50 protein-coding genes and 4 pseudogenes are annotated in these 54,979 nt (G+C 72.5%); 22 read left to right on the top strand and 32 right to left on the bottom strand.

Annotation, left to right across the window (positions count from 1 at the left end; all coding sequences use genetic code 11):
• Positions 1-549 (top strand): NAD(P)-dependent oxidoreductase (locus MMR14E_RS11690; RefSeq protein WP_331314430.1); only part of this gene is annotated, 549 nt, incomplete at its 5' end.
• A 60-nt stretch (positions 550-609) separates the two neighbouring features.
• Here the strand turns inward: MMR14E_RS11690 and MMR14E_RS11695 are convergent.
• The 3 genes from MMR14E_RS11695 to MMR14E_RS11705 form a co-directional block, all read right to left on the bottom strand.
• A complete protein-coding gene (locus MMR14E_RS11695) occupies positions 610-846 on the bottom strand; it encodes a DUF6894 family protein (RefSeq protein WP_331314432.1) in 237 nt (78 codons plus the stop codon).
• A gap of 72 nt (positions 847-918) precedes the next feature.
• Entirely contained in the window at positions 919-2,841 is a 1,923-nt protein-coding gene (locus MMR14E_RS11700; protein WP_331314434.1) for an ABC transporter ATP-binding protein/permease, read from the bottom strand.
• A gap of 84 nt (positions 2,842-2,925) precedes the next feature.
• Positions 2,926-3,120, bottom strand: a complete 195-nt coding sequence (locus MMR14E_RS11705; protein ID WP_331314436.1) for a translation initiation factor IF-2 — start codon at positions 3,118-3,120, stop codon at positions 2,926-2,928.
• Between the two features lie 104 nt (positions 3,121-3,224).
• Between MMR14E_RS11705 and MMR14E_RS29235 the strand changes: the two are divergent.
• The 3 genes and pseudogenes from MMR14E_RS29235 to MMR14E_RS11720 form a co-directional block, all read left to right on the top strand.
• Positions 3,225-4,124, top strand: a pseudogene (locus MMR14E_RS29235) (PLP-dependent aminotransferase family protein); the annotation flags it as partial.
• 559 nt (positions 4,125-4,683) lie between these two features.
• The gene (locus tag MMR14E_RS11715; protein WP_331314439.1) at positions 4,684-5,280 is read left to right on the top strand and encodes a TIGR00730 family Rossman fold protein; all 597 of its coding nucleotides are present in this window, start codon (positions 4,684-4,686) and stop codon (positions 5,278-5,280) included.
• A 44-nt stretch (positions 5,281-5,324) separates the two neighbouring features.
• On the top strand, positions 5,325-7,112 hold the full coding sequence (locus tag MMR14E_RS11720; protein ID WP_331314440.1) for a methanol/ethanol family PQQ-dependent dehydrogenase: 1,788 nt from the start codon (positions 5,325-5,327) through the stop codon (positions 7,110-7,112).
• On the opposite strand, the gene MMR14E_RS11725 is transcribed toward MMR14E_RS11720, so the two are convergent.
• Positions 7,066-7,995: a LysR family transcriptional regulator gene (locus tag MMR14E_RS11725; RefSeq protein ID WP_331314441.1), complete on the bottom strand. Its 930-nt coding sequence runs from the start codon at positions 7,993-7,995 to the stop codon at positions 7,066-7,068. The two genes, MMR14E_RS11720 and MMR14E_RS11725, sit on opposite strands and share 47 nt — an antisense overlap.
• Before the next feature lie 92 nt (positions 7,996-8,087).
• On the opposite strand from MMR14E_RS11725, the gene MMR14E_RS11730 reads away from it, so the two are divergent.
• A complete protein-coding gene (locus MMR14E_RS11730) occupies positions 8,088-8,969 on the top strand; it encodes an aldo/keto reductase family oxidoreductase (RefSeq protein WP_331314443.1) in 882 nt (293 codons plus the stop codon).
• A gap of 79 nt (positions 8,970-9,048) precedes the next feature.
• Here the strand turns inward: MMR14E_RS11730 and MMR14E_RS11735 are convergent, their stop codons facing one another.
• From MMR14E_RS11735 to MMR14E_RS11765, 7 genes are all read right to left on the bottom strand, one after another.
• On the bottom strand, positions 9,049-10,278 hold the full coding sequence (locus MMR14E_RS11735) for an ABC transporter substrate-binding protein (protein ID WP_331314444.1): 1,230 nt from the start codon (positions 10,276-10,278) through the stop codon (positions 9,049-9,051).
• 181 nt (positions 10,279-10,459) lie between these two features.
• Complete coding sequence (locus MMR14E_RS11740) at positions 10,460-11,344, bottom strand: 3-keto-5-aminohexanoate cleavage protein (protein ID WP_331314446.1); 885 nt, start codon at positions 11,342-11,344, stop codon at positions 10,460-10,462.
• A gap of 18 nt (positions 11,345-11,362) precedes the next feature.
• Positions 11,363-12,121 (bottom strand): SDR family NAD(P)-dependent oxidoreductase, encoded by a 759-nt coding sequence (locus tag MMR14E_RS11745; protein ID WP_331314448.1) that lies wholly within the window; start codon positions 12,119-12,121, stop codon positions 11,363-11,365.
• Positions 12,118-13,068 (bottom strand): 3-hydroxyacyl-CoA dehydrogenase family protein, encoded by a 951-nt coding sequence (locus tag MMR14E_RS11750; RefSeq protein WP_331314450.1) that lies wholly within the window; start codon positions 13,066-13,068, stop codon positions 12,118-12,120. The genes MMR14E_RS11745 and MMR14E_RS11750 overlap by 4 nt, the downstream gene beginning before the upstream one ends.
• Before the next feature lie 65 nt (positions 13,069-13,133).
• Positions 13,134-13,985, bottom strand: a complete 852-nt coding sequence (locus MMR14E_RS11755) for a MoxR family ATPase (protein WP_331314452.1) — start codon at positions 13,983-13,985, stop codon at positions 13,134-13,136.
• Positions 13,986-14,128: 143 nt separating this feature from the next.
• Entirely contained in the window at positions 14,129-14,770 is a 642-nt protein-coding gene (locus MMR14E_RS11760) for a hypothetical protein (RefSeq protein WP_331289705.1), read from the bottom strand.
• On the bottom strand, positions 14,767-16,026 hold the full coding sequence (locus MMR14E_RS11765; RefSeq protein ID WP_331314454.1) for an ATPase: 1,260 nt from the start codon (positions 16,024-16,026) through the stop codon (positions 14,767-14,769). Before MMR14E_RS11765 ends, MMR14E_RS11760 begins: the two co-directional genes overlap by 4 nt.
• 311 nt (positions 16,027-16,337) lie before the next feature.
• On the opposite strand from MMR14E_RS11765, the gene MMR14E_RS11770 reads away from it, so the two are divergent.
• The gene (locus MMR14E_RS11770) at positions 16,338-18,200 is read left to right on the top strand and encodes a cation:proton antiporter (RefSeq protein ID WP_331314456.1); all 1,863 of its coding nucleotides are present in this window, start codon (positions 16,338-16,340) and stop codon (positions 18,198-18,200) included.
• 79 nt (positions 18,201-18,279) lie between these two features.
• On the opposite strand, the gene MMR14E_RS11775 is transcribed toward MMR14E_RS11770, so the two are convergent.
• Entirely contained in the window at positions 18,280-18,687 is a 408-nt protein-coding gene (locus MMR14E_RS11775; protein ID WP_273563651.1) for a hypothetical protein, read from the bottom strand.
• A 379-nt stretch (positions 18,688-19,066) separates the two neighbouring features.
• Here MMR14E_RS11775 and MMR14E_RS11780 point away from each other — a divergent pair, with 379 nt between their 5' ends.
• Positions 19,067-20,242 carry a vWA domain-containing protein gene (locus MMR14E_RS11780; protein WP_331314459.1) on the top strand — a complete coding sequence of 392 codons (1,176 nt, stop codon included), beginning with the start codon at positions 19,067-19,069 and terminating at the stop codon, positions 20,240-20,242.
• A 169-nt stretch (positions 20,243-20,411) separates the two neighbouring features.
• Here the strand turns inward: MMR14E_RS11780 and MMR14E_RS11785 are convergent, their stop codons facing one another.
• Complete coding sequence (locus MMR14E_RS11785) at positions 20,412-20,732, bottom strand: 2Fe-2S iron-sulfur cluster-binding protein (RefSeq protein ID WP_331314461.1); 321 nt, start codon at positions 20,730-20,732, stop codon at positions 20,412-20,414.
• Between the two features lie 134 nt (positions 20,733-20,866).
• On the bottom strand, positions 20,867-21,187 hold the full coding sequence (locus MMR14E_RS11790) for an Hpt domain-containing protein (RefSeq protein ID WP_331314462.1): 321 nt from the start codon (positions 21,185-21,187) through the stop codon (positions 20,867-20,869).
• Positions 21,188-21,475: 288 nt separating this feature from the next.
• On the opposite strand from MMR14E_RS11790, the pseudogene MMR14E_RS11795 reads away from it, so the two are divergent.
• Positions 21,476-25,507, top strand: a pseudogene (locus tag MMR14E_RS11795) (hypothetical protein); the annotation flags it as partial.
• Between the two features lie 498 nt (positions 25,508-26,005).
• On the opposite strand, the gene MMR14E_RS11800 reads toward MMR14E_RS11795, so the two are convergent.
• Together MMR14E_RS11800 and MMR14E_RS11805 are read right to left on the bottom strand one after the other, a co-directional pair.
• Positions 26,006-26,446 carry a DUF1489 domain-containing protein gene (locus MMR14E_RS11800; protein WP_331314731.1) on the bottom strand — a complete coding sequence of 147 codons (441 nt, stop codon included), beginning with the start codon at positions 26,444-26,446 and terminating at the stop codon, positions 26,006-26,008.
• A gap of 102 nt (positions 26,447-26,548) precedes the next feature.
• Positions 26,549-27,862, bottom strand: coding sequence for a hypothetical protein (locus tag MMR14E_RS11805; protein ID WP_331314463.1), 1,314 nt, complete (start codon positions 27,860-27,862; stop codon positions 26,549-26,551).
• Between the two features lie 146 nt (positions 27,863-28,008).
• Between MMR14E_RS11805 and MMR14E_RS11810 the strand changes: the two are divergent.
• From MMR14E_RS11810 to MMR14E_RS11830, 5 genes and pseudogenes are all read left to right on the top strand, one after another.
• A pseudogene (locus MMR14E_RS11810) lies at positions 28,009-28,545 on the top strand (MFS transporter); the annotation flags it as partial.
• Between the two features lie 26 nt (positions 28,546-28,571).
• A complete protein-coding gene (locus MMR14E_RS11815) occupies positions 28,572-29,561 on the top strand; it encodes an MlaE family lipid ABC transporter permease subunit (RefSeq protein ID WP_331314465.1) in 990 nt (329 codons plus the stop codon).
• Between the two features lie 10 nt (positions 29,562-29,571).
• Positions 29,572-30,381 (top strand): ABC transporter ATP-binding protein, encoded by an 810-nt coding sequence (locus tag MMR14E_RS11820; RefSeq protein ID WP_331314466.1) that lies wholly within the window; start codon positions 29,572-29,574, stop codon positions 30,379-30,381.
• A 134-nt stretch (positions 30,382-30,515) separates the two neighbouring features.
• The gene (locus MMR14E_RS11825) at positions 30,516-31,598 is read left to right on the top strand and encodes an MlaD family protein (protein WP_331314467.1); all 1,083 of its coding nucleotides are present in this window, start codon (positions 30,516-30,518) and stop codon (positions 31,596-31,598) included.
• Positions 31,599-31,719: 121 nt separating this feature from the next.
• Positions 31,720-32,298, top strand: coding sequence for an ABC-type transport auxiliary lipoprotein family protein (locus MMR14E_RS11830; RefSeq protein ID WP_331314468.1), 579 nt, complete (start codon positions 31,720-31,722; stop codon positions 32,296-32,298).
• A gap of 64 nt (positions 32,299-32,362) precedes the next feature.
• On the opposite strand, the pseudogene MMR14E_RS11835 reads toward MMR14E_RS11830, so the two are convergent.
• Positions 32,363-32,593, bottom strand: a pseudogene (locus MMR14E_RS11835) (glycosyl transferase); the annotation flags it as partial.
• An 88-nt stretch (positions 32,594-32,681) separates the two neighbouring features.
• Here MMR14E_RS11835 and MMR14E_RS11840 point away from each other — a divergent pair.
• A complete protein-coding gene (locus tag MMR14E_RS11840) occupies positions 32,682-33,665 on the top strand; it encodes a helix-turn-helix domain-containing protein (protein ID WP_331314469.1) in 984 nt (327 codons plus the stop codon).
• Positions 33,666-33,675: 10 nt separating this feature from the next.
• Here the strand turns inward: MMR14E_RS11840 and MMR14E_RS11845 are convergent, their stop codons facing one another.
• From MMR14E_RS11845 to thiE, 3 genes are all read right to left on the bottom strand, one after another.
• Complete coding sequence (locus MMR14E_RS11845; RefSeq protein WP_331314471.1) at positions 33,676-34,302, bottom strand: XRE family transcriptional regulator; 627 nt, start codon at positions 34,300-34,302, stop codon at positions 33,676-33,678.
• 169 nt (positions 34,303-34,471) lie between these two features.
• Positions 34,472-35,287 carry a bifunctional hydroxymethylpyrimidine kinase/phosphomethylpyrimidine kinase gene (gene thiD, locus MMR14E_RS11850; protein WP_331314473.1) on the bottom strand — a complete coding sequence of 272 codons (816 nt, stop codon included), beginning with the start codon at positions 35,285-35,287 and terminating at the stop codon, positions 34,472-34,474.
• On the bottom strand, positions 35,284-36,012 hold the full coding sequence (thiE, locus tag MMR14E_RS11855) for a thiamine phosphate synthase (protein ID WP_331314475.1): 729 nt from the start codon (positions 36,010-36,012) through the stop codon (positions 35,284-35,286). The genes thiD and thiE overlap by 4 nt, the downstream gene beginning before the upstream one ends.
• A 216-nt stretch (positions 36,013-36,228) precedes the next feature.
• Between thiE and MMR14E_RS11860 the strand changes: the two genes are divergently transcribed.
• Entirely contained in the window at positions 36,229-37,224 is a 996-nt protein-coding gene (locus MMR14E_RS11860; protein ID WP_331314477.1) for an NUDIX hydrolase, read from the top strand.
• A gap of 9 nt (positions 37,225-37,233) precedes the next feature.
• Here MMR14E_RS11860 and MMR14E_RS11865 read toward each other — a convergent pair whose 3' ends face one another.
• The 6 genes from MMR14E_RS11865 to MMR14E_RS11890 all read right to left on the bottom strand — a co-directional run bounded on the left by MMR14E_RS11865 (position 37,234) and on the right by MMR14E_RS11890 (position 42,777).
• Positions 37,234-38,814 carry a serine hydrolase gene (locus MMR14E_RS11865; RefSeq protein WP_331314478.1) on the bottom strand — a complete coding sequence of 527 codons (1,581 nt, stop codon included), beginning with the start codon at positions 38,812-38,814 and terminating at the stop codon, positions 37,234-37,236.
• Positions 38,815-38,985: 171 nt separating this feature from the next.
• On the bottom strand, positions 38,986-39,246 hold the full coding sequence (locus MMR14E_RS11870; RefSeq protein WP_331314479.1) for a DUF333 domain-containing protein: 261 nt from the start codon (positions 39,244-39,246) through the stop codon (positions 38,986-38,988).
• 129 nt (positions 39,247-39,375) lie between these two features.
• Complete coding sequence (gene panB, locus MMR14E_RS11875) at positions 39,376-40,194, bottom strand: 3-methyl-2-oxobutanoate hydroxymethyltransferase (protein ID WP_331314481.1); 819 nt, start codon at positions 40,192-40,194, stop codon at positions 39,376-39,378.
• A gap of 125 nt (positions 40,195-40,319) precedes the next feature.
• Positions 40,320-40,916 (bottom strand): rhodanese-like domain-containing protein, encoded by a 597-nt coding sequence (locus MMR14E_RS11880; protein WP_331314483.1) that lies wholly within the window; start codon positions 40,914-40,916, stop codon positions 40,320-40,322.
• Between the two features lie 2 nt (positions 40,917-40,918).
• Positions 40,919-41,773, bottom strand: coding sequence for a quinoprotein dehydrogenase-associated SoxYZ-like carrier (locus tag MMR14E_RS11885; protein WP_331314485.1), 855 nt, complete (start codon positions 41,771-41,773; stop codon positions 40,919-40,921).
• Positions 41,774-41,814: 41 nt separating this feature from the next.
• Entirely contained in the window at positions 41,815-42,777 is a 963-nt protein-coding gene (locus MMR14E_RS11890) for a quinoprotein relay system zinc metallohydrolase 2 (RefSeq protein WP_331314487.1), read from the bottom strand.
• A 158-nt stretch (positions 42,778-42,935) separates the two neighbouring features.
• Between MMR14E_RS11890 and MMR14E_RS11895 the strand changes: the two genes are divergently transcribed.
• Positions 42,936-43,502 carry a TetR/AcrR family transcriptional regulator gene (locus tag MMR14E_RS11895; protein WP_331300689.1) on the top strand — a complete coding sequence of 189 codons (567 nt, stop codon included), beginning with the start codon at positions 42,936-42,938 and terminating at the stop codon, positions 43,500-43,502.
• Here MMR14E_RS11895 and queC read toward each other — a convergent pair.
• The 4 genes from queC to MMR14E_RS11915 form a co-directional block, all read right to left on the bottom strand.
• A complete protein-coding gene (queC, locus tag MMR14E_RS11900) occupies positions 43,489-44,208 on the bottom strand; it encodes a 7-cyano-7-deazaguanine synthase QueC (RefSeq protein WP_331314489.1) in 720 nt (239 codons plus the stop codon). The genes MMR14E_RS11895 and queC overlap by 14 nt on opposite strands.
• Complete coding sequence (gene queD, locus MMR14E_RS11905) at positions 44,198-44,554, bottom strand: 6-carboxytetrahydropterin synthase QueD (RefSeq protein ID WP_273563673.1); 357 nt, start codon at positions 44,552-44,554, stop codon at positions 44,198-44,200. Before queD ends, queC begins: the two co-directional genes overlap by 11 nt.
• A 99-nt stretch (positions 44,555-44,653) precedes the next feature.
• A complete protein-coding gene (locus MMR14E_RS11910) occupies positions 44,654-45,607 on the bottom strand; it encodes a dihydrodipicolinate synthase family protein (RefSeq protein ID WP_331314491.1) in 954 nt (317 codons plus the stop codon).
• A gap of 104 nt (positions 45,608-45,711) precedes the next feature.
• A complete protein-coding gene (locus tag MMR14E_RS11915; RefSeq protein WP_331314493.1) occupies positions 45,712-46,389 on the bottom strand; it encodes a GntR family transcriptional regulator in 678 nt (225 codons plus the stop codon).
• Positions 46,390-46,506: 117 nt separating this feature from the next.
• On the opposite strand from MMR14E_RS11915, the gene MMR14E_RS11920 reads away from it, so the two are divergent.
• The gene (locus tag MMR14E_RS11920) at positions 46,507-48,099 is read left to right on the top strand and encodes an ABC transporter substrate-binding protein (protein WP_331314494.1); all 1,593 of its coding nucleotides are present in this window, start codon (positions 46,507-46,509) and stop codon (positions 48,097-48,099) included.
• 25 nt (positions 48,100-48,124) lie between these two features.
• On the opposite strand, the gene cobT is transcribed toward MMR14E_RS11920, so the two are convergent.
• Positions 48,125-49,165, bottom strand: coding sequence for a nicotinate-nucleotide--dimethylbenzimidazole phosphoribosyltransferase (gene cobT, locus MMR14E_RS11925; RefSeq protein WP_331314496.1), 1,041 nt, complete (start codon positions 49,163-49,165; stop codon positions 48,125-48,127).
• Positions 49,166-49,251: 86 nt separating this feature from the next.
• Between cobT and MMR14E_RS11930 the strand changes: the two genes are divergently transcribed.
• The 4 genes from MMR14E_RS11930 to MMR14E_RS11945 all read left to right on the top strand — a co-directional run bounded on the left by MMR14E_RS11930 (position 49,252) and on the right by MMR14E_RS11945 (position 53,440).
• Positions 49,252-49,968 carry an adenosylcobinamide-GDP ribazoletransferase gene (locus MMR14E_RS11930; RefSeq protein ID WP_331314498.1) on the top strand — a complete coding sequence of 239 codons (717 nt, stop codon included), beginning with the start codon at positions 49,252-49,254 and terminating at the stop codon, positions 49,966-49,968.
• 83 nt (positions 49,969-50,051) lie between these two features.
• Positions 50,052-51,428 (top strand): cytochrome P450, encoded by a 1,377-nt coding sequence (locus MMR14E_RS11935; protein WP_331314500.1) that lies wholly within the window; start codon positions 50,052-50,054, stop codon positions 51,426-51,428.
• 140 nt (positions 51,429-51,568) lie between these two features.
• A complete protein-coding gene (locus MMR14E_RS11940; protein ID WP_331314502.1) occupies positions 51,569-51,862 on the top strand; it encodes a hypothetical protein in 294 nt (97 codons plus the stop codon).
• 624 nt (positions 51,863-52,486) lie between these two features.
• On the top strand, positions 52,487-53,440 hold the full coding sequence (locus MMR14E_RS11945; RefSeq protein WP_331314504.1) for an ABC transporter substrate-binding protein: 954 nt from the start codon (positions 52,487-52,489) through the stop codon (positions 53,438-53,440).
• A gap of 706 nt (positions 53,441-54,146) precedes the next feature.
• Here MMR14E_RS11945 and MMR14E_RS11950 read toward each other — a convergent pair.
• Positions 54,147-54,473, bottom strand: a complete 327-nt coding sequence (locus MMR14E_RS11950) for a hypothetical protein (protein WP_331314506.1) — start codon at positions 54,471-54,473, stop codon at positions 54,147-54,149.
• 251 nt (positions 54,474-54,724) lie between these two features.
• On the opposite strand from MMR14E_RS11950, the gene MMR14E_RS11955 reads away from it, so the two are divergent.
• Positions 54,725-54,925 carry a hypothetical protein gene (locus MMR14E_RS11955; protein WP_331314508.1) on the top strand — a complete coding sequence of 67 codons (201 nt, stop codon included), beginning with the start codon at positions 54,725-54,727 and terminating at the stop codon, positions 54,923-54,925.
• Positions 54,926-54,979 lie beyond the last annotated feature (54 nt).

The following is a 54,979-nucleotide window of genomic DNA, read 5'->3' on the forward strand; positions in this document are numbered from 1 at the left end:
TTCGTCGACGCGCCCGTCTCGGGCGCGCCGGCCGGTGCCGAGGCCGGGACGCTCACCGTGATGTGCGGCGGCGCGGCCGGGGCGGTCGCGCGGGTGCGCCCGCTCCTGGAGCGGATCGGCACGACGATCCTCCACATGGGCCCGGCCGGGTCCGGCCAGCTCACCAAGACGATCAACAACGTGCTCTACGACATCAACATCGCGGCGCTCGCCGAAGTGCTGCCGATGGCCGTCGCCATGGGGCTCGACCCGGATCAGGTCGCCCAGGTGGTCACGACGGGCACGAGCCGGAGCTACGCGGCGCAGTACTTCGTGCCGCGCATCCTCCGGGGCCAGTTCGACGAGGGCTACCCGATGGGGGCGGCCTACAAGGACCTCGTCGCCGCCGCGGCGGTCGCGGTGGAGAACGGCTTCCCGATGCCGGTCACCGCGGCCGCCACCGCCACCTACCAGACCGCGCTGCGCCAGGGTCACGGCGACCGGGACAAGGGCGCCATGGTGCTGCCGTTCGAGGACCTGCTCGGGGTCCGGGTGCGGTCGCGTCCGTAGGGGCCGGCCGCAGGGGCCATCGGGCGGTCGATCCCGGCCGTCCCGCCCGCGCCCTGGATCTCACGGCAGCCCGAGCACGTCCTTCAGCGGCACCACCGCCAGGACCTGACCCGACGCGTCGGCGATCTCGAAGGACTGGCCGGCCAGCACCGCGCCGTCGACCTGCTGGATCTCCAAGAGCGCCCGGGCGGAGCGCTCGGCCTCGGTGCGGGCGGCGTCGAGGTCGGGCAGGTCGGCGCCGTCGAGATCCTCGACCAGCCACTGACCGTCCCGGATGTGCAGGTAGAAGTGCGGCATAACCGCAGAACCGCGATTACCGCTTCCGGTTGCGTCCCGGCCGCGCTGCGCGGAAAGCGTGTGGCCTTTCGGTCACTCCGCGGCCTCGGTCTCCGGCACGGCGGCGTGGCCCGGCCGGGGCGGGAGCACCGGCGCGTCGGCGCGCTGGAGCACCTCCAGGGCTGCGTCGGCCTCCCGCTGCCGGTCCCAGAGCGCCGCGTAGACGCCCCCGGCCTCCAGCAGCTCGGCGTGGGTGCCGCGCTCGACGATGCGGCCGTGATCGAGGACCAGGATCGCGTCGGCGTTGACCACCGTCGACAGACGGTGGGCGATCACCAGGGTGGTCCGGCCGCGGCTGACCCGGTCGAGTGCCGACTGGATCTCGGCCTCCGTGAAGGAGTCGAGCGCCGAGGTCGCCTCGTCGAGGACCAGGATCGGCGGCGCCTTGAGGATCGTGCGGGCGATGGCGACCCGCTGCTTCTCGCCGCCCGAGAGCTTCAGGCCGCGCTCGCCCACCGGGGTGTCGTAGCCCTCCGGCAGCCCCGAGACGAAGCGGTCGATCTGGGCGAGGCGGGCCGCCTCCCGCAGCGCCGCGTCGGTGGCGTCGGCTCGGCCGTAGCGGATGTTGTAGCCGATCGTGTCGTTGAACAGCACCGTGTCCTGCGGGACCATGCCGATCGCCGCCCGGAGCGACGCCTGCGTCACCGCCGCGATGTCCTGCCCGTCGACGCTGATCCGGCCCGCCTGCGGCTCGTAGAACCGGAACAGCAGGCGCGAGAGCGTCGACTTGCCGGCGCCCGAGGGCCCCACCACCGCCACGGTCTGGCCCGCCGGGATCTCGAAGGTGACGCCGCGCAGGATCGGCCGCTCGGGATTGTAGGCGAAGCGCACGTCGTCGAACCGCACCGTGCCGCCCGCCACGGCGAGCGGGGCGGCGCCCGGCCGGTCGGCGATCTCGGGGTTCTGCCCGAGGATGCGGAACATGTCGTCGATGTCGATCAGCGCCTGTTTGATCTCGCGGTAGATCATGCCCATGAAGTTGAGCGGCATCGCGAGCTGCACCAGCATGGTGTTGGCCAGCACGAAGCCGCCGATCGTCGTGCGCCCCGCCAGGATGTCGCGCGCCGCGAGCCACATCACCACGGTCATGCCGAGGGTGAAGATCACCGCCTGCCCGGCGTTGAGCACGGCCAGCGACACGTAGGTCTGCGTCGAGGCCTTCTCGTACTTGGCCATCGACTCGTCGTAGCGGGCGGCCTCGCGGGCTTCCGCGCCGAAGTACTTCACCGTCTCGTAGTTGAGCAGCGAGTCGACCGCCTTGGTGTTGGCGTCCGTGTCCGACGCGTTCATCCGGCGGCGGATCGCGATCCGCCACTCGGTCGCCTTGTAGGTGAAGGCCAGGTAGGCCGCGACCGTCAGGAACGCGGTCAGCGCGTAGGTCCAGTTGAACTCGTAGGCCAGCACGCCGAGCACCAGCACGAACTCGACGATGGTCGGCACCAGGGTCAGCACCATCAGGCGCGACAGCTCCTCGATGCCGGCGCGGCCGCGCTCCAGCACCCGGGTCAGGCCGCCGGTCTTGCGCTCCAGGTGGAAGCGCAGGGACAGGCGGTGCATGTGCTCGAAGGTCTGGAGCGCCAGCCGCCGCACCGCGTGCATCGCGACCTTGGCGAACAGCCCGTCGCGCACCTGCGTCAGCGCCGACATGGCGATCCGCGAGAGGCCGTAGAGGGCGATCAGCAGCATCGGCGCGGCGAGGAGGCCGGTGGGCACGGCCTCGTCCTTGCCGCCGACCGCGGCGACCAGCGCGTCGGTGATCCACTTGAAGGTGAACGGCGTCACCATGGTCACCAGCTTGGCGGCGAGCAGCAGGCCGAAGGCCAGGAAGACCCGGCGCTGCAGGTCGGGCCGGCCGTGGGGCCAGAGATGCGGCCAGAGCCGCCGGTAGGTGGCGATCAGGCCGGGGCGCTCGGCCGGGATCGGCGTCCCGGCCGCGGGCGCGGTGTTGTCGGTCATGGGGTTCTGCGGGGAGCGTGTCGCGAGCCCCGCATATAGGCCCGGGATCGCGCGGGATCACCCGCGCTGCGTGCATGTCCCCTCTCACGCGCGCCAGAACGGCTTCGCGATCTCGGCGCGCAGGTCCCAGGGTTCCAGGCCGGCATCGCGGGCCTGGTCGGGGTGGAGCGCCGCCAGGGCGCGGCGGGTGCGGATCCGCCGCAGCCACGTGCGGAGCAGGGACGGGCGCGCGGTCGGACGCGGGACGGCGGGCGAGGAGGACAGGGTGACGGCTTGCATCGCAGACGATCCGGTGACGGGAAGGCAGTCCGGCCGGGATTGCTGGCGGAGCATTGATCCGATACAAATCTCGGATCAATCGAAACATTGACCTCGGAGCAATTATGCGCCCCGCGGATTACCGCACCGTCGCCGACGCGATCGCGGCCGACATCGCGGCGGGCCGGCTCCGCCCCGGCGCGCGGCTGCCGCCGCAGCGCGACTTCGCCTACGCGCGGGGCATCGCGGTCTCGACGGCGAGCCGCGTCTACGCCGAGCTGGCCCGCCGGGGGCTGGTGACCGGCGAGGTAGGGCGCGGCACCTATGTCCGCAGCGAGCCGGGGCGCGCCGGGTTGCTCCGCCCGGAGCCGCCCCCGGCCGCCCTCGACCTGCAGCGGACCCACTCGCGCCTGCCCGAGCAGGAGGCGGTCCTGGCCGAGACCCTGGCGGCGCTCGCCCGCGACGACGGCCAGATCGGCTTCACGCAGTACGGGCCGGCGGGCACGCCGTCGGCGCAGGCCATCGCCGCCGGGTTCCTGTCGCGGGCGGGCTACGCTCCCGATCCCGCCGACATCCTGTTCACCGGCAACGGCCGGCAGGCGCTGGCCGCCGCCCTGGCGGCCCTGGCGGCGCCCGGCGAGCGGATCGGCTGCGAGCCCCTGACCTATCCGGGCGTGAAGGGCATCGCGGCGCGGCTCGGCATCGCGCTGGTCCCGCTCGCCATGGACGCCGAGGGCGTCTGCCCCGAGGCGCTGCTCCAGGCCCACCGGGCGACCCCGCTGAGCGGCGTCTATCTCCAGCCGACCCTGCACAATCCCCTCGGCGCCACGATGGGGCCGGCGCGCCGGGCCGCCCTCGCGGAGGTGCTGGAGCGGACCGGGCTCACCGCCGTCGAGGACGCGGTCTACAGCTTCCTGGCCGAGGCGCCGCCGCTCGCCGGCCTCGCGCCGGACCGGGTGATCTTCGTGGACAGCCTGTCGAAGCGGGTGATGCCGGCGCTGACCGTCGGCCTGATCGCCGCGCCGCCGTCCCTCACCGACCGGCTCGCCGCCTCCGTCCGCCAGGGCGCCTGGACGGTGCTCGGCCTGTCGCTCGCGGCCGGCATGCACTGGATGGCCGGCGGCTCGGCGGCGGCGCTGGCCGAGGCCAAGCGCCGGGACGCCGCGGCCCGGCAGGGCGCCCGGATCGGCGAGGCCGCGCAGGCTGCCGCTCGGCGCCGACGACGCGGCCGGCTCGGGACTGCCGCGGCCGGTGAGCCGCCGCAGGGAGTCGCCGCCGAACAGCGCCAGCACGAGTCCGAGTCCGCCGAGGAGGCCGGCGAGCGCCAGGGCGAGACTGCGCCGCACCTGTCTCGACATCGCCACGATGGCCTCCCCTCATCCTGCCGCCGCCCGGCGGGCGGCCATCCGCCCGCGCGAAAACCCGTCGACGGCGCCGCCCATAATACCGTACATGGTCCCCACACCAAGCCGTCCTGCCGCCCAGGCGGGCGAATCCCACGCGAATTCAGCAGTTTGGCACGTGGAGTGCCGGGCAGGGGCGCGTTCTGGACGGCTCGCAACGGACGCGCGAGGAGGGCGCCGGATGGCTCCGGTGAGGACAGTCTGTGTCTATTGCGGCTCCGGCTTCGGCCGCGACCCGGCCTTCCGCGAGGCCGCCGAGACCCTCGGGACCGCCGTCGCGCAGGCCGGGATGGGCCTCGTCTACGGCGGCGGCGATGTCGGGCTGATGGGCACGGTCGCGCGGGCGGCGCTCGCCGCCGGCGGCCACGTCACCGGCATCATCCCGGACTTCCTCCAGGCGCGCGAGCACATGCTGGCGGACATCCAGGAGACCGTGGTGGTCTCCGACATGCACACCCGCAAGCGCCTGATGTTCGAGCGCTCGGACGCGTTCGTGACCCTGCCGGGCGGCATCGGCACCCTGGAGGAGCTGGTCGAGCAGCTGACCTGGGCGCAGCTCGGGCGCCACCGGAAGCCGGTGGTGCTGGTCTCGGTGGCGGAGTTCTGGGCGCCGCTGCTCGCCCTGTTCGAGCACATGCGCGGCCACGGCTTCATCCGCGAGGGCCTCGACCTGAGCTACCTCGTCGCCCGGGAGGCGGCCGAGGTGGTGCCGATGCTCCGCGCGGCCGGCCACGAGCCGGACCCCCGGGCCGAGAGCATCGTCCAGCAGCGCATGTAGGCGCGCGTCGCGCGGCGATGAGGATCACGAGGATGCGGGCGTCGATGCGTGCTTCACTGCTCGCGGCCCTGCCGCTCGCCGGCCTCGCCGGCGCGGCCGCCGCCGGCCCGTCGCCGGTCCTGCAGACCCTGGACTATGCCAACACCCGCTACTCCGCCCTCGACCAGATCGACGCCGGCAATGTCGGGCGCCTGAAGGTCGCCTGGACCTTCTCCACCGGCGTGCTGCGCGGCCACGAGGGCGCGCCGATCGTGGTCGGGCACCTGATGATCGTGCACACGCCGTTCCCCAACGCGGTCTACGCCCTCGACCTCGACCGGGGCGGGAAGATCCTGTGGCGCTACGCGCCGCGGCAGGACGCGGGCGTCATCGCCGTGATGTGCTGCGACACGGTCTCCCGGGGGCTCGCCTACGCGGACGGGCGGCTGTTCCTGCAGCAGGCCGACACCACCGTGGTGGCGCTCGATCCCGGGACCGGCCGGGTGCTGTGGTCGGTGAAGAACGGCGACCCGGGCCGGGGCGAGACCAACACCGCCACGGTCCTGCCGGTGCGCGGCAAGCTCATCGTCGGGCTCGCGGGCGGCGAGTACGGGGCGCGCTGCCACGTCACCGCGTACGATCAGGCCAGCGGGAAACGTCTCTGGCGCGCCTACGCCACCGGGCCGGACAGCGACATGCTGGTCGATCCGCAGACGACGACCGAGCTCGGGCGCCCGGTCGGCAAGGATTCCTCCCTGAAGAGCTGGGAGGGCGACCAGTGGCGGACCGGCGGCGCCTGCAGCTGGGGCTGGTTCTCCTACGACCCGGAGCTGAACCTCGTCTATTACGGCACCGGCAATCCCTCGACCTGGAACCCGGCCCAGCGCCCCGGCGACAACCGCTGGTCCCAGGCGATCATCGCCCGCGACGCCGACACCGGCATCGCCCGCTGGGTCTACCAGATGACCCCCCACGACCAGTGGGACTACGACGGCGTCAACGAGATGATCCTCACCGAGCAGGTGATCGACGGGCGGCCCCGCAAGGTGCTGACCCATTTCGACCGGAACGGCTTCGGCTACACGCTGGACCGGGCCACCGGCGCGCTGCTGGTGGCGGAGAAGTTCGATCCCACGGTGAACTGGGCGAGCCGGATCAGTATGGACCCTGCTGCTTCCGATTATGGCCGGCCGGTGGTCGACAGGCACTACGCCCCCGGCGAGGCCGACGAGGACGAAACAACCAAAAACATCTGCCCCGGGGCGCTGGGTGCCAAGAACCAGCAGCCCGCCGCCTACTCGCCGGTGACGCGGCTGTTCTACGTGCCGACCAACCACATGTGCATGGATTACGAGGCGTTCCGGGTGACCTACACACCCGGCCAGCCCTATGTCGGTGCGACGCTCACCCTGCACCCGCCCGAGGGCTCGGACCGGACCGGGGCGTTCATCGCCTGGGACGGCGCGAAGGGGCGGATCGCGTGGTCGATCCCGGAGCCGTTCTCGGTCTGGTCGGGGGCGCTCGCGACGGCCGGCAACGTGGTCTTCTACGGCACGCTGGAGGGCTTCCTGAAGGCGGTCGACGCCCGGGACGGGCACGAGCTCTACCGGTTCAAGACCCCGTCCGGGATCGTCGGCAACGTCACCACCTACCTGCACGGCGGCAAGCAGTACGTCGCGGTGCTGTCCGGGGTCGGCGGCTGGGCCGGGATCGGGCTGGCGGCCGGGCTGACCGACCCGGCCGACGGCTCGGGGGCGGTCGGCGGCTACGCGGCGCTGTCGCAGTACACGGCGCCGGGCGGGCAGCTCACGGTGTTCGAACTGCCGGATCCGGCACCGCCGGCCGGCCACTGACGAAGTCGACGAAGGCGCGCAGCGGCGCCGGCAGGTGCCGCCGGCCGGGGTAGTAGAGGAACGGGCCGGGGAAGACCTGCCACCAGGGCTCCAGCACCGGCTCGAGGGCGCCGCTGTCGAGATGCGGCCGGAGCCAGTCCTCGAACAGGTGGATGATCCCGGTGCCGGCGATCGCGGCCTCGACCGCGAGGTCGCTGGCCCCGACCCGCACGATCAGCGGCCCGGACGGGTCCACCCGGACGATGGCGCCGTCGCGCTCGAACTCCCAGGGCGCCGTCAGGGCGCCGCTGGGGAAGCGGCCGAGCAGGCAGGCATGGGCGAGAAGATCGCGCGGATGCTCCGGCCGGCCGCGCCGGTCGAGATAGGCGGGGGCCGCCGCGGTGGCGAAACGCTGCCGCCGCGGGCCGATCGGCACCGCGATCATGTCCTGCTCCAGCCGCTCGTCGTAGCGGATGCCGGCGTCGCAGCCGGCCGCCAGCACGTCCACGAATCCGTCCTCGACGACGATCTCCAGGCGGATCTCCGGGTAGGCCGCCAGGAAGGGCGGCACGAGCGCCGGCAGCACCAGCCGGGCGGCGCTCAGCGGCACGTTCAGCCGGAGCGTGCCCGCCGGCCGGTCGCGGAACCCGTTCACCACGTCGAGGGCGGCGTCCACTTCGGCGAGGGCCGGCCCGAGCCGTTCCAGCAGGCGGGCCCCCGCCTCCGTGGGGGCGACGCTGCGGGTCGTGCGGTTCAGGAGGCGCACGCCGAGCCCCGCTTCGAGCCGGCGCACGGCCTCGCTGAGGCTGGACGCGCTCCTGCCCCCGGCGCGGGCGCCCTCGCGAAAACCGCCGGCCCGCGCCACGGTCACGAAGGCTGTGAGATCCGCCAGATCCTGATCCATTGTGCGAAATTGCGCACAGCCCGTGCCGATCGTCACGGCTTATCGGCGCAATCGGTGCCGTCTATCTCCGGGTCGCCAACAGGAGATTTGCCATGACCGACATCACCGCGGATATTACGCAGGCCGGCACCGTCCAGCTCGGCGACCGGATCGTGAAGCGGCTCGGCTACGGGGCGATGCAGCTCGCCGGACCCGGTGTGTTCGGTCCGCCGAAGGACCGCGCCGAAGCGGTCGCGGTGCTGCGCGCGGCGGTCGCCGCGGGCGTCGACCACATCGACACCAGCGACTTCTACGGGCCGCGCGTCACCAACCAGATCATCCGCGAGGCGCTCCACCCCTATCCGGACGACCTCGTGATCGTCACCAAGGTCGGCGCCAGGCGCGGGGCCGACGCCTCGTGGAATCCGGCCTTCTCGGCGGAAGACCTCACTCGGGCGGTCCACGACAACCTGCGCAACCTCGGCGTCGACGCGCTCGACGTGGTCAACCTGCGGCTGATGTTCGACGTCCACGGCCCCGCGGAAGGGCCGATCGAGGCGCCGCTCACCGTGCTGGCGGATCTTCAGCGCCAGGGACTGATCCGCCGGATCGGCCTGAGCAACGCCACGCCCCGGCAGGTCGCGGACGGACGCCGGATCACCGACATCGTCTGCGTGCAGAACCAGTACAACCTCGCCCACCGGGGCGACGACGCGTTCATCGACGACCTCGCGGCGGCCGGGATCGCCTACGTGCCGTTCTTCCCGCTGGGCGGGTTCAGCCCGCTGCAGTCGGACACCCTGTCGGCGGTGGCGGCCGGGCTCGGCGCGACGCCGATGCAGGTGGCGCTCGCCTGGCTGCTGCGCCGGTCGCCCAACATCTTGCTGATCCCGGGGACGTCCTCGCTCGGCCACCTGCGCGAGAATCTCGCGGCGGCGGACCTGCGCCTGCCGGCGGAGGCGGTGGCGGCGCTGGATCGGATCGGGGCGGCGTGAACGGTGATCGTTCGGACGCTTCGATCGCGGTAGCTCTCCGCGCGCGAGGACGGCGGTGCGGAGAGGAGCGACCCGACGCCTACTTCGCCGTCATGCCGGCCACCATCGGGCAGCCGCCCTCGCTCATCGGGCGGAAGGCCTGCTCGGCCGGGATCGTCTCCAGAACTTTGTAGAGGTCCCACTCGCCCTTCGACTCGGCGGGCGCCTTGGCCTCGAACAGGTACATCGGGTGGATCTTGCGGCCGTCCGGCCGGATCGTGCCCTTGCCGAACAGCGGGTCGTCGGTGGGCAGCTCCTTCATCTTGGCGACGACGGCGGCGCCGTCCTTGGCCGAGTGCAGGGCCGCCACCGCCTTCAGGTAGTGCAGCGTGCTGGCGTAGACGCCGGCCTGGTAGGAGGTCGGCTTCTTGCCGGGCATGCGCTTCTCGAAGCGCTCCGAGAAGGCGCGGGTGCCGTCGTTGAGGTCCCAGTAGAACGAGGCGGTGAAGTCGAGCCCCTGCGCCACCTCCAGGCCCAGCGAGTGGATGTCGGTGATGGCGATCAGCAGGGCGGCGAGGGTCTGGCCGCCCTGGCGGATGCCGAACTCGTGCGCCTGCTTGATGGCGTTGGCGGCGTCGAGGCCGGCATCGGCGAGCCCGATCACCTGGGCGCCCGATCCTTGAGCCTGGAGCAGGAACGAGGAGAAGTCCGGGTTCGGGAAGGGGGTGCGCACGCCGCCGACGACCTTGCCGCCGTTCTTCTCCACGACGGCCTTGGTGTCGCGCTCCAACGCGAGGCCGAAGGCGTAGTCGGCGGTGATGAAGTACCAGCTCTTGCCGCCGCGCTTGAGGATGGCCTTGCCGGTGCCGTTGGCGAGCGCCGCGGTGTCGTAGGTCCAGTGGACAGTGTTCGGGGTGCAGGCCGACCCGGTGAGGTCGGCGGTGCCGCCGCCCGAGTTGATGAAGGCCTTGTTCTTCTCCTTGGTGATCTGCGCGATGGCGAGCGCCACCGAGGAGGTCGGTACGTCGAAGACGGCGTCGACACCGTCGCGGTCGTACCATTGCCGGGTGATGGAGGCGCCGACATCGGGCTTGTTCTGGTGGTCGGCGGCGACGACCTCGACCTTCAGCCCGTGTTCCTCCGGCTTGAAATCCTCGACCGCCATGCGGGCCGCCACCACCGAGCCCTCGCCGGTGGAATCGAAGTAGACGCCGGAGCGGTCGTTCAGCACGCCGATCTTCACCGGCACGAGCTCGGCCGCGAGCGCCGCGCCGGCGCCGAGCGCGCACAGGCTCCCGAGCAGCGCCGCGGTAATATGGCGGAGCGTCATGTCTCTCTCCCTGTTTTCTGGAACGCGGCGGCGTTGATCGGCGCTCGCGTTTTCGAAGACAGAGTATCCGTGGGCGTCAGAGGCTGATACCGCCGCGGGTGAGGATGCCGCTGTTCCGTAAGCGCTGCGGCTTCCCCCTCCCCGTAGAGGAGGGAGGCGATGCGCGTCTTGTGCGCGCGATCTATCCCCGCGGCGCCAACCCGAAGATCGCCCGCGCCTGATCGGGCGTGGCCGGCTCGCGGTCGATATGGGCGAGCAGGCTCACCGCCTTCTCCACCAGCGCGGCGTTGCTCGGCGCGAGCCGGCCCCGGGACAGGTACAGGTTGTCCTCCAGCCCGACCCGGACGTTGCCGCCCATGCCGGCCGCCACTGCGAGGATCGGGAACTCCTCCCGGCCGATGCCGAAGGCCGACCAGACCGCGTCCTCCGGCAGCCGCGCCCGCATCGCCACCAGCGCCTCCGGCGTCGCCGGGGCGCCCCAGGGGATGCCGAGGCAGATCTGGAACAGCGGCGGGCGCGCCAAGTGCCCCTCGGCGATCAGGTGCCGGGCCAGCTCGATCTGGCCGAGGTCGAACACCTCGATCTCGGGCTTCACGCCCGCGTCGCGGATGTGACCCGCCATCGCCCGCAGGTGGCCCGGCGTGTTGAGGAACAGGTGCTCGCCGAAATTCATCGTGGCGACGTCGAGGGTGCAGATCTCCGGCCGCAGCGCGCCGACGTGCCGGGTGCGGGCCTCGGGCGCCACGAAGGTCGTGCCCGGGCCGGCGACCGCCGGGTCGGGGTCGCCCGGCACGAACCGGCCCCCCGCCCCCGTGGTCAGGTTGAGGATCACCGCGTCGTTCTTCGCGCGGATCCGCTCGACCACCTCGCGGTAATGGGCGAGCGCCATGCTGGGCGCGGCCGTCTCGGGATCGCGGACGTGGATATGGACCACGGCGGCCCCGGCGGCGGCGGCCTCGAGCGCCGACCGTGCGATCGCCTCCGGGCTCACCGGCACGGCCGGGTTCTTCCGCGGCGTGTCGAACGAGCCCGTGAGGGCGCAGGTGATGACGGTGGTGCTCGACATCTGTGTCCTCCCCGCGCGTCAGATCGCGCCGCCGTCGACCGTGATCGTCTCGCCGGTGATGTAGGCCGCGCCGGCACTCAGGAAGAAGATCGTCTCGGCGATGTCCTCCGGGCGGGCCATGCGGCCGAGCATGGTGCGCCCCACGGTCGAGGCCTTGCGCTCCTCCGACCAGGGCTCGGTCCAGGGCGTGGCGACGAGGCCCGGCGCCACGGCGTTGACCCGCACGTCCGGCGCCAGCGCCCGGGCGAGGCTGCGGGTCAGGTTGATCAGCCCGGCCTTGCTCGCCGAGTAGGCGACCGACGAGCCGCGCCGCCCGAGCCCGGCCACCGAGGCGGTGTTGACGATGGCGCCGCGGCTCGCCTTGAGGGTCGCGGCCGCCGCCCGGGCGCAGCGGAACGGCCCGAGCAGGTTGGTGGCGAGGATCGTCGCCCAGAAATCCTCGCTCATCGCGTCGAGGTCCTCGAACGCGATGGGCGTGGTCGTGCCCGACGTCCCGGCATTGTTGACGAGCACGTCGAGGCCGCCGAGCCGGTCGATGCCGGCCGCCACCATCGCCTCGGCCTCGCCCGCCCGCGACACGTCGCCGGGCAGCGCGATCACCGGGAGGCCCTCCCCGGCGAGCCGGGCGGCCTCGGCCGGGCCGCGGGCATCGTCGGGCAGGTGGTTCAGCGCCACCGCGGCGCCGTTGCGGGCGAAGATCTCCACCGTCGCGAGCCCGATCCCCGACGAGGCTCCGGTGACGAGGACGCGCCGCCCGGACAGGTCCGCTCCGATCATGATCCCTCCATCCGGCCGATCCCGGCCATCGCCGCCTTCAGCGCCAGGAGCTTGCGGTCGCGCTCGCGGAACAGCTCCTCGGGCGCCCGCCCGCCCCAGTCGAAGTAGCCCTTGCCGGCCATCACCCCGGTCCGGCCGGCGGCGCAGAGGGCGTCGAGGGTCTCGGAGCGGGTGCGGGGCGGCGGCGGCGCGTAGCTGGCGTTGGCCAGCGCCCGCTGCGTCAGCTCCAGGCCGGTGAAGTCGGCCTTGGCGAGGTGGCCGAGGATCGGGATGCGTAAGGAGAGCCCGTGGACGATCGCGTCGTCGATGTCCTTCGGCGCGGCGACGTCGGCGTCGAGGAGCCGGAACACCTCGGCGCTGATCGCCTGCTGGATGCGGTTGGCGATGTAGCCGGGGATGAAGCGCTTCAGCACGATCGGCACCTGCCCGAGGCCGCGCACGAGGTCGGCCATGGCGGCGACGATGGCCGGGTCGGTGCCGGGCCCCGGCACCACGTCGACGAGGTCGACGATGTAGGGCGGCGTGTACCAGTGCAGGATCAGCGCCCGCGCCTGCCGGGCTTCCGGGATCAGCGGGAAGACGTCGAGGTAGCTGGTGTTGCTGGCGAGGATCGCGTCGGCCGGGCAGAGCCGGTCGAGCTCGGAGAAGAGCGCGCGCTTGGCCTCCGGGTTCTCGGTGATCGCCTCGATCACGAGGCCGGCGCCCGACACCGCCGCGTCGAGCTCGGCCTCGACCCGGACGGCCCGGGCCAGACGCCCGGCATCCCAGCCCTCCGGGGCGGCGCCCGCCTCCCGCAGGGTCGCGAGGGCCGAGTCCATGAGGGCCGGGATCCGCGCCCGGGTCTCGGGCCGCGTGTCGGTGATCCGCACGCCGTGGCCGGCGAGCGCCAGCACCAGGGCGATGCCGTGCCCCATCAACCCGCCGCCGACGACCGCGATCTCGCCCATGCCGCACGCTCCTGTCCCTGCCCCGGGCTCCTCTCGCGGGAATCCTCGGGTCGTCCGTCCGGGCCTCAGCCGCCGCGCTGGTCCCGGCGCATCATGAAGGCCAGCTTCTCGAACAGGCTGACATCCTGCTCGTTCTTCAGGAGCGCCCCGTGCAGCGGCGGGATCAGCTTGCGGCCGTCCTGCTCGCGCAGGGTCTCGGGGGCGATGTCCTCGGAGACGAGGAGCTTCAGCCAGTCGAGCAGCTCCGAGGTCGAGGGCTTCTTCTTGAGGCCCGGGACCTCGCGCATCGCCAGGAAGGTCCGGAGCGCCTCCTCGACGAGGCGGTGCTTGATGCCCGGATAGTGGACGTCGACGATGCGCTGCAGCGTCTCGGCGTCGGGGAACTTGATGTAGTGGAAGAAGCAGCGGCGCAGGAACGCGTCCGGCAGCTCCTTCTCGTTGTTCGACGTGATGATCACGATCGGCCGGCGCACGGCCTTCACGGTCTCGCCGGTCTCGTAGACGTGGAACTCCATCCGGTCGAGTTCGGTCAGGAGGTCGTTGGGGAACTCGATGTCGGCCTTGTCGATCTCGTCGATCAGCAGGACCGGGCGCTCGGGCGCGGTGAACGCCTCCCAGAGCTTGCCGCGCCGGATGTAGTTGCCGATCTCCGAGACCCGCGGGTCGCCGAGCTGGGAGTCGCGCAGGCGCGAGACCGCGTCGTACTCGTAGAGACCCTGCTGCGCCTTGGTGGTCGACTTGATGTTCCAGACGATCAGCGGCGCGCTCAAGCCCTTGGCGATCTCCTCGGCCAGCACGGTCTTGCCGGTGCCGGGCTCACCCTTCACGAGGAGCGGCCGCTCCAGGACCACGGCGGCGTTGACCGCCGCGGTGAGGTCGGGGGTCGCGACGTAGGTCTCGGTTCCGGAAAAGCGCATCGCGGTCTCGGAGAGGTGGGTCGAGGGAAACGGGTAGCGCGGGGCGCGGCCGGGCCGCAAGCGCCGAACCCATCTGGCCCAATCTGTCCGAGCCCCGTCATCACTGCGCCTCGCTCGCCAGGACGGTATCGCCGCGAGGGATCTCAGCCCTTCTCGTGCCAGACGCAGTTCCGGGCCAGGATCTCGAGGTTCACGTCCGACTTCTGCGGCTGCGGCAGGGTCTTGCCGTCCATGGCGAGGTCGATCTTGATCTCGACCTGACCCTTCGCCTCATTCGATCGGCGGGAGAAGTAGCAGTACTGCTGGTAGGGCTGGTCGGCGCTGTCCTTGAAGTTCCAGCCGGTCACGATCTGCCCGTCGAGGTAGGGCACCTGCTTGAACACCGTGAAGGTCGTGTTCACCGCCGCCTTGGAGGCCGGGGCGGCGTCGCTGCCGAGCTGCGCCTTGGTGGGCGTCGGGGAGGCGGCGACCTTGGGCAGGCCCTCGAGCTTGAGGGTGTTGTCGGTCAGCGTGACCTCGCCCTTGGTCTTCAGGGTCACGTCCGAGAGCGCCGCCTGCATGGCGGCGGCGATCTTCTCGGCGGCGGTGTCGAACTGGTTCAGGGTCGCCCAGCCGTAGGCGGCCGCGCCGACGCCGATGCCGGCGAGGCACGCGAAGGCGCCGAAGCCCAGCGCCCGGAACAGGAAGGCCCGGGCGGCGACGTAGCTCGAATCCGCCCGCAGGCGCGAATTCACCTGCTGAGCGAGGGCGATGTTCTCGGGGGTCCCGCTCGCGACGTAGTTCATGCGCCGGCTCCAGCGGCAGGGAGGGTCGGGCCCGGATGGGACTGGTTCGGCAGGGCCTGCTGGCCCTGGGCCGGCCGGTTCATCGGGATCACCGCGCCCGACGCGTTGGCGGCGCGCGGCAGGATCGGCTCGGGATGCGAGCGCAGGGCGTCGGCGATCGCGTCGAGCATGTAGGGGGCCGCCTCCGGGTTCACGGCGGCGCCGAGATCGTCCTCGTCCATGAAGGTCCGGCGGGTCGAGACCGCGCAGAGCGCCAGGATCGTCGACGCGAAGGCCGCGCAGACCGCGGGCAGGAACACGAAGATCCGCAGGAAGGCGTGGACCTGGCTCTCGGTCACGTCGATCGGGTCGACGCCGTAGACCATGGCGGTGAAGGAGTGGAGCTGCGAGCGGTTGACCGCGTTCCGGTAGCCCTGCTCGGCATCGGCCACGCGGCGGTCGGCGGCGCCCGGATCGAGGGCAGCGCGCGCCTTGCGGGCCTCCTCCAGGTCCTTGATCATCCCGGCGCGGTCGGCGGACGCCTTGGCGACGCCCTGCGACAGGGCGGCGACGCGGGGATCGGCCACGCATTTCAGGTTCTGGTACTTGCGGCCCTTGCTGTTGGTGCCGAAGACCCGCTCGCAGCGCTGGGCCGGAAGGCCGGCGAGCTGCTGGGCGTTGTCGGCGGAGCGCTTCTCGATCTGGTCGAGCTCGGCCGTGTACTGGGCCACGCGCTCGTCCGCCGCCTTGATCCGGTCGCCGATCGTGGCGCGGTCGGCCTGGGCGTCCTTCAGGGCGGTCTTGGTCCGGGCCGCCTCCATCAGGCGGGGATGGAACATCATCTCGCCGAGCTGCGACACCGACTTGGTGGTCACGCCCGCCGCGAAGATGATGCCGAGCACCGCGAGCGCGCGCACGAAGTAGGAGCGCTGCGTGCGGGCCAGGATGCCGAGGGGGACGCGGCACAGCTCCACCGCGGCGTAGACCAGCGGTGCCAGCAGCATGAAGTAGAAGGCGTGCCAGTCGCCGTCGCTGTAGACGCCCGCGAACAGCCACGCGCCCCAGAGCGAGGCGCCGATCACCATGAACTCGACGAGGTACGCGATCGCCACGTAGCCCCACTTGATGCGGTAGCCCTTCTCGACGTGGCGCTGGTGGCGCCAGCGGTCCGACTCGAGCTTCCACTCGCGCTTCTCGCGCTCGAGGTCGCGGCTGGGGGGCGCTGTCGGACCGGCAAATATCGATTTGATGGAGATCATCGGCCTCGTCGCATCCATCCGGTCCAGTTCCGGGCCGAGCCCGGCCGAGCTTAACCCCCGGTTAACTCAGGCGTGTATGCGCGCATTGTGCCGATTTTGAGCCGCGTTGCACGCCCTCACCGCATGCCTCCTTTGGATGCTGTCCGCATCCGGCCTGCCGGTGACCGAAATGTCTCACCCACGCCTGTATCCGGCTTGTGTCGGAACGCACATCCGCGGGGTCGATCGCGGCCCGAATCCGGTTGCCCCGCGGGCGGTGCCGACCCATGATCGCGCAGCCGTGATCGGCATCCCCCCGCCCCCGAGAGACGAGGTTCGATCCGCCGCCGATGCCAGAGGTCCACGCCGGCTCCTACAAGGAAGCGATCCTGTTTCTCGTCACAGCGGGCATCGTGGTGCCGCTGTTCCACCGCCTGCGGATCTCGCCGGTGCTCGGCTTCATCGGCGCCGGGGCCCTGCTCGGGCCCTTCGGCCTCGGCCGGCTCGCCGACACCTATCCCTCGGTGCACCTGTTCACCATCGGCAACCGGGCCGAGATCTCGCACCTCGCCGAGTTCGGCGTGATCTTCCTGATGTTCATGATCGGGATCGAGCTGTCCTGGGAGCGCCTGCGGGTGCTGCGCCGGCTGGTCTTCGGCCTCGGCTCCCTGCAGGTCGGCTGCTCTGCGCTGATCCTCGGGGCGATCCTCTACGGGCTCAACGTGCCGCTCACCGGCGCGGCGATCGTCGGCATCGGCCTCGCGCTGTCGTCGACCGCGGTGGTCCTGCCGGTCCTGGCCGAGCAGAAGCGGCTCAACGCGCCCACGGGCCGCACCAGCTTCGCGGTGCTGCTGTTCCAGGACCTGGCGGTGGCGCCGGTCCTGTTCGCGATCGCGGTGCTCGGCCGCGACGACGGCGGCGACAAGGGCTGGGCGCTCGCCATGGCGCTCGGCCAGGCGGCGGTCGCGCTGGTGCTGATCGTGGTGGCGGGCCGCCTCGCCCTGCGCCCGCTGTTCCAGCTCGTGGCGCGCACGCGCTCCACCGAGCTGTTCATGGCCGCCTGCCTGCTGGTCATCGTCGGCACGGCGCTGACCGCGGCGGCGAGCGGCCTGTCGATGACGCTGGGCGCCTTCGTGGCCGGCCTGCTGCTGGCCGAGACCGAGTACCGCCGGGCCATCGAGGCGACGATCGACCCGTTCAAGGGCCTGCTGCTCGGCGTGTTCTTCGTCTCGGTGGGCATGAACCTCGACCCGGCGCAGCTGATGGCGACGCCGGGGGCGATCATCGGCCTGTCGCTGGCGCTGGTCCTGATCAAGGCCGCCGTGGTGATGATGGCGGCCCCCGTCCTGAAGATCCCCCGGCCGGTGGCGCTGGAGACGGCGCTGCTGCTCGGTCCGGGCGGCGAGTTCGCCTACGTGCTGATCGGCGGCGCCATGGCCACCGGACTCGTGCCGGAGGAGGTCGGGGCGGCGGCCCTCGTGGTCACCACCGTCACGATGATCATGATCCCGGCGCTGGCGGCGATCGGCCGGCGGCTCAAGATGCGGGCGACGGCCGGCGCCCAGGCCGCCGCCAAGGCCGAGCCGTGGCCGCAGCGCGTGGAGAACCGGGTGATCGTGGCCGGCTTCGGCCGCGTCGGCCGGCAGGTCGGCGAGATGCTGGAGCGGCACAAGATCCCGTACCTCGCCCTCGATTCCGACGCCGCCCGGGTCGCCGAGCAGCGCCGCGCCGGCGCGCCGGTCTATTTCGGCGACAGCGGCAACACCGAGATGCTGCGCCGCTGCGACATCGCCACGGCCCGGGCGCTGGTCGTCACCCTCGACAATCCCCGCGCCGTCGAGGCGGCGGTGGCGGCGGCCCGCGCCGAGCGGCCGGACCTGACCATCGTGGCCCGGGCCCGCGACGCCCGCCACGCCTCCTCGCTCTACGAGCTCGGCGTCGACGACGCGGTGCCGGAGACGATCGAGGCGTCGCTGCAGCTGTCGGAGGCCGTGCTGGTCGATGTCGGCGTGCCGATGGGGCTGGTGATCGCGTCGATCCACGAGCGGCGGGACGAGTATCGCGCCCTGCTGAAGAAGCGCGAGAACGAGTCGAAGCCGATCTTCCGGGCGCGGCGGACCGTCGGGAAGGCGCTGGGCAAGCCCGCTCCCGTCAAGCGGGAGCCCGAGCGCCAGGACGTCGAACGCCAGGAGGCGGCCGGCCAGGAGGCCTGACCCGGATGCCCGCCCAGGATGCCCGACCAGGAGCCCTGAGGCGGGCGGTCTGAGCGGAGGTCCCGGCCGCGGGCCCCGCTCAGATCAGGACCGGGTGCGCGTCCTCGTGCTTGGCCCGCCGCGCGACGCGGCTGCGGGGCGCCGGCTCGAACCCGTCGGCGAAGCTGCACCGGTAGACCAGTTCGTCCGCCGGCCCGAGGCCGGTGACCAGGGGCACCGTCACGGTGTCGCCGGAGAAGCGCCAGCCGCGGGCGCCCTTGTCCCAGTAGAGCCAGACCGTTCCGGGATAGCCCCGCAGGGTGAAGACCGCGGCCTTGCGCGACAGGGCCTGCACCGCCCGCGGGGCGTACATGCCCTTGTCGCGGTAGGCGTCCCGGGTCGCCTCCGGCTGGCGGTCCATGAAGGTGTTGCGCACCAGCTGAATCGTCGCCCCCGGCTTCCCGAGAAACCGCTTGAATTCCGTCAGATTCCGCAGGATGACCGCCATCGCAGGTCTCCTCGCTAGCTCCGTGTGGGCCGCGCTGCCGCGTCCGCACACACTCGATCTCCCGAGTTGAGCGATTCCCATGACCGATTGAGTGACTGGGCGAGGCTTGTCCGGCCACATATCAACAGATTCGACGACTTATGCCCAGGTTATGAGTCCCATCGGGTCGGAGAGACTCGTTTGGGCCCGGGAATCAGCGGTGTCGACCGGGCTGAATCTTGTCGACCATCGCCGAAGACTCGAAACGCGCGCGGGAAAGTCCTGCCCCGCTCGGCGCGGCGCCGACCGATTCGCGCGGGGGTGACGCGGACTTGGCGCTGAGGTGGCGCGGACTTGGCGCGGGCTTGACCCGGACGCGCGGCTGGCGCGTTCTCCCGGGATGCTGCTGCAGTTCTTCACGGCCCTCCGGGACGCCAAGGTCCCCGTCTCCCTGAAGGAATACCTGACCCTGCTCGGCGCCCTGGACCGGGGCCTCGCGGAGCACGACGTCGAGGCGTTCTACTTCCTGTCGCGCACCGCGCTGGTGAAGGACGAGGCGCATCTCGACCGGTTCGACCGGGTGTTCGGCACGGTGTTCAAGGGGCTCGAGACCCTCGGGGAGGCGGTGGAGCCTACGGCCATCCCGGAGGAGTGGCTGCGCAAGCTCGCGGAAAAATACCTGACCGAGGCCGAGAAGGCGGAGCTGAAGGCGCTCGGCTGGGACAAGCTGTTCGAGACCCTGAAGCAGCGCCTCGCCGAGCAGAAGGGGCGCCACCAGGGCGGCTCGAAATGGATCGGCACCGGCGGCACCTCGCCCTTCGGCGCCTACGGCTACAATCCCGAGGGCATCCGCATCGGCCAGGACGGGAACCGCAACTTCCGGGCGGTGAAGGTCTGGGACAAGCGCGCGTTCAAGGACCTCGACGACGACCGGGAGATCGGCGCGCGCAACATGCGCCTCGCCCTGCGGCGCCTGCGCCGCTTCGCCCGGACGGGGGCGGCCGAGGAGCTCGACCTCGACGGCACGATCCGCGCGAGCGCCCGCCAGGGCTACATCGACGTGAAGCTGCGCCCGGAGCGGCGCAACGCCGTGAAGGTGCTGCTGTTCCTGGACGTCGGCGGCTCGATGGACTGGCACATCGAGCAGGCCGAGGCGCTGTTCTCGGCGGCGCGCTCGGAGTTCAAGCACCTCGCGCACTACTACTTCCACAACTGCCCCTACGAGGCGGTCTGGACCGAGAACCGGCGCCGCCACGAGGCGAAGACGCCGCTCCTCGACGTGATCCGCACCTACGGCAGCGACTACCGGCTCGTCTTCGTGGGCGACGCCTCGATGAGCCCCTACGAGATCGCCACGCCCGGCGGCTCCGTGGAGCACTGGAACGAGGAGGCCGGCGCCGTCTGGATGCAGCGGCTCCTCGACCATTTCCCGAAGACGGCGTGGCTGAACCCGGTGCCCGAGACGCACTGGGGCTACACCCAGTCGATCGGCATGATGCAGCGGCTGGTCGCCGGCCGGATGTTCCCGCTCACGCTGGAGGGGCTCGACGCGGCGGCGCGGACGCTGGTGCGATGACAGGCGCGGTGACGGCCTCACGGCGCGATGCGACCGGAGGCGATGCCGTCCTCGCGAGCGCGGCGAAGCGATCCAGCAGCGCCGCATACACGGATGTCGCGCCACCCTGGGTCGCTTCGCTGCGCTCGCGAGGACGGGAGGGGATCGCGCGTCCTGGACGGTTTCCGTCTCAGCCCTGCTGGGGCGGGGTCGTCACCACGAGGCCGTCCAGCGCCGGGGTGATCTTGATCTGGCAGGACAGGCGGGAATTCTCGCGGACGTCGCTGGCGAAATCCAGCATGTCCTGCTCCATGTCCTGCGCCTTGCCGACCGTGTCGATCCAGGCGTCGGCCACGTAGACGTGGCAGGTGGCGCAGGCGCAGGCGCCGCCGCACTCCGCGTCGATGCCCGGGACGTTGTTGCGCAGCGCCGTCTCCATCACGGTCGCGCCGACGCTGCCTTCGACGGTCCGCTCCGTCCCGGCGTGGTCGACGTAGGTGATCTTGGGCATGCTGGGGGCTCCGGGCTCGCGTCGAGCGCAGTCTGTCCGACGGGCGGCGTGCCTGCTTGGCGGCTGGAAACGCGGAATGCAAGCGCGGCATTAGACACCGGTCCCGGATCGATCGCCGCATTGCGGCGAGCCTGTCAGGCCCGGGCCTCGGCGATCTCCGCCAGCGCCCGGGCGACCGCGGCCGCGAGGTCGTCGACCGGCACCGCCCCGGCGCCGGCCCGCAGGCGCGTCTCCGCGGCGTCCGCCAGGGCGCGCACGTGAATTGCCCCGACGCCCGCGGCCGAGCCCTTCAGGGTGTGGGCGAGGTCGGCGCGCTGCTCCCGCGGCAGGGACGGGTCGGCGAGGCGCGGCAGGATCGACCGGCACTGGCCGGCGAACAGGTCCAGAACCTCACGGGCCAGGTCGGCGTCGCCGCCGGTCTGGGCCTCCAGTTCCGCGGGGTCGATGGCCTGCATGTTCGGGCTCCCGGCATCCGGATTCGTCGGGGATTGCGGATCTGATCCACACAATTCACCCCCTGATTCGCCGGGTGGGGATCGCGCCGGACCCCTCCCCTGCGGCAGGATGGTGGAGGCGGTGAGCGACGGGCCCGGTAACCATTCGGTTAACCTTTTCTGGGGCCGGTCGAGGGCTCGGGTATCGGCAGTCGCTGCCCGAGTTTAGTCTTGTAATGGTAAACGGGGCGTTGCGTCTCCGGCTCAAGCCTCTCCCGGCGCCGGTGAACCCGTGTAACGAGGCGTTGTATGGCGACCGAGAAGAAGCTGAAGGACCCGGCCGAGGCCGCGCTCTCTGCGATCGAGCAGGCGCTGAACCTCGACGCCCTGACGCCGAACGGCCCCGATGGCCGCGCCGAGCCGCGCCTGCCCGACGTCGGTGACGCCGACCCGCTGCGCGACGGCGGCCTCGACGCCGGCCGGACCATGCCGCCGCGCCTCGACCTCGATCCCCCGCTCGTCTCGGACCTGCCGCCGCCGGGCCTGGACCGCCCCCGCCGCGAGGGCGGGCTCCTGCCCCCCGACCGGTCGCTCGTGGCCAACGACGACCGGCGCAACATCGGCATCCTGCAGCAGACCCTGCGGGTGCGCTCCTCGCCCAAGCCCTACCTGCTCGCGCTCGCCGCCGGCGCGGTCTGGATCGGCGCCCTGGTGCTGATCGCCTGGGCGAAGTCCGACGGCGACCTGCGCGCCGTCGTGTCGGGCCTCTCCGCCCTCCAGGCGAGCGTCGGCGCCGCGGCCCTGTTCGGCCCGGTGGTGCTGTTCGTGATCGCCGCCATGCTGGCGGTGCGCGCCCAGGAGATGCGCCTCGTCGCCCGCGCGGTCGGCGAGGTCGCGGTGCGGCTCGCCGAGCCCGAGAGCTTCTCCACCGACGCGGTGCTGACCATGTCGCAGACCGTGCGCCGCGAGGTGGCGGCGGTGGGCGACGGCGTCGAGCGGGCGCTCGCCCGGGCCGGCGAGCTCGAGACCCTGGTCCGGGGCGAGATCGCCACCCTGGAGCGGGCCTATTCCGACAACGAGATCCGCATCCGCTCCCTCGTGGACGAACTGGTCGCCCAGCGCGAGGCGATCGTCACCAACGCCGAGCGGGTGCGCAGCGCCATCACCGGGTCGCACCAGAGCCTGAGCCAGGACCTGGAGGGCGCCTCCGACCGGATCGTCTCCGCGGTGACCGGCGCGGGCGAGCGCGTGACCGGCGCGCTGGAGACCCGCGGCGCCGCGATCACGGCTTCCCTGGGCGAGGCCGGCGACCGGGTCGTCAACCTGATGACTGCCCGCGGCAGCGACCTGATCGACACCCTCGCGGCCACCAGCCAGGAGGTGCGCGGCAGCTTCCAGGAGGTCGGCGAGACCCTGACCCGCACCTTCGAGGACCGCGCCGGCACGGCGACCGGCGCCTTCCAGGCCGCCGGCACCGCCCTGGCCGAGCGCCTGTCGGAGAATGCCGGCGCCCTCACCCGGACCCTGGAGGAGACCGGCAGCCGCGTGAGCGACGCGCTGGAGCGTCAGGCCGGCACGGTGCGCGAGACCTTCGAGCGCTCCGTGACGGGGCTCGAAACCGCCTTCCTGTCGCGCGGCTCGGAGCTGACCGAGCGCTTCGGCGCGATGGGCGCCGAGATCACCGCCCGCTTCGCCGAGACCGGGTCGGCCCTGACCCAGGACATCGCCGGCCGCGGCCTCGCGCTGCGCGCCGAACTGGAGAGCGCCGGCCTGTCGGTCGCCGAGACGATCGAGGGCCGCGGGCGCGACGCCCAGGCCGCCCTGGCGCTCGCCGCGAGCGGCGCNGAGGCCGCCCGCGCGATCTCGGCCGAGCTCGCCGCCCGGATCGGCGAGATGGAGGCGGCCTTCGGCGAGCACGGCCGGAGCGTCGCCGAGCTGCTCGCCGGCCACGCCGACGAGACCCAGGCCCGGATCAGCGGCACCGGCCGCGACATCGTCCTCGCCGTCGCCAGCCAGGGCGCGCGCATCGCCGACACCCTCAGCCAGACCGGCGCGAGCTTCGCCGAGACCGCCGACGGCCGCGTCCGGGCGATCGACGAGACGCTGGGCAGCCGCCTCGCCGCCCTGCAGGAGACCATCGCCCGCGGCGACATCCTGGCCGACCGGATCAACCGCGACACCGCCGCGCTCGGCGAGACCGTTGGCGCGCGGCTGGAGGAGATGGACCGGCTCCTCACCGGCAAGGGCGAGGCCGTCGCCGAGACGATCGCCGCCCGGGCCCGCGAGGCCGGCAGCCTGATCGAGACCCATCTCGGGGGCCTGGAGACCCGCTCCGCCGAGCGGGCCGCCGCCGTCGCGGCCGCCGTGGCGGCGCTGGTCGGCCAGATCGACGACCATCTCGGCAGCCGCGCGAACGCCGTGGACGAGGCGCTGCGCGCCCGGACCGACGAGATGGGCCGGGTCATGGCCGAGGGCCATCGCGGCCTGATGGAGATGCTGGAGGGCCGCACCTCCGGGCTCGGCCAGGACATCGCCCGCCACACGGGCGAGATCGCCCGGCGGATCGAGGAGAGCGCCGGCCACTTCGACACCGGCGTCATCGGCCGCCTGCAGGCGATCGCCGAGACCCTGGACCAGCGCGCCCGCCTCGTGGACGAGAGCTTCGGCGTGCAGGCCTTCGAGGCGATCCGCCTCATCGAGGCGCGCACCCGCGCGGTGGACGAGGAACTCGCCGGCCGGACCCGCGACCTCGTGGCGATGATCGCCGACCGGACCGGCGGCCTCGACGGCGCCATGGCCGAGCGCGTCCGCGCCCTCACCGGCACCATCGAGGAGGCCACCCGCGGCCTCGAGGCCGCGCTGGCCAACCGCGCGGATTCGATGATCCGGCTGGTGGACGCGCGGACCGAGAGCGCCGACGCGGCGCTGGCCGCCCGGACCGAGGCCGTGCACGCGGCCTTCGCGGAGCGCGCCGACCTCCTCGGCCGCCTGATCGACGAGCGCATCGCCGCCATGTCGGGCGAGCTCGACGAGAAGGGCCGCGCCGTGTTCGGGGCGATCGGCGGCCGGATCACCGAGCTCGCCCGCCTGCTCGACCGCGGCGGCACCTCGCTGGCCGAGCTCATCGACCAGCGCGGCGAGAGCGTGCTCGCCAAGCTCCAGCAGACCATCGCGGATGCCGAGCGGATGCTCGATGCCGGCGAGGGCCGCCTGGGCCACACCCTGTCGAGCCGCACGGCCGACATCAGCGGCCTCCTCGACGAGGGCGTGCGCTCGGTCCACACCCTGCTCGACGACCGGACCAACCAGATCCGCGTCCTGCTGGACGACCATGCCGGCACCCTGGCCGCCACCCTGGACGGCCGGATGGGCCCGATCCACGAGGCGCTGGACGGCCGCGGTCAGGCGATGGTCGCCGCCCTCGAGGGCGCGTTCGGCTCCGCCACCGGGGCCCTGGAGGACCGCACCCGCCAGCTCGGCAGCCTGTTCGACGAGCGGCTCGCCCACCTGGAGAGCCTGGTCGACGGCCGCGGCAACCGCCTCGCCGACACCCTCACCGCCCGGGCCCAGGCCCTGCGCACCCTGTTCGAGGAGGCCCAGTCGGCCCTCGACGGCGTGGTCGAGGGCGGCGGCGGCCGCTTCGCCGCCGCGGTCGACGCCCGCATCCAGTCCCTGCGCGCGGTGCTGGAGGAGGCGCCGGCCGCCGTCTCGGCGCTGGTGGAGACCCGCGAGCGCCAGCTCGCCGCCACCCTCGACGCCCGCACGCAGCGCCTGCAGACCCTGTTCGAGGAGGCCCAGGCCGGCCTGCGCGACCTCGTGGACGGTCGCGGCCAGGACCTCGCGGACGCCATCGCGGCCCGGACCGAGGGCCTGCGCACGACCCTCGACGCGGCGCCCGCCCAGATGGCGGACCTGCTGGACACCCGTCTCTCCGACCTCCAGGGCCTGTTCGAGCGGGCGCAGGGCGAGATCGACCGCCTCGTGGACGGCCGCGGCCGCCAGATCGCCGGGACCATCGAGCACCGCACCCAGGCGCTCCAGGCGACCATCGAGGGGGTGAACCCGGCCATCGCCGGCCTGCTCGAGGAGCGCGAGAACCGCCTCGCCGAGACCCTCAAGGAGCGGACCGGCGAGCTGCAGATCCTGTTCGACCGGGTGCAGAACCGCCTCGGCGCCCTGGTCGAGGGCACCGGCCGCGACGTGTCCGAGCGGGTCGACGCGCGCGTCGAGACCCTGCGGGCGACCTTCGAGCAGGCGCGCGCCGCGATCGAGGGCCTCCTGGAGGACCGCGGCCAGGCCCTGGTGGCGGCCGCCGAGGGCCGCACCGGCGCCCTGGTGGAAGGCTGTGGCGGCCGCCGAGACCGGGCGGATCGCCCTCGACACGATCTCGACCGACATCGCCAAGATGATCGAGCACCGGACCGCGGTCGACCTCTGGGAGCGGTACCGCCGGGGCGAGCCGAACCTGTTCGACCCGCGGATCTACACGCCGCAGGGCCGGGCCACCTTCTCGGAGATCCAGCGCCGCTACAGGACCGACGCGGAGTTCCGCCGCAGCGTCGACCGCTACGTCAGCGAGTTCGAGCGCCTGCTCGGCGACGTGGTCAAGAACGACAGCGACGCCAAGCGCACCGACGCCTACCTGACCTCGGAGACCGGCAAGGTCTACACGATGCTGGCCCATGCCAGCGGGCGCTTCGACGGGGCGTAGGACCGATCCCGCCGGGGCCGCCCGCGGCGCCGGCGGGGTCCATGCCGGGGACGAAAAGACCCGCCGCGCCCTCCCCCGCATCGGAGGTCACGCGCGCGGGACAGGGCGGCGCGGGCGCCGTCCCGCCGTCACAGCAGGCCGAGGCCGACCAGCTCGCGCCGCAGGGCCTCGGGCATCTCGGCGAGGTCCCCCGAGGCCTCGGCCCCGAGATCGGCCGGCGCGTCGCGCGCGGTCAGGTAGCGCCAGCCCTGGAACGGCCGGTAGGGCCGGGGCGCCACCGGGAAGAGCCGGGGATCGAAGACCAGCCGGCAGCGCGGGATCCCGTCCGCGTCCGTGAGCGGCTCGATCGCGGTGATCGCCTGCCGGCAGGACAGCGTCCCGCGGATCACCCAGTAGATCGAGCCCTGACCGGTGATCTCGCGGTGGCGCTTGGGCAGGGTGCGGGTGACGTGGAACGGGGCCGCTTGCCGGCCGTCCCGGAGTTCCTCGGCGCGGAACCGGGCCTGCCGGGCCTCGAGGTCGGCGATGGTGGCGGGGCCGACGCAGAGCTTGATCAGGTGCAGGGCCACGGATGCGCGTGCTCGGGGTTGCCGGGGGCGCCCCTGATAGCAGGGTCCGCGCCGGCGCGCGCCTGCCGGAGCGCACCGGACGTCGGGGCCGGGCCGGACCCGTCAGGCGAACAGCGCGAGCCGCTGCTCCGGCGTCAGCGCGTCGATCTCGGCGAAGCTCAGGGCCGGCTCCTCCGGCGGCATCGCCGGCTCGGGAGCGGCCGCGACGGTCTCGCCCCAGGTGAGGTCGGCCACGTCCCGCGCGATGTCCTGCGCGATGTCCTGCGCGACATCCTCCTCGACATCCTCCTCGACGTCCGTCTCGAACGCCTCCTCGATCGCGGTGGCGGCCTCCGGCGCGTCCGCGGCGGACGGATCGGCGACGGGAAGGGAGGCGACCTCCGGAGCCGGCTCCGGCTCCGGGGCAGCCTCGAGATCGACCGCCCAGTCGGCTACCAGATCGGCCTCCAAGCCGGCCTGCAAGTCGGCCGCGGGTGCGGCCTCCGGCCCGTCCCCCGCCGCGGCGGCTAGGTCCGGTTCCGGGGCGAATGCCAGCGCGGCCGCTCCCGTCGGCTCGGACACGGCGTCCGGCTCGGCCTCCGCCACCGGCTCCGGCGCGGCCGGCACTTCGGCCGCGACCTCTGTCTCCGGCTCGGCCTCCGGTGCCCGGGCCTCCGCCTGGACCGGCAGGAACACCAGGTCCTCGTGCAGCGCCGGGCTGCCGGGGCGGGCCACGAGGGCCGCCACCGTGACGGCCGGCACATCCATGGCGATGTAGCGGTCGATGTCGCTCTGGTTCAGATCGGCCGGCTCGCCGGCCGGCCGCGCGCCCCGGTGGGGCGGCACCCGCACCGCGTCCTCGCCCCAGATGGCGATCATCGCGGAGACCCGGTCCTCCAGGTAGCGCAGGGTGTAGACGATCCGGGCGGTGCGCTGCGCGGTGAGATCCTGGAAGGAGCAGGCCGTGTAGATCGCGGTCGCGTGGCGGTCGAGGGCGTCGCAGGCCTGCGCGTCGGCCCCGCGCTCGCGCAGGGTCCAGGCCGCCTCCTGGATCGACTCGGCGGCGCCGAGGATGTCGGAGGTGGCCTGCTCGGTCTCGCGCACGATGGCGTCGAGGGCGAGCGACGCCTGCGTCAGCCGGGTCTCGTCGCTGTTCGGGGCGTTGAGCGCGGCGATCTCGCCCTTGGTCCGGCTGATCGCGTCGGCCATGTCGAGGAGGTTGCCGCGCAGGTGTCCGAAGGCCTCCTGTCCGCGGTCGGCGGTGACGCTCCGCTCCAGTCGCGCGATCGCCCCGAGCAATACCTCGGTCTCCGCGCCCCGGTTGCGCCGGGCGTACTCGGCGAGGAACCAGCGGCCGCGCTCGCTGGCGCTGATCGTCGCCTCGATCGCCTCGTACTCGGCCGAAGCGTGCGCGCTCGGGTTGACGGAACCGAACATGGGCCTCTCTGGACGCTCGATGCGGGCGCGGCGGCGGCCCGCCCCGGTGCGCACCGATCGCCGCGAATTTGACAGAGGCCCTTTAACGGGCGCTTACGGACGCCCTCCCCGCCCCGCCTTCCCGATCCCGCTCGTCGAGACCCGCCTTGCTCCGCCCGTCCGGCCCGGCGCGCCTGTCGCTGCTCTACGCCGTGGTGTTCACCGAGATCGGCATCGCGATGCCCTTCATGCCCCTGTGGCTCGACGCCCTCGGGCTCGATGCCCGGGTGATCGGCGTCCTCCTCGCCCTGCCGATCGCCACGCGGATCGCCGCCACGGCGCCGCTGATGAGCCTCCTCGACCGCGGCCTCGGCCCCCGGCGGCTGATCCTGCTCGGCAGCCTCGCCCTGAGCCTGACCTACGCGCTGATGCCCGCCGCGGCCGGGATCGGGTGGCCGCTGCTCGCCGGGCTGATCGTGCTCAACGCGGTCGCCGGCGCGCCGCTCGTGCCCTGCATCGACTACCTGACGCTCGCGGCCGTGCGCCGGGACGCGCGCCTGACCTACGCGCGGATCCGGATGGCGGGCTCCGTCGCGTTCCTGCTGGCGAACCTCGCGGGCGGGCTGCTGCTGACGGCGCTCGGCGGCCGGCTCGCCGTGCCGCTGCTCCTGACCGGCCTCGCCCTCGGTGCGGGGCTGGTGGCGTGGCGCAGCCGCGCGGTGGCGGCCNGGTGGCGGTCGACCTGTCGGGGATCGAGCGCCTCGACACCCTCGGCGCCTGGGTCCTGGAGCGGACCCGCGCCGAGATCGAGCAGGCGGGCAGCGCCCTCACCTATCTCGGCGCCCGCCCGGAGCACCGCACCCTGCTGGGCGAGGTCCGGCTGCGCGAGCCGGACGCGCCGCCGCCGCGGCGGCACGGCCCGGTCGTCGGCCTGCTCGACGCCACCGGGCGCCGGACCGTGCAGGGCGGCCACGAGTTCGTCACCGCCCTCGCCTTCCTGGGCGAGCTGATCGCCGCCTGCGGGCGCGTCGCCCTGCGGCCCGGCACGTTCCGCGGCAACGCCCTGATCAACCAGATCCAGCAGGTGGCGCTCAACGGCACGCCGATCATCGTGCTGATCTCGTTCCTCGTGGGCGGCATCGTCGCCCAGCAGGGCATCTTCCAGCTCCAGCGCTTCGGCGCCCAGACCTTCGTGGTCAACCTGATCGGCCTCCTGATCCTGCGCGAAATGGGCGTGCTGCTCACCTCGATCATGGTCGCGGGCCGCTCGGGCTCGGCGATCACCGCCGAGATCGGCTCCATGCGCATGCGCGAGGAGGTGGACGCGCTCCGGGTCATGGGTCTCGACCCCGTCGAGATCCTGATCGTGCCCCGGGTGCTCGCGCTGATGATCGGCCTGCCGATGCTGACGCTGATCGGCGACCTCGCGGCCCTCGCCGGCGGCGGCCTCACCGCGATGCTCTACGGCGGCCTGACCCTCGACCAGTTCCTGGTCCGGCTCCAGGCGGCGGTGGGCGTGCACCACGTCATGGTCGGCCTGATCAAGGCGCCGTTCATGGCGCTGACCATCGGGGTGATCGCCACGATCGAGGGCTTCGCGGTCGAGGGCTCCGCGGAATCGCTCGGCCGTCACGTCACCGCGTCGGTGGTGAAGTCCATCTTCATGGTCATCGTCCTCGACGGCCTGTTCGCGGTGTTCTTCGCCGCGATCGACTTCTGAGGCCGCCGCGATGGATGCCCCGATGACCGCCTCGCCGAATGGCCCCGCGCCGATCATCCGCGTGCGCGACCTCGTGGTCGGCTTCCGCGACCGCAACATCCTGAAAGGCCTGAGCCTGGACATCCGCGCCGGCGAGATCCTGGGCTTCGTCGGGCCCTCGGGCCAGGGCAAGTCGGTGCTGACCCGGACGATCCTGGGTCTCAACCCCAAGCGGGCCGGCACGATCGAGGTGTTCGGCCGCGACGTCGACGCGTTGACCTACGCCGAGCGGCGCCGGATGGAGCAGCGCTGGGGCGTGCTGTTCCAGCAGGGCGCCCTGTTCTCGGCGCTGACCGTCAAGCAGAACATCCAGGTGCCGATGCGCGAGCACCTGAACCTGTCCGAGCGCCTGCTCGACGAGTTCGCCCGGCTCAAGATCGAGATGGTCGGCCTGAAGCCCGACGCCGCCGACAAGCTGCCCTCGGAACTGTCGGGCGGCATGATCAAGCGCGCGGCTCTGGCCCGCTCCCTGGCGCTCGATCCCGAGATCCTGTTCCTGGACGAGCCGACCTCGGGCCTCGACCCGATCGGCGCGGGCGAGTTCGACGACCTCGTCTCGACCCTCAAGGAGACGCTGGGGCTGACCGTGTTCATGGTCACCCACGACCTCGACAGCCTCTACACCGCCTGCGACCGCATCGCGGCGCTCGGCGACGGCCAGATCATCGCCGCCGGCACGATCGACGAGATGCTGGCGAGCGACCATCCCTGGCTGCGCTCGTACTTCCACGGCAAGCGCGCCCGGACCATCGCCACGGGCGGCACCGCGGCCCATGCCTGATCCGATCCCTGATCCGATGCCTGATCCGGTGCCCGATCGTCGCCGTTCCACCCAGATCCCGCCCTGCTCCCCTCCGGGAGCCGGGGCTCCAGGCCCGGCCGGATCTCCGCCGGCCAGAACCGCAGGTTGAGCGCATGGAAACCCGCGCGAACTACGCCCTGATCGGGGCCTTCACGATCGCCGTCATCCTGGCGGGCTTCGGCACCGTGCTGTGGCTCTCCGGCGGCTCGTCGCGGCAGGTCAGCCAGCTCGTCCGCATCGTCTTCTCCGGCTCGGTCGGGGGGCTGTCGCGCGGCTCGAGCGTGAACTTCAACGGCATCAAGGTCGGCGAGGTCACCGATATCCGCCTCGCCCCGCAGGATCCCCGCCGGGTGCTCGCCACGATCAAGGTCGATCCCGCGACCCCGCTCCGGGCCGACACCCGCGCCCGCCTCGACTCGGCGATGCTCACCGGCGTCTCGGTGATCTCCCTGTCGGGCGGCAACGCCGACGCGCCGGTGCTGGCCCCGATGGCCAACGGCGAGCCGCCGACGATCTTCGCCGATTCCTCCGACATGCAGGACATGATGGCGCTGGCGCGCCAGGTGGCGCAGCGGGCCGACGACATGCTGGCCCGCCTCGACCGGCTCGTCTCCGCCAACGAGGGGGCGATCAACCGGTCGCTCGCCAATGTCGAGACCTTCTCGAAGACGCTGGCCGATGCCGGCCCGAACATCTCCGCGCTGGTGAAGGCCGTGGACGGGGCCAAGCTCGGCCGGGTGATCGACAACGCCGACCGCTTCTCCGCGGCCCTGTCCAAGGCCAGCCCCGACATCGAGGCGGGCCTGCACGACGCCCGGCTGCTGGCCGGCAAGCTCAGCGCCTCGGCCGACAAGATCGACGCGGTGCTCAACGGCGCCGAGAGCTTCCTGGGCTCGGCCTCCGGCCAGGAGGGCTCCAGCACCTTCGCGGAGATCCGCGCGGCGGCGATCTCGGTGCGCGACGCCGGCAAGGCGTTCCGGACCATGTCGGAGAACCTCGACAAGCGCACCGCCAGCATCTCGGCCAATTTCGGCCGGCTGAGCGGCACCGGCCGCCGGGAGGTGGAGGCCCTGTCGGGCGACGGGCAGCGGACGCTGAGCACCCTCAACCGCACGGTGCGCAGCCTTGAGCGCGACCCGAGCCAGGTGATCTTCGGCGGCAAGCCCTCGTTGCCTGAATACAACGGTGGCCGGTGAAATGCCGCGTCGCCGGGCGTATGTGTCCCGGCGCACGGCACAGATGCCGCAGCGGATTAGTTTTAACCGCATAGCTTATACAGCTCCGCCGTTCGCCGGCGGGGTCCTTCAGGTCATGCGTATGGTCCGCTCGTCCCACATCGCCGCCGCCGCGCTGCTCGCCGCCCTCCTGGGCGGCTGCGGCGGCGCGGCGCCCCTCACCTTCGACCTCGCGGCGCTGCCGGCCGCGGGGCGGCCGATCGCGGCCGGCCGCTCGATCGTGGTGTCGGAGCCGGTGAGCATCCAGCCCTTCGAGGCCGACCGGATCATCGTCCGCGAGACTGGCGGCGCCCTGTCGTTCCTGGGCGGCGGCCAGTGGGCCGACCGGCTGCCGCGCCTGATCCAGACGCGGCTCATCCAGAGCCTGGAGAATTCCGGGCGGCTCCGCTCGGTGAGCCGGCCCGGCGACAAGGTCGTGGCCGACTACCAGCTGATCAGCGAGATCCGGGCCTTCGACGTGCAGTCCGGGACCGGCGAGGCGGTGGTCGACCTGTCGCTGAAGCTCGTGGCCGACGGCACCGGCAAGGTCGCGGCGGCGCGGATCTTCACGGCCCGCGTGCCGGTCTCCAAGATCGATGCCGGCAACGGCGCCCGCGCCCTCGATCAGGCGCTGACCATCGTCCTGGCCGACGTGGTGCGCTGGGTGAACAGCGGGCGCTGACGGCCCCCGCGGCCGGTCCGCGCCGACGCCCCCGCCGGGGCACGCCCGACAGATCCTCGCCCCGGATGCCGATCGCGCGGGCCCCGCCGAGGAAGAGCCGCGCGACCGGCCGGTTGAACGGCGCGAAGCCCAGCACCGCGCCCAGCAGGCTCGCCGCCACCAGGGTCGGCAGCGGCGGCAGGTGCCCGGCGAGGCCGACGAGCAGGAGCGCGCCCGCCACCGGGACGATCTCCGCCACCGTCATCCAGTCGAGCCCGTCCATGAAGTTCGTCAGGTTGACGAACCACAGGCCGGCTCGGCGCGTCCAGCCGCTCGATCCGCGACGGCGTGCGGGACGGCGCGCGGTTGCAGATCGCGGCCGGCGCGTTCATAGCGCTGCCGCGATGCAGACTCTGTTTTCAACTGACGGTGTATTGGAGAAGGACAAGTTTCGCCTTTGGCGAGACGTCTGCGAAGATCGCCTGGTTCCCATGGCGCAGAGCCCCCTCAACGACGAGCCGTTTCACGCCACGATCGAGGGGACCAGTATCGGCGGCTTGGTCTTCACGAGATTCGCGCTGCGCAACCTGCGGGCGGCCACGACGCCGCGCACGCTCCGGCACGAGAACCACAAGACCGACCACCTGTTCATGAGCATGGTGCTCTCCGGGCGCGTTCGTGCGGACCAGTACGGTCGGTCCGGCACGGATCAACGTGGCGATTTCTCGATCCGGGATACGAATACGCCCTGGACCATCGAGCACAACGGCTACAGCGAGGTGCTGGCGATCGGGATCCCGCGGGAGCGACTCGAGGGACCCCTGGGCTCAGCCCGCCTGTTCGCCGGCGTGACCGTCGGCGGCGCTCTCGGGACGGCGACCCTGACACGGTCGTTCCTCGGGAAACTGCTCAGGCTGGGCGACCAGCTGACACCCCAGATGGCCGAGCGGATGGTCGCCACGGGGCTCGACCTCATCGTCGCCAGCCTCGCGGAGCGGCTCGCGCAGGAGGTGCAGCAGCCCGTGCGGGACAGCGTCGTGATGCAGCGCGCCCGGGCCTTCATCGAGGCCAATCTCCACGATCCGACCCTGGACCCGCCCCGGATCGCGGCCGCGGCCGGCGTGTCCCTGCGGCGGCTGCAGGCGCTGTTCCACGCGCGGGAGCGGCACATCGCCGACTGGATCTGGCACCGCCGGCTGGAGGTCGCGGCCAGGCGTCTGGCCGATCCGGGCTGCTCCCACATGCCGCTGGGGACCCTGGCGTATGGCTGCGGCTTCCTCAGCCAGTCCCACTTCTCCCACCGCTTCAAGGAGCGCTACGGCCTGAGCCCCCGCGACTACCGCGCGCGCGCCCTCGCGCGGGGCGCCGAGGGCGGACCGGCGGGCTGACCGGGCCGCCTCACTCCATCACGGCGGCCTTCATGATCACCACCATGGTGGCCCGGGCCGGGCCGTCCGTGCAGCGCACGAGGTGGGGCCGGTCGCAGCGGTAGCGCAGGGTCTCGCCGGCCCGCGCCCGCTGCACGACGCCGCCGATCTCGACCTCGAACGCGCCCTCGGTGACCGAGAGGGACTCGACCGAGCCGCGCTGGTGCGGGTCCGAGTCGAGGACGCCGCCCGGGTCGGCCGTGACCTCGTACCATTGCAGCCACTCGATCGTCTTGAGCCAGCCGATGATCGCCAGCCGCACCTTCCCGTCCTCGGAGACGAGGATCGGCGTGTCGGACCGGGAGGTCTTCTCGATGAACGGCTCCTCGTCGCCGGCCGCCAGCACCCGCTCGATCGACACGTCGAGGGCCTGGGACAGGCGCCAGATCGTCGCCAGGGTCGGGTTGGTCTCGTTGCGCTCGATCTGGCTGATGATCGACTTGGCCACGCCGGACTGCTCGGCGAGTTCCGAGAGCGACAGGTTGTAGGCCTTGCGCAGCCGCTGGATGGTCTTGCCGAGCTGGCCGGAGAGCGCCTGCGCCCCGGTCAGCAGGTCGCGCCCGCGCGCCCGGTCGGGCCGTTCCGCCTGATCCTGCATCGTCCCCGATCCGCCTGCACCGTTCCGTTATCCGAACGATCGTGCGCTTCTTCAAACGCAATCGTCGCCCGGTTGCAAGGCGGCGGGCGGCGTGCGCGGCGGCGTGCGCACCGGAAAGGCGGCGGATGCGATCGGCCCGGGACCGGCCCGGGACCGGCCCGGAGCCGGCCTAAGACCAGACGGCGTGGAAGTGGTGGACCGGCCCGTGGCCCGCCCCGACCGCGAGGCCGTCCGCGGCCGCCAGGGCGGCCGTGAGGTAGGCCTTGGCCTCCGCCACCGCCTCCGGCAGCGCCAGGCCCTGGGCGAGGCCCGCCGCCACCGCGGCCGAGAGCGTGCAGCCGGTGCCGTGGGTGTTGCGCGTCGCGATCCGCGGCGCGGACAGGGTCCGCAGGGTGCCGTCCGCCGTGACGAGGTGGTCGATGCTCTCGCGCCCGGTGCCGTGGCCGCCCTTGATCAGCACCGCCCGGGCGCCCAGGGCCACGAGCCGGCGCGCCTGGGCCACGATCGCCGCCGCGTCCGCCGCGACGGGCTCGCCGAGGAGCACCGCCGCCTCCGGCAGGTTGGGGGTGATCAGGTCGGCCCGGGGCAGCAGCCGCTCGCGCAGCGTCGCCACGGCCGCGTCGGTGATCAGCCGGTCGCCGCTGGTGGCGACCATCACCGGGTCGAGGACCACCGGGATCGACCCGGCGTGCCGGGCCAGTCCGTCGGCGACCGCGGCGATCACCGCGGTCTGCGACAGCATGCCGATCTTCACGGCCCTCACGGCGAGGTCGGGGAACACGCTGTCGATCTGCCGGGCGACGAACTCCGCCGGCACGTCGTGGATGCCCTGGACGCCCCGCGTGTTCTGCGCGGTCAGCGCCGTGATCACGCTGGCGCCGTAGACGCCCAGCGCCGAGAAGGTCTTGAGGTCGGCCTGGATGCCGGCCCCGCCGCCGGAATCCGAGCCCGCGATCGTGACGGCGATGGGCGCGGGGCCGCTCATCGGGCGCCGGCCCGCTCCGCCAGGGCGCCGTCGATCCGCGCGCGCAGGTCGCGGGCCCGCTGGCGCACCGACTCCGCGCCGAACAGCGCGGTGATGACCGCGACCCCGTCCGCCCCCGCGGCGACCACCGCGGCGGCGTTGTCGAGCCCGATCCCCGCGATGGCGCCGAGCGGCAGGCTGGCCCCGCGGGCGAGGCGGGCGCGGAAGGCGATGCTGGCGAAGCCGTCGAGACCCACCGGCGGGTCGGGATTGTCCTTGCTGGTGGTGGCGAACACGCCCCCGATGCAGGCGTAGTCGACGGGCAGCCGGTACAGCTCGTCGGCTTGGCCGGGCTTCTTCAGGGTGAGGCCGATGATCGCGCCCTCCCCCAGGAGCCGGCGCGCGTCGGCTGGGTGGAGGTCGCCCTGGCCGAGATGCACCCCGTCGGCTCCGGCCGCGAGGGCGAGGTCGACGCGGTCGTTGACGAGGACCGGGACGCGGCCGCCCACCGCCGCCAGGATCGCCCGGATCCGCGCCAGGGCGGCGCGGGCATCGGCGATGTCCTTCTCGCGGTACTGGAGCAGGGTGCAGCCCCCCGCCACCGCCTCGGCGCCGAGCTCCGCCAGCCGCGCCCCGTCGGCGCCGCAGACGCCGACATCGAGGAGCCCGTAGAGCCGCAGGTCGACGGGCTGGCTGCCGGTCGGGATCGAGGGGGAAGCTGCGGGGGAAGTCGCGCTCGCTGGCATCGCTGTCGTCGCTCGGTCCGCCTCGGCCGGTCCCGTGCCGGCGCTCCCGGACCCCTGTTTGGGCAGGCCTCGCGGCGTTGGCAAGCGGCCGGTGGAGAGCGGTGCGTCGACGGGTCCCCCGCTCCGTCATACGGCAGCGTTGACGCGCGGCGATCCTGTCCCCCTATAGGTGGGATCCGCTACGGCGCATCCCGGGGGACGGACGGTCGAGGAACGATGACGGGTGCCGCGGCGCAGACGGACGCGCGCGGGGGGCAGTCCCCGCCGGAGCGCTCCTCCGTAGGCCTCGTCGCGGTGATCGTCGCCGCGACCAAGGGGGAGCCGCGCGCCCTGACGATCCGGGTTCCCGACCAGGCGCCCGGCCGCGGCGACGGCCTGCCGGCCGGCCCCCTCGTCCCCGAGCACGCCACGCTGGAGCGGGGCCTGCGCGCCTGGGTGGAGCGGCAGACGCACCAGCGCCTCGGCTACGTGGAGCAGCTCTACACCTTCGGCGACCGCGACCGCTCCGGCACGGCGACCCTGTCGGGGGTGCACTCGCTCTCGGTGGCCTATCTGGCGCTCGTCCGCGAGGAGCGGCCGGCGGGGCTCGCCGAGGCCGCGTGGCAGAACTGGTACCGCTACCTGCCCTACGAGGATTTCCGGCAGGGGCGCCCGCGCCAGCTCGACGCCATCGAGGCGCGGCTCGCCGAATGGGCGTCCGAGCCCGAGGATTGCGCCACCCGGACCCGCCGCCTGGACCGCCTCGGCCTGACCTTCGGCATGAACGGCGGCACGTGGAACGAGGAGCGCGTCCTCGAGCGCTACGAGCTGCTGTTCGAGGCCGGGCTGATCCCGGAGGCGCGGGGCAACTCCGGCCCGGCCCTGCCGAACGACCCGACCGGCGTGCCGATGGCGTTCGACCACCGGCGGGTGCTCGCCACCGCGATCGGCCGGCTCCGGGGCAAGATCAAGTACCGCCCGGTGGTGTTCGAGCTGATGCCGCCGGAATTCACCCTGCTGCAGCTGCAGAAGACCGTGGAGGCGCTGTCGGGAACGCAGCTGCACAAGCAGAACTTCCGGCGGCTCGTGGCCCAACAGGGGCTGGTGGAGGAGACCGAGAGCGTGACCAGCGGCGCCGCCGGCCGGCCGGCGCGGCTGGTGCGCTTCCGCCGGGAGGTGCTGCTGGAGCGCCCGGCCCCGGGCCTGCGGCTGCCGTCGCGGCGGGCGGGGTGACGGCGGCGGTCAGTCCCGCCGCGCGAGGGTGCCGAGCCCGCTCGCGTCGAGCGCGTCCACCGTCAGGGCGGCGGCCCGGCCGTCGCTGCCGATGGCGAAGCGGACGGCGGAGGGGCGGTCGGGCGCCTCCGCGTCCGGGAAGCTGAGGAAGAGGTCGCGGTCGAAGTGCCGGAGCGGGTAGCGGCGCGCGCCCCCGGGGCCGACCGTCAGCGTCAGGGCGCCGTCCGCCTCGGCCACCACGGCCTCGCCGACATAGGCGTTGGCGTAGCGCCCGGCGTAGGCCGAGAGCGCCAGGGGCGCGGCGGGCGGCGCCGGCGGCGTGCTGTAGGCCGCCTTGTCGGCGGCGATGCCGGGCGCGAACAGGGTCTCGTAGGCCGCGCCCCAGGCCGTCACCCAGTCCCGGCCGACGCGGCCGTCGAAGACGAGGTCGGCGAAGCTGTCGGCCAGCCCCTCCGGCACGCCGGACGGGAAGGCGTTGGTCAGGACGAGGATCCCGAGACCGGCCTCCGGATGGATCGAGACCAGCGTCTGCGCCCCGACGCTGAAGGCGCCCGCGTGGCCCCAGACGGGGCCGTGGCGGCCGTACTCGACGTTCCAGCCGAGGCCGTAGAAGGACGCCGCGCCGGTCACGGGGTTGCGGCCGCGGGCCGTGAGCGGGACGTGCGTCTGCGCCAGCGCCGCGGCCGCGACGGGCTGCGCCCCCTCGTAGCGGCCGCTGCCGATCACGAGCCGCAGCCATCGGGAGAGGTCGCGGACATCGCTGCTGACGCCGCCCGCCGGCGCCTGCGCGTCGGGGTTCCGCTCGACCTTGGCGGTCCAGACGCCGCCGGCCCGGACGTGGAGCGCCGCGCGGTCGGCCCGGCTCAGGAACTCCGCGTGGGTCGTGCCGGTGGCGGTCATCCCGAGGGGCCGGAACAGCCGGTCCCGGGCCACCGCCTCCCAGGGCTGGCCGGTCGGCCTCGCGGCGGCGAGCGCGCCCTCGGTGAAGCCGAAATTGCTGTACGCGTAGCCGGCGCGGAAGCTGGAGGCGGGCGGCGCGAGGCGGAGCCGGTGCAGGATCGCGTCGCGTCCGAAGCCGATCGCCTCCAGATCGTCGCCGGCGGTCCCCGGCAGGCCGCTGCGATGGTTCAGGAAGTCGCGCACCGTGACCTGCGCGGTCGGGTAGGGCTCGCGCAGCTGGAAGGCGGGATCGAGATCCGCGACGCGCGAATCCCAGTCGACCACCCCGTCGCCGACCAGGGCCGCCACGATCGTCGCGGTGACGGGCTTGGACAGAGAGGCGATCTGGAAGACCGTGTCGGGGCCGACCGGCTCGGGCTTCCCGGCCTGCCTGAGGCCGTATCCCTTCAGGAGGAGCGTCGCGTCGCCGAGGACGACCGCGACCGCGAGGCCCGGCACCGCGCCCGCGTCGACGGCCCGCTGCGCCAGCGCCTCCAGCGCCGGCAGCTGCGCCTCGACCAGCGCCGGCAGCTGCGCCTCGACCTGCGCCCGCGTCAGCGTCCCGGCGGATCCGGCTCCGGGCCCGGCCGCGATCAGGCCGAGGGCGAGGCACGCGCCGACGAGGCGCCGGCGCGATCGGGCCCGCTGCATGAGTCGTCGATCCCGCCTGAGAGCGTTCGGACGACGAGGATGGCATCGTCGGGCCGGCGAGATCAATCACGCCGGCCCTGATCGCGCGTCGAATGCGGGTGCGGTCCGATGGAAGGTGGACGAAGGCTGCCCGAGAACTGCCCGAGAACCGGACCGGAGGTGCCGGCCGGGCTATCGGAACGGGTTGGCGTCGGGGGCCGGCTTCACGCCGTGGAGCATCCGGTACAGCGTCCATTCCTCGACGATCTTCCGGCCCGGAAGGGCGCACAGCCCGATCGTGCCGCCGTCGGGGAGCTTCGCCAGGATCGATCGACCGTCCATGGTCGCGCAGAAGGCCGAGGCCGGGTTCGCGAGCGCGAGGGCCGGTCGCGGTCCGGCCAGGGCGGCTCCGACACAGGCGGCGCAGGCCGCGAACGCGCTGACAAGCCTCACGGCGCCTACTCCCGATGGCACGACCGGCGGACCGATAGACCGCTCCGGCTGAACGGGGCCGGCGCGGTCCGTTCAGGACTTCGCGGGCGCGCCGGCCGGGCCCTGCCCCCGCCCTGCCCTCGCCCTGCCCTACCCGTAGGTGTGGTCGTCGGCCGGGAACCGTCCGGCCCGGACCTCCTCGGCGTAGGCCTTCACGGCGTCCTCGATGTGGGTCCGCAGGCTCCCGAACTGGCGCACGAATTTCGGCGTGCGCTCGGACAGGCCGAGCATGTCCTCCAGCACCAGGATCTGGCCGTCGCAGACTGCCGAGGCGCCGATGCCGATCGTGGCGGCGGTCACCCGGGGCGAGGACGCGATCGCCCGCGCCACCGGCTCGACGATGCCCTCGAGCACGATCGCGAAGGCGCCGGCCTCCGAGATGGCGCGGGCATCCTCCAGCAGGCGGCGCTCGTCGTCCGGCCCCCGGCCCTGCACCTTGAAGCCGCCCATCGTGTTCACCGCCTGCGGGGTCAGGCCGATATGGCCCATCACCGGCACGCCGCGCTGGACGAGGAACGCCACCGTCTCGGCGAAGTGGGCGCCGCCCTCCATCTTGATCGCGCCGGCGCCGGTCTCCTTGAGGACCCGGGAGGCGCTGAGGAAGGCCTGCTCCCGGCTCGCCTCGTAGGAGCCGAACGGCATGTCGACCACGACCAGCGCCTTCTGCGTGCCGCGGATCACCGCCTGGGCCTGGAGGATCATCATCTCTAGGGTCACGGGGATCGTCGATTCCATCCCGTGCATGACCATGCCGAGGGAATCGCCCACGAGGATGAAGTCGCAGTAGGGATCGACGATGCCGGCGGTGTGGGCGTGGTAGGCGGTGAGCGCGATGATCTTGCGCCCCTCGGCCTTGCGCTTGCCGATATCGATCGCCCGGAGCCGGCGGGACTGCACGACCTGCGACATGGTTCAGACCTCATTCCGGCCACCGCGGACGCGGCGGGGGCGCTCTCTCCCGCCCGGGAGCAGGGGCGCGTCCCGCTTCGCGAGCCGCGTTCCGGGCCCCTGCTTACAATGCCCGGCGCCGCGGGTCAGCGCCCCGCCTGCGGTTCGACGCCGGCCTTCCAGTCCGGATCGACCTTCAGGTTCGCGGTCTCGTGCTTCTCCTGCCAGCCCTCGACGCCCTGGGGGAACCAGCGCACGCCGGTATAGCCCTTCCGCACCAGCCGCTTGGCGGCGTTCCAGCTGCCCCAGCACTCGACGTGGCAGAACACCACGACGGGCCTGGCCGTGTCGCCCCCGGTCAGCGCCGCGACGCGGGCGTAGAACAGCGCCTCGCGCGCCGGGGCCAGGGGCTCGGCGCCGGCCTCCGGCATCCAGACGGCGCCGGGGATCGAGGGATGCACCGGCAGCCACAGGCGGCCCTCCGGGAAGTTCGACGGCTTGCGGTCCGGCGCCGCCACGTCGAGCAGCACCGGCCTGTCGGGCCCGGCGATCAGGGCCGCGACGGCGTCGGCGTCGACCACCGCGGCGCCCGTGAGGGTCTGCGGCGTGTAGCCCTTCGGGGGGCCGGCGTAGAGCCCCTCCGGCTCGGGCACGTTCACCGGCGAGTCGGCCGGCGCCGCGGCGAGGCAGAGGAGCGCCGCGCAGGCCGCGGCGGCCCGGCCGGTCAGGAGGAGGCGCCGCATGGTCAGTTCGTCGGGCTCGGCGCCGTGAAGCTGTGCTGCCACTGGCCGCCCTGGTTGTCGGAGGCCGCGACCTGGATCGGCTTGCCGTCCGGCTTGAGCGCGAAGTTGATCACCGGGTTCGAGGCGATCGAGATGTCGCCCGTCATGGTGAAGACCTTCCGGTCGCCCGCCGAGACGGTGACCTTGTCGATGTAGCGCGCCGGGGTGTAGTCGCGAGTCACCTGGTTCATCTGCATGCCGGAGAAGTTCGGGTGGCGGATCATCAGCGTCGCCTCCACGGGCTTGCCGGCCGCCGTCTCGGCGAACTTCATGCGCATGTCGCCCATGCCCTTCATGGCCTCCTCGTCGCTCATGCCCATCGGGGCCGAGCAGCCGCCGGAGGCCTTCACGAACTGCTTGGCCTCGTAGAGCTTGCCGTCGGTCGTCTCCACCACGGCGTGCATGTCGGTGTAGTTGTTGACCCGCACGCGCAGCTTAAGCTCGGCCGGGTCGGCGGCCGGCCCGAACTCGAACTTGGCGGCGTAGGGCGCCGGGTTGTCGTCGATGATCAGCGAGACCGCCTTGATCTGCCCGTCATTGGGCATGGTCAGGGTGATCGGCACCAGGGCGGCGTCGAGCGCCCGGGCGGGCGCCTCGATCTTCACGAGGCTGTCGGTCGGCGCGATCTGGCGGTCGCCGAAGATCGACTTGGCGATCTCCTGCCAGCGGGCCGCCCGCTCCTGGTCGGTGTCGGAGGCGCCGGCCGCCCGCGCGGCGCCGGCGAGGGGCCCCGACAGGGCCGTCGTCGCCAGGACGAGGCCGAGGGCGAGGGTGGAGAAGGTCTGTCCGATGTAGGTCTGTCCGATCCTGTGCGTCATGGCGTGCCTCCCGATTGATTGAGATATGGGGATCTCGAACCCTATTCCCACTCGAGTTCCTGGTAGGCCACGGTGACGTTGCGGCCGTTGTAGGTGTCGAACAGCGCCCACCTGTCGCGCTGGTCCGCCGCGACGCTGGTCACGGCCTTCTCGATGGGGACGTCCTTGGCGATCGCCGCCCGGGTGCCGTCGCGCAGGGCGGTCAGGTAGCCGGAGAGGTCGGCGAGCGCCGGGGCGAGGTCGACCGCGACGGGGCCGTGGCCCGGGACGGCCCGCACGGGCCCCATGGCCTTCAGCCGCTCGATCTCGGCGAGCCAGCCCTTGAGGCTGCCGTCGAGGGACGGGATCCGGTTCACGAACAGCAGGTCTGCGGGGAACAGCAGGCCGCTGCCGGAATCGATCATCGACAGGTCCGAGGTGGTGTGCGCCGGGCCGTGCGCCGTGAAGGTCAGGCGCCGGTCGCCGAGGTCGATCTCGGCCGTGTCGGCGACGGTCATCGTCGGGTAGACCACCGGCCCGGTCCGGTCCTCGCCGAGCAGGTCGCTGAGCCGCTTGCGGTAGAACTCGCCCCGGGCCGCCAGCGCTTCGGTGAGCTTGGCGTGGCCGATGAAGACCGGCTTGTCCTGGACGAAGGCCCCCGCCCCGAAGACGTGGTCCGGGTGGACGTGGGTCAGCACCACGTGGGTGATCGGCTTGTCCGTGCGCTTGGCGATCTCGGCGCGCAGCCACTGGCCGTCGGCGAGGCTGCCGCCCGACTCGGTCACCACCACGCCGGTCCTGCCGACGAGGAAGCCGATATTGGCGATGGCGTCGGCGTTCTCGGGGGTGGCGTCGGCGATCAGGCCCTTGCGGACGTACAGGCCGGGCCCGACCTCCTCCATCGTGAAGCTCTCGGCGGCGCGGCCCAGCGTCGGCAGGCAGCACAGGCAGAGACCCGCGAAGAGGGCGTGCCGTCGCGTCGGCCCGGCGGTCTGCATCCGCGGTTGGACGGCGCGTGCCGCCATGCCGGTACCTCCCGATCTTGCTCGATCTTGATTGTCTACCATTAAGTAGGTAGATTGTCGGTCCGTCAAGGGCCGGCCGGGAGCCGGTCTCCGCCGCGGCCGCACGTTCGCGTGACTTCGTGCGGTGACGGGGCGAGTGTGGAGCGACGATCGCCGCGATGAGGGATACCCGCGCCGAGTTGCTGATGCAGGCCGAGACCCTGGTGCGGGGCCGCGGCTTCGCCGGCTTCAGCTACGCCGACCTCGCGGCGGCGGTGGGCATCCGCAAGGCGAGCATCCACCACCATTTCCCCACCAAGGTCGATCTCGGCGCCGCCCTCGTGGCGGCCTACGCGGCGCGCTACGCGGCGGCCCTGGAGGCGATCCGCCGGGACGTGCCGGACGGGCCGGGCCGGGTCGAGGCCTACGGGCGGCTCTACCTCGGCGGCGTCGAGCAGGGGCTCGGCTGCCTCTGCGCGGCGCTGGCCATCGAGGGCGAGGCCCTGCCCGAGCGCCTGCGCCGGGACATCGCGGCCTTCTTCGCGGACCATCTCGCGTGGCTGGAGGGCATCCTGCGCGCCGGCCAGGCGGACGGCAGCGTCCGCGGCGGCGCGGATCCGGCGGCGCTCGCCCGCTACGTCGTCGCCACCCTGGAGGGGGCGCTCCTGATGGAGCGCCTGTTCGCGAGCCCCGACGCCTTCCGGGGCACGCTGGCGGTGCTGGTCGACGGTCTCAGGCCGCAGTGAACCGGGCGTAGCCGTCCGCCCGCAGGCGGCAGGCCGGGCAGGTGCCGCAGCCGTAGCCCCAGGGATGCCGCTGCCCGCGCTCGCCGAGGTAGCAGGTGTGGCTCTCCTCGACGATCAGGTCGACCAGCGCCCGCCCGCCGAGGCTCTCGGCCAGCGCCCAGGTCTGCGCCTTGTCGAGCCACATCAGCGGCGTGTGCAGCACGAAGCGCCGTTCCATGCCGAGGTTCAGCGCCACCTGCAGGGCCTTGATCGTGTCGTCGCGGCAATCCGGGTAGCCGGAATAGTCGGTCTCGCACATGCCGCCGACCACGTGCCGGAGCCCGCGCCGGTAGGCGAGCGCCGCCGCGAAGGTCAGGAACACGAGGTTGCGGCCGGGCACGAAGGTGTTGGGCAGGCCCGACGCCTCGTAGCCGATCGCGGCCTCCCGGGTCAGCGCCGTCTCGGAGACCTGCCCGAGGGCGTCGAGGGCGAGCGTGTGGTCCTCGCCGAGGCGGGACGCCCAGGCGGGATCGAGGGCGGTCGTGCCCGCCCGCAGGGCCGCGCGGCGGTCGAGCTCGACCCGGTGGCGCTGCCCGTAGTCGAAGCCGAGGGTCTCGACGTGGTCGAACCGGTCCAGCGCCCAGGCCAGGCAGGTGGCCGAATCCTGGCCGCCGGAGAACAGGACCAGCGCGGCGCGGTCGCCGGGGATGGTCGCCTCACGCGCCATCGTACTCGGCCCAGGACATCGGGGTTTCGGCGACCCGCACGAGCGCGAGGCCCGGCAGGTCCGGCCGGAGGCGCTGCCAGATCCAGGCGGCGATGTTCTCGGCGGTCGGGTTCTCCAGCCCCTCGATCTCGTTGAGGCAGTGGTGGTCGAGCCGGGCGAGCAGCGGCCCGAAGATCGATTCGATGTCGTAGAAGTCGATCACCCAGCCGGTGTGGGGATCGACCGGGCCGGCGACCGTCAGCTCGACCCGGTAGGAATGCCCGTGCATCCGGTGGCAGCGGTGGGTCTCGGGCACGTTCGGCAGCCGGTGGGCCGCCTCGAAGGTGAAGGCTTGGGTGATCTTCATGGATGTTCGCGGGTAAGGCCGATCTCGCCCCCGCCATAGCGCCGACGGGCGGTCCCGCGCAAAGGCGGGCTGCCCTGCGTTCGGCGGCGCGGCCGGGGATCAGGCCCCGGCGCCCGCCTCCGACCACTGCGCGTACCACGCCTTGAACAGGCGCAGCTGCGTCTCCGCGTAGTGGCGCTGGCCGGCGCTCAGCGCGTCGGTGGCGTTGAAGTGGAGCGCGTATTCCGGGTTCCCCTCCAGCACCATCAGGTGCTTGTAGTAGAGGACGAGGTCCGTCCCCTCGTCGAAGCTCGACAGGATCGCCAGCGCGGCGTCGAGTTCCTCGGCCAGGCGCCGGGCCCGGACGTCGCCCGCGGCGGCCTTCTCGCACAGGGCGACGAGGTGGAGCACCTCCCGCGGCAGGACGTTGCCGATGCCCGTGATGGCGCCCCGGGCGCCGCAATTGACGTAGCCGTGCACCACCTGGGTATCCACGCCGACCATCAGTGTGATGTCGGGCGACTGGCCGGTGATGTGCTCGGCCGCGTAGGTGAGCGAGGCCGCGCCGCCGAACTCCTTGAAGCCGACGAGGTGCGGGTGGCGGGCGCGCAGGCGGAAGAACAGGTCCGCCCGGGTCTCGAACCCGTAATAGGGGCTGTTGTAGATCACCGACGGCAGGTCGACGGCCGCCTCCAGGATGCCGCCGAAATGCGCCTCCTGGGCCGCGGCCGAGCTGCCGCGCGACAGGACCCGCGGGATGATCATCAGGCCGTGGGCGCCGGCCGCCTTGGCGTGCGCCGCGAGCGCCGCGGCCCGCTTCGGGTTCTGCGCGCCGGTCCCGACGATCACCGGGACGCCGGCGGCGAGCAGCCGCTCGACGCCCGCCATCCGCTCCTCGTCGGTGAGCAGCGGCCAGTCGCCCATCGAGCCGCAGTAGACGACCGCCGACATGCCGGCATCGACGAGTTCCCGCCCCTTGCGCGCGAGGGCGTCGAGGTCGGGCGACCGGTCCGGCCGGCAGGGCGTCATCAGGGCCGGGATCGTGCCGGAGAAGATGTGTCGATCGAAGGCCATCGCCGTCTCGCCTGCTGGGAGGTGGGATCGTCCCGGCCGGCCTCGCGGGCCCCGCGGGGCGGCACGCCTCTCCATGGCAGCGCCGCGCGCGTCTGGCAAGAATTTTATACAATCGTCGTCGCGTGGGCCGGACCGGGCGCGGCACTGAGGAACGCCATCAGCGCGGCGGCGACGTGGTCGATATGGTCGGTCAGGAGGGCGCGGGCGGCCGAGACGTGGCCGTTCCGGCACAGCCGGACGATCTCGCGATGCTCGCGGTCGGCCCGCTCCAGCTCGGCGCTGTCGGTGGAGAGCTGGAGGCGGGTGTAGCGGTCGCACTCGGCCAGCAGGGAGCCGACCAGCCCGAGGGCGCGGGGGCGCTCCGCCCGGCTGTAGAGGAGCAGGTGCAGCTCCGTGTTGAGGGCGCCCCAGCGCGCCGTCGCGCCCGCCCGCAGGGCCGCGGCGTACTCCTCCAGCAGCGCGTCGGCCCGGGCGAAATCGTCGGCGCTCAGGCGGGGCGCCGAGAGGACCAGGAGGCGCGGCTCGAGGGCGCCCCGCAGCTCGAGGGCCTCGGCCGCGTCCGCCGGCGAGAGCGGGGCCACCATGGCGCCGCGATGGGGCAGGATCCGCACGAGGCCCTCGGCCTCGAGCTGGAACAGGGCCTCGCGCACGGGGATCCGGCTGGCGCCGAACTCCGCCGCGAGGCCGTCCTGGCGGAGCTGGGAGCCGGCCGGATAGCGGCCGTCGAGGATGCGCCGCCGGATCTCGGTCCCGATCGAGCCCGCGATGGTCCGGTTCTTCATCGTCTCGCTCCCGATCGGCCCCGGATGCTCCGCAGGACCCTTGACGGCGGAGCTTCGGTGTTGAAATTGTATAAAATCAATCGGGCAACGGGCCCGATCACGACAAGGGTGCCCGCGATGACGCTCTCCCGCCGCCAGATCCTGGCCGGTACCGCAGGCGCGGCCGCCGGCCTCGGCCTCCCGCACCTGGTCCGGGCCCAGCCCGGCGGCGGCAGCGTGCTGCGCTTCATCCCGTCGACGCCCCTGCCGTCCCTCGATCCGATCGTCGCCACGAGCTACGTCATCCGCAACCACGGCTATCTCGTCTACGACACGTTGTTCGCCACGGACGAGAATTTCCGCATCCAGCCCCAGATGGTCAGCGATTGGCAGACCGCGCCCGACGGCCTGCGCTGGACCTTCCATCTCCGCGACGGCCTCACCTTCCACGACGGCTCCCCCGTCGAGGCCAAGGACTGCATCGCGTCCATCGCGCGCTGGTCCAAGCGGGACGCGTTCGGCCAGACCCTGGCGGGCTTCGTGGAGGGCTACGGCCAGGAGGACGCGCGGACCTTCACCATCGCGCTGAAGAAGCCGTTCCCCCTGCTCCCGGCGGCGCTCGGCAAGCTGTCCTCGAACGTGCCCTTCATCATGCCGGAGCGCGTCGCGCTCCAGGATGCGTCGAAGCCAATCGCCGACGCCACCGGCTCCGGGCCCTGGCGCTTCGAGGCGCGGGAATGGATCCCCGGCCAGAACGCGATCTACACCCGCCACGCCGGCTACCGCCCCCGCGAGGAGGCGCCCTCCTGGGCGGCCGGCGGCAAGGTCGCCAAGGTCGACCGGATCGAGTGGCTCGCGATCACCGAGGCCTCGGCGGCGGTGGGCGCGATGATCCAGGGCGCGGTCGACTGGTACGAGCAGCCGGCGATCGACCTGATCCCGGTGCTCAAGGGCAAGCCGGGGATCGAGATCCGCAACGTGCCGCTCGGGCTGATCCTGCTGATGCGGTTCAACCACACGCAGCCGCCGTTCAACAATCCCGAGATCCGCCGGGCCGTGATGATGGCCATGAAGCAGGACGACTACATGCAGGCGGTGGTCGGCAGCCCCGAATACTACCGGGAGGCCAAGACCTTCTTCACGCCGGGCTCGCCGATGTCGACCGGGGCCGGCGGGGCCGCGGCCATGCAGGCGGACCTCGCCAAGGCCAAGGCGATGCTGGCCAAGGCCGGCTACAAGGGCGAGCGCGTGGTGCTGCTCGCCCCGGCCGACCAGCCGATCGCCTACAACCAGTCGCTGGTGACCCAGGACCTGCTCAAGCAGCTCGGGATGAATGTCGATCTGGTCTCGACCGACTGGGGCAGCTTCATCGCCCGCCGCGGCAACCGCGGGCCGGTCGATGCCGGCGGCTGGTCGCTGTTCCACACCCTCTGGTCGGGGGCAGACGTGCTGAACCCGGCGCTCCACCCGCTGATCCGCGCCAACGGTCAGGCGGCGTGGTTCGGCTGGCCGGACGACCCGACCCTGGAGACCCTGCGCAGCGACTGGATCGCCACCAGCGACGAGGCGCAGCAGAAGGCGCTCGCCGCGCGCATCGAGGAGCGCGCCTTCGAGGTCGTGCCCTACGCGCCCGCGGGCCTCGTGCAGCAGCCGATGGCGGTCAGCGCGAAGCTCAAGGGCATGGTCATGGCGCCGGTGCAGTTCTTCTGGAACATCGAGAAGACCGGCTGATCACGGCCGGCCAGAAGACGCGGCGTCAGCCCGCGCCCTTCTCGGACACACCGGCCTGCGCGAAGGTCGCCATGCCGGTGTGGCAGGCGAGCGCTCCCTTCAGCAGGCCCATCGCCATGCCGGCGCCGGACGCCTCGCCGAGGCGCATGCCGAGCGCCAGCAGCGGCACCAGCCCGAGCCGCTCCAGAACCTCGGCGTGGGCGCCCTCCGCCGAGACGTGGCCGGCGAGGCAGTGGTCGAGGGCGCCCGGGTCTGCGGCGTGCAGAACCGCCGCGGCGGCGGTCGCCACGTAGCCGTCGATCACCACCGGGATGCGCTGCAGACGCGCGGCCAGGATCGCGCCCGCCATGGCGGCGATCTCCCGGCCGCCGAGGCGCGCCAGGACCTGGAGCGGGTCGTCGAGGTGGCCGGCATGGTGCGCGAGCGCCGCCTCCACGGCCGCGACCTTGCGGGACAGGCCGTCCCGGTCGATCCCGGTGCCGCGCCCGACCCAGTGGGCGGGATCGCCGCCGAACAGGGCGGCGTAGAGGGCGGCCGCCACCGTGGTGTTGCCGATGCCCATCTCGCCGATGCCCAGGCAGTCGGTGCCGGCGGCCACCGCCTCCATGCCGAACGCCATGGTGGCGACCGTGGCGCGCTCGTCGAGGGCCGGCCCCTCCGCGATGTCGCCGGTGGGCATGTCGAGGGCGAGGTCGAACACCTTGAAGCCGAGGCCGTAGGCGGCGCAGATCTGGTTGATCGCCCCGCCCCCGGCGGCGAAGTTGTCGAGCATCTGCCGGTTGACCGCGTCCGGGAAGGCCGAGACGCCGCGGCGCGTGACCCCGTGGCTGCCGGCGAAGACGCAGACCAGCGGCCGGTCGAAGGTCGGCGGCGCCTTGCCCTGCCACGCCGCCAGCCACGTCACGAGGCTCTCCAGGCGCCCCAGCGAGCCGGCGGGCTTCGTCAGGGTCGCGTCCCGGGCCGCGACGGCGGCCTTCGCCTCCGCGTCGGGGCCCGGCATCGCCTTCAGCAGGTTGCGGATGTCGTCGAAGGGGCCGGGTTCGGGAGCGGTCGTCGAATCGGTCATGGCGGCGGTGATTTCCTGTGGGCGCCTCCGGACGGGGAGACTATACGGGAGCGGCGCGCGGTGGCGGGCGGATGCGAGAGACCGCGATGGACAGGCAGACCGGCGGGGAGGCCGACTGGCCCGGGCGCGGCGCCCTCTACGACCTCGCCGGGTGCCTGCGCTTCTACTCCCGCCTGCCGGTGCCGCAACTGCCCGGCGAGCCGGACCCGCACCGCAGCCCCGACTTCACCACCCTGCCGCGGATGCTGCCGCTGGCCGGCGTGATCCTGGCGCTGCCCGCCGCCCTGGTGCTGGCGGCCGGCTGGGCCGTCGGGCTCGGGCCGTTCCTGGCCGCGACCCTCGCGGTGGCGGTCGCCGTGGTGGCGACCGGCGCCCTCCACGAGGACGGGCTCGCCGACGTCACCGACGGGTTCGGCGGCGGCGCCACCCCGGAGCGCCGGCTGGAGATCATGCGCGACAGCCGGATCGGGGCCTACGGCGGCGCCGCCCTGGTCCTGGCGCTGGCCCTGCGGATCGGCGCCCTGGCGACGCTCCTCGACCGGATCGGCCACGCGGCCGTGACCGGCCTGATCCTGGCGGCCGCCCTGTCGCGGGTCGCCGCCCTCGNATTACGGGACGGCCCGGCCGACCGTGCTCGGCCTGCGCATCCCGCGCGCCCTCAACGTGGGCGATGCCGGCTTCAACACCTACCGGCGCGACCAGGCCTTCATCGGCTACGAGTTCGAGCACGTCTTCGACGACACCTGGGCGGTGCGCCAGAACGCCCGCTACGCCTACACGCAGAGCTACCGGGCCCGGGATGACCCGATCTCGGGCGCGATGTCGGCCGATCGGTAGCGACGCGGCAGCGACACACGGCTGCCATCGCCCGCGACGAGGAGATCCGATGGATACGATCACCGAGGCGGCCCAAGCACCCGGGCCCACCTTCTTCATCCCGCCGATGCCGCCCCTCGCGCCCGACCGCGTGGGTGCCCTCGGCGTCCTGGCGGGCCTGCGACGCAACGCCTTCTCGGCCTTCCCGCCGCGTTGCCGCGCGCAGGCGGTCCTCGTCCTGCCCATGCTCGGCCGCGACGTCGTCGTCGCCGCCGGCCCGCAGGCGATGCGCGACGTGCTGGCCACGCATCCGGACCTCTATCGGCGGGTCGCGGCCGGCGACCGCATCTTCCGGGCGCTCATCGGCCGCGGCGTGGCGGCCAGCGAGGGGCAGGCTTGGCGCCAGCAGCGGCGGACCCTGGCCCCGGCCTTCACGCCCCGCACGGTCACCCTGCTGGCCCGGCACATGGTCGATTGCGCCGAGGCGGCGTTCGGCCCGTTGGAGGCGTCCCGCGGGCAGCCGGTCGACCTGCTCGCGGTCATGCAGGATCTCAGCCTCGCCGTCGCCTGCACGAGCATGTTCTCCCTGGAGACCGACGCGTTCGGACCGCAACTGCGCGGCCTGCTCCAGTCCTACGCCAGCGGCATCGGCCGGCCGCGCGCCAGCGACTTCATCCTGCCGCGCTGGGTGCCCACACTCACCATGTTCCGCCGCGCGCGCTTCGGCCGACGCTGGCGGGCGCTCATTCGCGCGGTCATCGTCCGGCGCCGCGCCGCCCATCCGTCGGGGGCTCCGCGCGACCTGTTCGACCTCCTGTCCGACGCCTACGGGGACCGGAACGAGGACCTCCTGGTCGACGAGGTGTCGACGATGATCTTCGCCGGGCACGAGACGACGGGCCTGACGCTGTTCTGGGCCTGCTACCTGCTGGCCAACGCGCCCGCATGGCGCCGCGCGATCCGGCAGGAAGCGCGCCGGGTGGATCTGACGCCGGGTGGTGCGGGGACAGCCATCGGCGCGCTGCCGCTCACGCGCGCCGTGGTGGACGAGGCGCTACGGCTGTACCCGCCGGCCTACATGACGGCCCGCCAAGCCGTGGCCGACCACGACCTGTGCGGCGTGCCGGTCCGGCGCGGAGCCATCGTGCTGATGCCGTTCACCCTGCTGCATACCGACCCGCGCCTGTGGGCCTCGCCCGAGCGCTTCGATCCCGGGCGCTTTCTCGGTCCGGAGAAGCGGGACCGCCACGGCTTCCTGCCGTTCGGCACCGGGCCCCGCGTGTGCATCGGGGCACAGCTGGCCACGTCGGAGGCGGTGCTGGTCCTGGCGCGGCTGCTGCGGGACAACGACCTCGTCCTCGACGATGGCCCGCCGGTGCTGCCGGTCGGCTCGTTCGCCACCCGCCCGAACCGATCTCCCGGCTTCCGCCTGCTTCCGCCGGCGTGAAGGGGCCGCGGCGCGCCGATCGGGACGCGCCGTCCGTCCCGATCGGCGGCCGCCGAAAGCGCCGGGTTTGCGCGGGGCGGGCAGTCAAGCTTAGGACGATGGTGCGGCGGGATCGACGCTGCGGAGCAGAGGAGGCTGGATTGAAGGAGCCCGAACAGGGCAGCGCCGAGGCGGTCTACGTCTCGGCCTTGGTCGGCGAGATGATGCAGCGCGTGCTCACTCACGCCCTCACGGATCTCGCGAGGATGAAGGGGGCAGCCTACCTCGACATGTTCGTGGAACGCGAACTCAGCCGCTACACGGACCTGTACCGCGAGCGGCCGGACGATACGCCCGAGACCACCAGCATGCTGCGTGCCTGGTTCGGGCTGGAGGGCAGCGCCGCGCTGCGCGCCGTGGTCGAACGTGCGAGCGCCGAAGCGCGGCGCGATTGAGGGCTGCGGCGCGTCGGGTCCGGCCGCCGACGACGGCCGCCGCGGCGCGTGAGGACACGGTCCGGCCCGGCCGAGCGCGATCCGCCGCGCGCTCGGAAGCCCTGTCCCGGGATGGAAGATTTGCCCGGAGCGCGGGCTGTTCCGGATGCCGGACTCCGCCCCGGCGTCGGAGCGGTCGTCGCGTCGTACCGGGCAACTTCAGGCGGTCTGCGGGTGCGCCGGACCGGGGAGCCGACGCGGGACAACATCGACGACGGCCCTATTGTGGTGTTATCAATACATCATGGTTGGCCAAGACCGTGATTCAAACCACCGATAGTGTTTATTGTTGGGAGCACACGCTCCGACTGCCGCCGTACTGGCCGTTGCGCACATCGGGATGGCGAAGGTTGCATCGAAGCGCGATCGGGCTGCGAGGGGCAAGGGGACGCACTGCTCGCTCGAACGACTGCGCCGTCTCTCGAGGGCCGCTGGTCCTGCGTCCAGCGCCGCCGGCGGCATTGGGCACGGAGCGCGTCCGCGCCGCGGAGAAAGTCACGATGGCCGGTCACCAGATCCAGTCACGGCGATCTCAACGGTCAGGATGTCCTGACAGCGGAGGCAGACATGAGGAGACGGCAGTTCTTGTCGTACCTGACCGGTGCCGCCTTATGTCCGCAGCCAGTATTGGCTCACGATGGGAATAAGCGGTTCCGTATCGCGCTGATCACGGCCGGCAGCGTCATGCTCACGCTGAACGATGTCCGCGAAGACCTCGCCGCAAGGGGCTGGATCGAGGGAAAGAACATCGCGTTCGACTATGGCTACGGCAACGACGATGCCGCTCGGCTCGATCAGATTGTCGCCGACGTGGTCGCGCGGAGAGTCGATGTCATCGTCGCATGGGGGACGCTCGCGCCGCTCGCGGCGAAGCGTGGAACGGGCTCGATTCCGATCGTGATGGCGGGGGCCGGCGATGCTGTGGGAAGCGGCCTCGTCTCCAATCTGGCTCGGCCGCCCGAGAACGTGACCGGCTACAGCTTCGTGCCTCCCGAGATGTCGGAGAAGAGACTGCAGCTCATCGTGGGCTCCAAGCCCGGCATCAAGCGCGTCGCGATCGTATGGAATCGGAACAATCCGCACTCCGCCGGCGTGTTTTCCGAGATCGAGAAGATTTCCGTTCGCTATCGCGTCGAAGCCGTCTCCGCTCCGGTGGCCGGGCGTCTCGACGGTGAGGCCGTGTTCGAGAACCTCGTGACCGCGCGCTGCGATGCGATCATGATTGTCGAGGATCCGTTGACGAACAGTTTGCTGGCGGAAATCGCGCAGCGCGCCATCGAGAGCAAATTGCCATCCTTGGGGGAGAGGCGGGCCTATGCCGTGGCCGGCGGCCTGATCTCGTACGGACCCGACCTGGACGACAGTGCCCGTTGGGTCGCCGCGTATGTCGACCGGATCCTGAGAGGAGAGACGCCGGCCGATCTGCCTGTGCAGCAGCCCACGAAATTCGTGCTGGTGATCAACGGCAGGACGGCCAAGGCGATCGATGTGAATCTGCCGTTCGATCTGCTCGCGCGTGCGGAAGAGATCCTTGACTGAGCATCCTGGACGCGTCCGACGCGGCGTGATCGGTGGCGAACATCCGTTGCAGGTTGCCTCGCGCCGACGCGGCCCGCCATGGTTCACCGCGGCCGCCCGGTCGCACCGTCTCTCCGAGACGGTGCGAGGTGTCAGTCTCGCGACCGCGTCGAAGAAGGCGCGGCCGGGGGCTGCACAGGCCAAGGACAGTGCGACGTCTTCGCGGCGCGCCACCCGACGGGCCCTCTGTTTCCGAGCGGTCGCCGTGTCGGCAGAGCCGACCAGATGAGCGTCAGCACGGGCCGGATGCTGGCAGTCAGCCCGGCGGTCGCGCCGGGGGGCACCCAGCACGCCCGTGAGGCTGCCGGACCAGGGCGCGCGTTCGAGGATCGTGCCGCTGCCGCTCTCGCGGTGGCGGACGCGGATCTTCGATCACGATCGTCGGGCAGACGATCAGCCGTGTGCGGCGGCGGGGCCGCGATCCGTTCTCGAGGGCGGCAGGCATGATCACAGGACGGCACCTCCTCGCGGCACGGCTCTCTCTGCGCTGGGGGCCTTCGGAGTTGGCCAAACGCGCCAAGGTGCCACTGGGCGTCGTGACGCGGGCCGAGAGCAGTCCCGGAGAACCGGCCATCACGATCGCTCAACGGAACGCCCTGGTGCAGGTCCTGCGTTCCGCCGGCGCCAGCTTTCCGGCGGCCGTCCCTGCACCGGACCCGCCTGACAATCAGTCGTGAGCCTGATCCCCGGTGGCCTCGCGCGCGCTCGCGATCCCGGTACGCGCCTGCTCGAACGCGGCCGTCTCTCGCTCCAGCAGACCCAGTTCCCTCAGAAAGGCCGGGACCGGTTCCAGGAAGACGCCGAGGCGGATCACCCCCGAATCCGGATCGGGCTTCACATAGTTGCGCGTTTCGTAAAGCCCGGAGCCGCCACCCGCCAACTGGTTCAACAACGCGCACCGGCGCACCCACGAGATGAGGCCCCGAGCATAGGCGTCTTCGACCAGCTTGAATGCGCCGATGACGGCGTCCTCGTAGTCGGGATCCGTCTGCATCACGACTCTGCGGGGCGTTTCCTGCATGATTGTCCTGGGCTCTCCTGGACCCTGGCCATCCGGCGCACGCTGACCATGCGGCCGGCCGTCGAAGCTGACCCGGACTCGGGCAAGTCATGCGCAGGCGCAGAGCCCGCGGCAGCCCTGCTGTCGCCATCATTTGTGATGCCCGGTGCTCGACCGAAGGACGTATCGGCCCGTCGCGGGCCGCCCTGCTTGCGGCCGGAGCCCTGAGGCCACATAGCTGTGCCATGTCACCCGATGTGCCGCATCCCTACACGATCACCGTCGAGCCCCTGAAGCGGCCGGAGGGGCAGTTCGGTTGGGCGCTCCGCAGGAGCGGCAAGCTGATCGAGCGCTCGGATCGGCCCTTCCTGACCGAGCAGAAGGCCTTCGAGAACGCGTTGCGGGCGATCGAGATCGATCTGAAGCCGAAGAGCGGCTTTCGCTGAGCGTGGTAGGGGCCGGGACGGCGGCGGCGATCACGAAGCGCCGGCAACGCCGCT

This window comes from Methylobacterium mesophilicum, from assembly GCF_036441335.1.
GTDB lineage: Bacteria > Pseudomonadota > Alphaproteobacteria > Rhizobiales > Beijerinckiaceae > Methylobacterium > Methylobacterium mesophilicum_B.

Bases quoted from the DNA above. Each gene is read 5' to 3' on its own strand.
- MMR14E_RS11915 (WP_331314493.1), bottom strand. From the start codon at position 46,389: ATGAAGAACCGGACCATCGCGGGCTCGATCGGGACCGAGATCCGGCGG.
- MMR14E_RS11895 (WP_331300689.1), top strand. From the start codon at position 42,936: ATGAGGGATACCCGCGCCGAGTTGCTGATGCAGGCCGAGACCCTGGTG.
- MMR14E_RS11950 (WP_331314506.1), bottom strand. From the start codon at position 54,473: ATGCAGACGGATCCCGACTACGAGGACGCCGTCATCGGCGCATTCAAG.
- MMR14E_RS11805 (WP_331314463.1), bottom strand. From the start codon at position 27,862: ATGTTCGGTTCCGTCAACCCGAGCGCGCACGCTTCGGCCGAGTACGAG.
- MMR14E_RS11935 (WP_331314500.1), top strand. From the start codon at position 50,052: ATGGATACGATCACCGAGGCGGCCCAAGCACCCGGGCCCACCTTCTTC.
- MMR14E_RS11750 (WP_331314450.1), bottom strand. From the start codon at position 13,068: ATGGGCGAGATCGCGGTCGTCGGCGGCGGGTTGATGGGGCACGGCATC.
- MMR14E_RS11885 (WP_331314485.1), bottom strand. From the start codon at position 41,773: ATGACGCACAGGATCGGACAGACCTACATCGGACAGACCTTCTCCACC.
- MMR14E_RS11860 (WP_331314477.1), top strand. From the start codon at position 36,229: ATGACGGGTGCCGCGGCGCAGACGGACGCGCGCGGGGGGCAGTCCCCG.
- MMR14E_RS11715 (WP_331314439.1), top strand. From the start codon at position 4,684: ATGGCTCCGGTGAGGACAGTCTGTGTCTATTGCGGCTCCGGCTTCGGC.
- MMR14E_RS11695 (WP_331314432.1), bottom strand. From the start codon at position 846: ATGCCGCACTTCTACCTGCACATCCGGGACGGTCAGTGGCTGGTCGAG.
- thiD (WP_331314473.1), bottom strand. From the start codon at position 35,287: ATGAGCGGCCCCGCGCCCATCGCCGTCACGATCGCGGGCTCGGATTCC.
- MMR14E_RS11770 (WP_331314456.1), top strand. From the start codon at position 16,338: ATGCCAGAGGTCCACGCCGGCTCCTACAAGGAAGCGATCCTGTTTCTC.
- MMR14E_RS11840 (WP_331314469.1), top strand. From the start codon at position 32,682: ATGCAGACTCTGTTTTCAACTGACGGTGTATTGGAGAAGGACAAGTTT.
- MMR14E_RS11820 (WP_331314466.1), top strand. From the start codon at position 29,572: ATGGATGCCCCGATGACCGCCTCGCCGAATGGCCCCGCGCCGATCATC.
- MMR14E_RS11830 (WP_331314468.1), top strand. From the start codon at position 31,720: ATGGTCCGCTCGTCCCACATCGCCGCCGCCGCGCTGCTCGCCGCCCTC.
- MMR14E_RS11745 (WP_331314448.1), bottom strand. From the start codon at position 12,121: ATGATCGGAGCGGACCTGTCCGGGCGGCGCGTCCTCGTCACCGGAGCC.
- MMR14E_RS11790 (WP_331314462.1), bottom strand. From the start codon at position 21,187: ATGCAGGCCATCGACCCCGCGGAACTGGAGGCCCAGACCGGCGGCGAC.
- MMR14E_RS11765 (WP_331314454.1), bottom strand. From the start codon at position 16,026: ATGGATGCGACGAGGCCGATGATCTCCATCAAATCGATATTTGCCGGT.
- queD (WP_273563673.1), bottom strand. From the start codon at position 44,554: ATGAAGATCACCCAAGCCTTCACCTTCGAGGCGGCCCACCGGCTGCCG.
- panB (WP_331314481.1), bottom strand. From the start codon at position 40,194: ATGTCGCAGGTCGTGCAGTCCCGCCGGCTCCGGGCGATCGATATCGGC.
- MMR14E_RS11845 (WP_331314471.1), bottom strand. From the start codon at position 34,302: ATGCAGGATCAGGCGGAACGGCCCGACCGGGCGCGCGGGCGCGACCTG.
- MMR14E_RS11890 (WP_331314487.1), bottom strand. From the start codon at position 42,777: ATGGCGGCACGCGCCGTCCAACCGCGGATGCAGACCGCCGGGCCGACG.
- MMR14E_RS11725 (WP_331314441.1), bottom strand. From the start codon at position 7,995: ATGGATCAGGATCTGGCGGATCTCACAGCCTTCGTGACCGTGGCGCGG.
- MMR14E_RS11700 (WP_331314434.1), bottom strand. From the start codon at position 2,841: ATGACCGACAACACCGCGCCCGCGGCCGGGACGCCGATCCCGGCCGAG.
- MMR14E_RS11760 (WP_331289705.1), bottom strand. From the start codon at position 14,770: ATGAACTACGTCGCGAGCGGGACCCCCGAGAACATCGCCCTCGCTCAG.
- thiE (WP_331314475.1), bottom strand. From the start codon at position 36,012: ATGCCAGCGAGCGCGACTTCCCCCGCAGCTTCCCCCTCGATCCCGACC.
- MMR14E_RS11865 (WP_331314478.1), bottom strand. From the start codon at position 38,814: ATGCAGCGGGCCCGATCGCGCCGGCGCCTCGTCGGCGCGTGCCTCGCC.
- MMR14E_RS11705 (WP_331314436.1), bottom strand. From the start codon at position 3,120: ATGCAAGCCGTCACCCTGTCCTCCTCGCCCGCCGTCCCGCGTCCGACC.
- MMR14E_RS11755 (WP_331314452.1), bottom strand. From the start codon at position 13,985: ATGCGCTTTTCCGGAACCGAGACCTACGTCGCGACCCCCGACCTCACC.
- MMR14E_RS11785 (WP_331314461.1), bottom strand. From the start codon at position 20,732: ATGCCCAAGATCACCTACGTCGACCACGCCGGGACGGAGCGGACCGTC.
- MMR14E_RS11910 (WP_331314491.1), bottom strand. From the start codon at position 45,607: ATGGCCTTCGATCGACACATCTTCTCCGGCACGATCCCGGCCCTGATG.
- MMR14E_RS11920 (WP_331314494.1), top strand. From the start codon at position 46,507: ATGACGCTCTCCCGCCGCCAGATCCTGGCCGGTACCGCAGGCGCGGCC.
- MMR14E_RS11730 (WP_331314443.1), top strand. From the start codon at position 8,088: ATGACCGACATCACCGCGGATATTACGCAGGCCGGCACCGTCCAGCTC.
- MMR14E_RS11775 (WP_273563651.1), bottom strand. From the start codon at position 18,687: ATGGCGGTCATCCTGCGGAATCTGACGGAATTCAAGCGGTTTCTCGGG.
- MMR14E_RS11955 (WP_331314508.1), top strand. From the start codon at position 54,725: ATGTCACCCGATGTGCCGCATCCCTACACGATCACCGTCGAGCCCCTG.
- MMR14E_RS11825 (WP_331314467.1), top strand. From the start codon at position 30,516: ATGGAAACCCGCGCGAACTACGCCCTGATCGGGGCCTTCACGATCGCC.
- MMR14E_RS11780 (WP_331314459.1), top strand. From the start codon at position 19,067: ATGCTGCTGCAGTTCTTCACGGCCCTCCGGGACGCCAAGGTCCCCGTC.
- MMR14E_RS11720 (WP_331314440.1), top strand. From the start codon at position 5,325: ATGCGTGCTTCACTGCTCGCGGCCCTGCCGCTCGCCGGCCTCGCCGGC.
- MMR14E_RS11880 (WP_331314483.1), bottom strand. From the start codon at position 40,916: ATGCGGCGCCTCCTCCTGACCGGCCGGGCCGCCGCGGCCTGCGCGGCG.
- MMR14E_RS11735 (WP_331314444.1), bottom strand. From the start codon at position 10,278: ATGACGCTCCGCCATATTACCGCGGCGCTGCTCGGGAGCCTGTGCGCG.
- queC (WP_331314489.1), bottom strand. From the start codon at position 44,208: ATGGCGCGTGAGGCGACCATCCCCGGCGACCGCGCCGCGCTGGTCCTG.
- cobT (WP_331314496.1), bottom strand. From the start codon at position 49,165: ATGACCGATTCGACGACCGCTCCCGAACCCGGCCCCTTCGACGACATC.
- MMR14E_RS11740 (WP_331314446.1), bottom strand. From the start codon at position 11,344: ATGTCGAGCACCACCGTCATCACCTGCGCCCTCACGGGCTCGTTCGAC.